This is a genomic window from Candidatus Baltobacteraceae bacterium (genome assembly GCA_036559195.1).
GTDB lineage: Bacteria > Vulcanimicrobiota > Vulcanimicrobiia > Vulcanimicrobiales > Vulcanimicrobiaceae > JALYTZ01.
The window spans coordinates 1-45,556 of record DATBTN010000026.1; the positions used below are offsets into that span (position 1 = coordinate 1).

At 63.7% G+C, this 45,556-nt stretch carries 41 protein-coding genes; 15 read left to right on the top strand and 26 right to left on the bottom strand.

Annotated features, from left to right (window positions below):
* The 5 genes from VIG32_02740 to VIG32_02760 form a co-directional block, all read right to left on the bottom strand.
* The coding region (locus VIG32_02740; protein ID HEY8296922.1) for a GTP-binding protein at positions 1-657 on the bottom strand (657 nt) is incomplete at its 3' end.
* A gap of 32 nt (positions 658-689) precedes the next feature.
* A complete protein-coding gene (fusA, locus tag VIG32_02745; GenBank protein ID HEY8296923.1) occupies positions 690-2,783 on the bottom strand; it encodes an elongation factor G in 2,094 nt (697 codons plus the stop codon).
* Positions 2,784-2,800: 17 nt separating this feature from the next.
* Positions 2,801-3,271, bottom strand: coding sequence for a 30S ribosomal protein S7 (gene rpsG, locus VIG32_02750; protein ID HEY8296924.1), 471 nt, complete (start codon positions 3,269-3,271; stop codon positions 2,801-2,803).
* 37 nt (positions 3,272-3,308) lie between these two features.
* Complete coding sequence (gene rpsL, locus VIG32_02755) at positions 3,309-3,749, bottom strand: 30S ribosomal protein S12 (GenBank protein HEY8296925.1); 441 nt, start codon at positions 3,747-3,749, stop codon at positions 3,309-3,311.
* Between the two features lie 132 nt (positions 3,750-3,881).
* On the bottom strand, positions 3,882-4,550 hold the full coding sequence (locus tag VIG32_02760) for a hypothetical protein (GenBank protein HEY8296926.1): 669 nt from the start codon (positions 4,548-4,550) through the stop codon (positions 3,882-3,884).
* A gap of 76 nt (positions 4,551-4,626) precedes the next feature.
* On the opposite strand from VIG32_02760, the gene VIG32_02765 reads away from it, so the two are divergent.
* From VIG32_02765 to VIG32_02775, 3 genes are read left to right on the top strand one after another with little or no spacing between them, the layout of a single operon-like run.
* Complete coding sequence (locus VIG32_02765; protein ID HEY8296927.1) at positions 4,627-5,793, top strand: acyltransferase; 1,167 nt, start codon at positions 4,627-4,629, stop codon at positions 5,791-5,793.
* On the top strand, positions 5,790-6,308 hold the full coding sequence (locus VIG32_02770) for a prepilin-type N-terminal cleavage/methylation domain-containing protein (GenBank protein ID HEY8296928.1): 519 nt from the start codon (positions 5,790-5,792) through the stop codon (positions 6,306-6,308). The genes VIG32_02765 and VIG32_02770 overlap by 4 nt, the downstream gene beginning before the upstream one ends.
* Complete coding sequence (locus VIG32_02775; GenBank protein HEY8296929.1) at positions 6,309-7,046, top strand: hypothetical protein; 738 nt, start codon at positions 6,309-6,311, stop codon at positions 7,044-7,046.
* Here VIG32_02775 and VIG32_02780 read toward each other — a convergent pair whose 3' ends face one another.
* The gene (locus VIG32_02780) at positions 7,047-7,832 is read right to left on the bottom strand and encodes an alpha/beta hydrolase (GenBank protein HEY8296930.1); all 786 of its coding nucleotides are present in this window, start codon (positions 7,830-7,832) and stop codon (positions 7,047-7,049) included. It abuts the gene before it with no gap.
* 65 nt (positions 7,833-7,897) lie between these two features.
* On the opposite strand from VIG32_02780, the gene VIG32_02785 reads away from it, so the two are divergent.
* Genes VIG32_02785 through VIG32_02800 form a run of 4 tightly spaced genes read left to right on the top strand, consistent with a single transcriptional unit; the run spans position 7,898 to position 10,949 of the window.
* Positions 7,898-8,821, top strand: a complete 924-nt coding sequence (locus tag VIG32_02785; protein HEY8296931.1) for a DMT family transporter — start codon at positions 7,898-7,900, stop codon at positions 8,819-8,821.
* Positions 8,822-8,870: 49 nt separating this feature from the next.
* Positions 8,871-9,065, top strand: coding sequence for a DUF3311 domain-containing protein (locus VIG32_02790; protein ID HEY8296932.1), 195 nt, complete (start codon positions 8,871-8,873; stop codon positions 9,063-9,065).
* A complete protein-coding gene (locus VIG32_02795) occupies positions 9,058-10,563 on the top strand; it encodes a sodium:solute symporter (protein HEY8296933.1) in 1,506 nt (501 codons plus the stop codon). The genes VIG32_02790 and VIG32_02795 overlap by 8 nt, the downstream gene beginning before the upstream one ends.
* Positions 10,560-10,949: a RidA family protein gene (locus VIG32_02800; GenBank protein ID HEY8296934.1), complete on the top strand. Its 390-nt coding sequence runs from the start codon at positions 10,560-10,562 to the stop codon at positions 10,947-10,949. The genes VIG32_02795 and VIG32_02800 overlap by 4 nt, the downstream gene beginning before the upstream one ends.
* Here VIG32_02800 and VIG32_02805 read toward each other — a convergent pair.
* The 5 genes from VIG32_02805 to VIG32_02825 form a co-directional block, all read right to left on the bottom strand.
* Entirely contained in the window at positions 10,933-11,424 is a 492-nt protein-coding gene (locus VIG32_02805; GenBank protein ID HEY8296935.1) for a hypothetical protein, read from the bottom strand. The genes VIG32_02800 and VIG32_02805 overlap by 17 nt on opposite strands.
* Before the next feature lie 133 nt (positions 11,425-11,557).
* On the bottom strand, positions 11,558-13,195 hold the full coding sequence (locus VIG32_02810) for an AMP-binding protein (GenBank protein HEY8296936.1): 1,638 nt from the start codon (positions 13,193-13,195) through the stop codon (positions 11,558-11,560).
* A 6-nt stretch (positions 13,196-13,201) separates the two neighbouring features.
* Positions 13,202-14,353 (bottom strand): acyl-CoA dehydrogenase family protein, encoded by a 1,152-nt coding sequence (locus VIG32_02815; protein HEY8296937.1) that lies wholly within the window; start codon positions 14,351-14,353, stop codon positions 13,202-13,204.
* Positions 14,353-15,141, bottom strand: coding sequence for an enoyl-CoA hydratase family protein (locus tag VIG32_02820; GenBank protein HEY8296938.1), 789 nt, complete (start codon positions 15,139-15,141; stop codon positions 14,353-14,355). The genes VIG32_02815 and VIG32_02820 overlap by 1 nt, the downstream gene beginning before the upstream one ends.
* A 19-nt stretch (positions 15,142-15,160) precedes the next feature.
* Complete coding sequence (locus VIG32_02825; protein ID HEY8296939.1) at positions 15,161-15,598, bottom strand: hypothetical protein; 438 nt, start codon at positions 15,596-15,598, stop codon at positions 15,161-15,163.
* A gap of 89 nt (positions 15,599-15,687) precedes the next feature.
* Between VIG32_02825 and VIG32_02830 the strand changes: the two genes are divergently transcribed.
* Positions 15,688-16,728, top strand: coding sequence for a hypothetical protein (locus tag VIG32_02830; protein HEY8296940.1), 1,041 nt, complete (start codon positions 15,688-15,690; stop codon positions 16,726-16,728).
* Positions 16,725-18,251, top strand: coding sequence for a glycosyltransferase family 39 protein (locus VIG32_02835; GenBank protein HEY8296941.1), 1,527 nt, complete (start codon positions 16,725-16,727; stop codon positions 18,249-18,251). Before VIG32_02830 ends, VIG32_02835 begins: the two co-directional genes overlap by 4 nt.
* Before the next feature lie 11 nt (positions 18,252-18,262).
* On the opposite strand, the gene VIG32_02840 is transcribed toward VIG32_02835, so the two are convergent.
* The 3 genes from VIG32_02840 to VIG32_02850 are packed head-to-tail and all read right to left on the bottom strand — an operon-like array spanning position 18,263 to position 21,931.
* Positions 18,263-18,994, bottom strand: a complete 732-nt coding sequence (locus tag VIG32_02840; GenBank protein HEY8296942.1) for an SDR family oxidoreductase — start codon at positions 18,992-18,994, stop codon at positions 18,263-18,265.
* Entirely contained in the window at positions 18,991-21,258 is a 2,268-nt protein-coding gene (locus VIG32_02845; protein HEY8296943.1) for a bifunctional salicylyl-CoA 5-hydroxylase/oxidoreductase, read from the bottom strand. Before VIG32_02845 ends, VIG32_02840 begins: the two co-directional genes overlap by 4 nt.
* A 10-nt stretch (positions 21,259-21,268) precedes the next feature.
* Complete coding sequence (locus VIG32_02850; protein HEY8296944.1) at positions 21,269-21,931, bottom strand: class I SAM-dependent methyltransferase; 663 nt, start codon at positions 21,929-21,931, stop codon at positions 21,269-21,271.
* A 69-nt stretch (positions 21,932-22,000) separates the two neighbouring features.
* Between VIG32_02850 and VIG32_02855 the strand changes: the two genes are divergently transcribed.
* Positions 22,001-22,198, top strand: a complete 198-nt coding sequence (locus VIG32_02855) for a DUF3311 domain-containing protein (protein ID HEY8296945.1) — start codon at positions 22,001-22,003, stop codon at positions 22,196-22,198.
* Positions 22,195-23,637 (top strand): sodium:solute symporter family protein, encoded by a 1,443-nt coding sequence (locus VIG32_02860; GenBank protein ID HEY8296946.1) that lies wholly within the window; start codon positions 22,195-22,197, stop codon positions 23,635-23,637. Before VIG32_02855 ends, VIG32_02860 begins: the two co-directional genes overlap by 4 nt.
* 504 nt (positions 23,638-24,141) lie before the next feature.
* Here VIG32_02860 and VIG32_02865 read toward each other — a convergent pair.
* Both VIG32_02865 and VIG32_02870 read right to left on the bottom strand, forming a co-directional pair.
* On the bottom strand, positions 24,142-24,453 hold the full coding sequence (locus VIG32_02865) for a zinc-ribbon domain containing protein (GenBank protein HEY8296947.1): 312 nt from the start codon (positions 24,451-24,453) through the stop codon (positions 24,142-24,144).
* A 48-nt stretch (positions 24,454-24,501) separates the two neighbouring features.
* Entirely contained in the window at positions 24,502-24,942 is a 441-nt protein-coding gene (locus VIG32_02870) for an Mpo1-like protein (GenBank protein HEY8296948.1), read from the bottom strand.
* A gap of 94 nt (positions 24,943-25,036) precedes the next feature.
* Between VIG32_02870 and VIG32_02875 the strand changes: the two genes are divergently transcribed.
* Together VIG32_02875 and VIG32_02880 are read left to right on the top strand one after the other, a co-directional pair.
* Positions 25,037-26,215 (top strand): amidohydrolase, encoded by a 1,179-nt coding sequence (locus VIG32_02875; GenBank protein HEY8296949.1) that lies wholly within the window; start codon positions 25,037-25,039, stop codon positions 26,213-26,215.
* Positions 26,215-26,739: a DNA-3-methyladenine glycosylase I gene (locus VIG32_02880; GenBank protein ID HEY8296950.1), complete on the top strand. Its 525-nt coding sequence runs from the start codon at positions 26,215-26,217 to the stop codon at positions 26,737-26,739. Before VIG32_02875 ends, VIG32_02880 begins: the two co-directional genes overlap by 1 nt.
* Here the strand turns inward: VIG32_02880 and VIG32_02885 are convergent.
* The 10 genes from VIG32_02885 to VIG32_02930 form a co-directional block, all read right to left on the bottom strand.
* Positions 26,731-30,039 (bottom strand): TonB-dependent receptor, encoded by a 3,309-nt coding sequence (locus tag VIG32_02885; GenBank protein ID HEY8296951.1) that lies wholly within the window; start codon positions 30,037-30,039, stop codon positions 26,731-26,733. The genes VIG32_02880 and VIG32_02885 overlap by 9 nt on opposite strands.
* Before the next feature lie 68 nt (positions 30,040-30,107).
* Positions 30,108-31,631, bottom strand: a complete 1,524-nt coding sequence (locus VIG32_02890) for a HAMP domain-containing sensor histidine kinase (GenBank protein ID HEY8296952.1) — start codon at positions 31,629-31,631, stop codon at positions 30,108-30,110.
* Positions 31,628-32,302 (bottom strand): response regulator transcription factor, encoded by a 675-nt coding sequence (locus VIG32_02895; protein HEY8296953.1) that lies wholly within the window; start codon positions 32,300-32,302, stop codon positions 31,628-31,630. The genes VIG32_02890 and VIG32_02895 overlap by 4 nt, the downstream gene beginning before the upstream one ends.
* Before the next feature lie 76 nt (positions 32,303-32,378).
* A complete protein-coding gene (locus VIG32_02900) occupies positions 32,379-32,831 on the bottom strand; it encodes a hypothetical protein (protein HEY8296954.1) in 453 nt (150 codons plus the stop codon).
* 125 nt (positions 32,832-32,956) lie between these two features.
* Entirely contained in the window at positions 32,957-33,940 is a 984-nt protein-coding gene (locus VIG32_02905) for an HD-GYP domain-containing protein (GenBank protein ID HEY8296955.1), read from the bottom strand.
* Positions 33,941-34,169: 229 nt separating this feature from the next.
* Positions 34,170-36,812 carry a LuxR C-terminal-related transcriptional regulator gene (locus VIG32_02910; GenBank protein HEY8296956.1) on the bottom strand — a complete coding sequence of 881 codons (2,643 nt, stop codon included), beginning with the start codon at positions 36,810-36,812 and terminating at the stop codon, positions 34,170-34,172.
* Positions 36,813-36,869: 57 nt separating this feature from the next.
* Positions 36,870-37,196, bottom strand: a complete 327-nt coding sequence (locus VIG32_02915) for an antibiotic biosynthesis monooxygenase (protein ID HEY8296957.1) — start codon at positions 37,194-37,196, stop codon at positions 36,870-36,872.
* 46 nt (positions 37,197-37,242) lie between these two features.
* Positions 37,243-40,335: a hypothetical protein gene (locus VIG32_02920; protein ID HEY8296958.1), complete on the bottom strand. Its 3,093-nt coding sequence runs from the start codon at positions 40,333-40,335 to the stop codon at positions 37,243-37,245.
* A 35-nt stretch (positions 40,336-40,370) separates the two neighbouring features.
* A complete protein-coding gene (locus VIG32_02925; GenBank protein HEY8296959.1) occupies positions 40,371-40,925 on the bottom strand; it encodes a hypothetical protein in 555 nt (184 codons plus the stop codon).
* 3 nt (positions 40,926-40,928) lie between these two features.
* Complete coding sequence (locus tag VIG32_02930) at positions 40,929-43,802, bottom strand: BTAD domain-containing putative transcriptional regulator (protein HEY8296960.1); 2,874 nt, start codon at positions 43,800-43,802, stop codon at positions 40,929-40,931.
* Positions 43,803-44,001: 199 nt separating this feature from the next.
* On the opposite strand from VIG32_02930, the gene VIG32_02935 reads away from it, so the two are divergent.
* Positions 44,002-44,595, top strand: coding sequence for a response regulator transcription factor (locus VIG32_02935; GenBank protein ID HEY8296961.1), 594 nt, complete (start codon positions 44,002-44,004; stop codon positions 44,593-44,595).
* A 164-nt stretch (positions 44,596-44,759) separates the two neighbouring features.
* Positions 44,760-45,556, top strand: a 797-nt coding sequence (locus tag VIG32_02940; GenBank protein HEY8296962.1) for a fatty acid desaturase, incomplete at its 3' end; no start/stop codon positions are given.

The window sequence follows — 45,556 nt, forward strand, 5'->3', positions numbered from 1 at the left end:
GATCGGCATCAAGAAGGGCTTGTCGGTCTGACGAACCGGATCCGGGATGTACTCGTCGACGGTATCCATCAACTTGAAGATCGGATCGGTGGCCGGATTGCCGCGCTTGCCGTCGGACTGGAGCGCCTTGAGCGCCGAGCCGCGAACGATCGGCGTGTCGTCGCCCGGGAAATCCTGTTTGGTCAGGAGTTCGCGGACTTCCATTTCGACGAGCTCGAGGAGCTCCTCGTCGTCGACCATGTCGCACTTATTCAAGAAGACGACGATCTTCGGAACGCCGACCTGTTTCATAAGCAGAATGTGTTCGCGGGTTTGCGGCATCGGGCCGTCCGTCGCCGAAACGACGAGGATCGCGCCGTCCATCTGCGCCGCGCCGGTGATCATGTTCTTGATGTAGTCGGCATGACCGGGGCAGTCGACGTGTGCGTAATGGCGCTTCTTGGTCTCGTACTCTTGGTGCGAGATCGCGATCGTAATGCCGCGCTCTTTTTCCTCAGGAGCGTTGTCGATCTCGTCGACGCCGCGCGCCGTCGCGAGGCCTTCCGTTGAGAGGCAATGCGTGATCGCGGCCGTGAGCGTCGTCTTGCCGTGATCGACGTGCCCCGTCGTGCCGATGTTAACGTGCGGTTTCGTGCGCTCGAATTTAGCCTTCGCCATTATTTCCTCGTTTGGTTCCTTATTTTAGGGTTTTAAGCTGCTGAGGTTTTCTTGCCGGCAGCCTTTGCGACAATCTCTTCTTCAACCGACTTCGGAGCCTTCTCGTAATGCGAAAACTCCATGGTGTACGTCGCGCGGCCCTGCGTCGCAGAACGCATATCGGTCGCGTATCCGAACATCTCCGAGAGCGGAACGTTGGCAAGAATTACTTGCGCGCCGCCCGCAGCCTCTTCCGTCGATTGAATCATGCCGCGCCGGCGATTGAGATCACCGTTGATCGCGCCAAGGTATTCCTTGGGCGTGGTGACTTCAACTTTCATGATGGGCTCGAGCAAAATCGGCCCGGCCGCGCGATTGGCTTCTTTCCAGCCCATCGATGCGGCGATCTTAAACGCCATCTCCGAGGAGTCGACGTCGTGGTAGCTGCCGTCGAACGCCGTGACCTTGAAGTCGAGCACGGGGTAGCCCGCCAGCACGCCGTTTTGCGACGACTCTTCGATGCCGGACTGCACGGCCTTGGAGTATTCCTTGGGAACCGCGCCGCCGACGATCTTCCACTCGAAGACGAAGCCGGTGCCCGGTGCCTGTGGCTCCACGCGCAGCCAGACGTCGCCGAACTGGCCTTTGCCGCCCGACTGGCGGATGAACTTGCCCTGTTTTTCGACGGTCTTGGTGATCGCTTCTTTATAGGCAACCTGCGGCTTGCCGACGTTGGCTTCCACTTTGAATTCGCGACGGAGACGATCGACGATGATCTCGAGATGCAGTTCGCCCATACCGCCGATGATCGTCTGCTGCGTCTCCTCGTCGGTACGCATGCGGAACGTCGGATCTTCCTGTGCCAAGCGCGTGAGCGCGATGCCCAGCTTGTCCTGATCGCCCTTGGTCTTCGGCTCGATCGCCTGGAAGATGACCGGCTCGGGGAACACGATGTTCTCGAGAATGATGACGTTCTTTTCGTCGCAGAGCGTGTCGCCCGTGCGCGTATCGCCCAGGCCGACCGCCGCCGCGATGTCGCCCGCGCCGATCGAGTCGATATCTTCGCGATGGTTCGCGTGCATGCGCAGGATGCGCCCGATGCGCTCTTTTTTGCCGGAGCGCGCGTTGTACACGTACGAGCCCTTGTTGAGCACGCCCGAGTAGACGCGGAAATACGTCAAGTTGCCGTACGGATCGGTCGCGATCTTAAACGCTAGTGCCGCGAACGGCTCGGCATCGTCGGCCCGGCGCGAAAGCTCCGCGCCCGTATCGGCATCGACGCCGGTGATCTTCTTGGCTTGCAGCGGCGACGGAAGAAACTCGACGATCGCGTCGAGCAGCGGCTGAATGCCTTTATTCTTAAACGCCGAGCCGCAGAGCATCGGAAGCACCGTACCGGCGATCGTCGCCTTGCGCAGCGCTTCCTTCATGCGGTCGATCGGCAGTTCTTTGCCGTCGAAGAACATCTCCAGCAATTCGTCGTCTTGCTCGGCGATATTTTCGATGAGCTCCTGACGCCACGTCATCGCGAGTTCGCGCAGCTCGCCTTCGACTTCTTGTTCGTCCATCGTGGAGCCGGCATCGTCGGTATAGACGATCTTCTTCATGGTGAAGAGATCGACGACGCCTTCGAAGTTCTCTTCCGCCCCGATCGGTACTTGAATCGGGCAGGCGTTGGCGCCCAGCCGCTCGCGGATCTTGTCGACCGCGTTGAAGAAGTCCGCACCCATGCGGTCCATTTTATTGACGAAGATGATGCGCGGAACTTTGTACTTGTTGGCCTGGCGCCACACGGTCTCGGACTGCGGCTGCACGGCGGCAACCGAGTCGAAGAGCGCGACGAGGCCGTCGAGCACGCGCAGCGAGCGCTCGACTTCGACGGTGAAGTCCACGTGCCCAGGCGTATCAATAATATTGATCCGCGTGTCGCGCCAGGTACAGGCAGTCGCGGCGGACGTGATCGTGATGCCGCGCTCTTGCTCCTGGACCATCCAGTCCATGGTGGCGGCGCCGTCGTGCACTTCGCCGATCTTGTGCGTGCGGCCGGTGTAGAACAGAATGCGTTCCGTACACGTGGTCTTGCCGGCATCGATGTGCGCGGCGATACCGATGTTCCGGGTGCGTTCGAGTGGGTATTCTCTTGCCATGATTCTTGCTTAAACGATTACCAGCGGTAGTGAGCGAAGGCTTTGTTCGCTTCGGCCATCTTGTGCGTGTCTTCGCGTTTTTTGATGGACTGGCCCATATTGTTGGCCGCGTCCATCAACTCGCCCGCCAGCTTCTCTTCCATCGAGCGGCCGGCGCGAGCGCGCGCATAATTGATCAGCCAGCGCATCGCCATCGCCTGACGGCGGTCCGGGCGGACCTCCATCGGCACTTGGTAGGTCGCGCCGCCGACGCGGCGTGGACGCACTTCGACCAGCGGCATCGCGTTGGAGAGCGCCTGCGAGAAAACATCCATCGCGTCGCGGCCGGTCTTTTCGGTCACTACTTCGAGCGCGCCATAGGTGATGCGTTCCGCCAGCGACTTCTTGCCCTGCAGCATCACTTTATTGATGAAACGCGCGAGCACTTTGCTGTTGAATTTCGGATCGGGCAGAATCTGCCGCTTCGGAGCCGGACCTTTACGAGGCATTTTTTTCCTTTGTTGTCATCCTGAGCATGTCGAGGAGTTATTTCTTCACGGAACGCTTGGCGCCGTACTTGGAGCGGCCTTGCTTGCGATTGGCGGTACCCGATGTGTCGAGCGTTCCGCGGATGATGTGGTAGCGCACGCCCGGAAGATCCTTGACGCGTCCGCCGCGCACGAGCACCACGGAGTGCTCCTGCAAATTGTGTCCGATGCCGGGGATGTATGCCGTCACTTCTTCGCCGTTGGTCAAGCGGACGCGGGCGACCTTACGAAGTGCCGAGTTCGGCTTCTTCGGGGTCACGGTCTTCACTTGCGTGCAGACGCCGCGGCGCTGCGGGTTACCCGCAACTTCGAACGTGCGTAAAGGCAGGTCAGGATGGCCCGGCTTGGGTCCGGTCTGAATGACGCGGAACGCCGGGGTTTTGACCTTTTTCTCGGCCTTCTGGCGGCCCTTGCGAACCAACTGACTAATAGTGGGCACTAATACTCCTAGAGGATTCAAAAAAACTCGGGACACAGAAATCGGGCCACACCCGGGGGTGGGCCTGAACTACGGCAGTATAGCAGGGACTTTCCGCCTCGTCAAACCCCAATGCCGCAGCATACCGCACCGTCAGCGGGTCTTGCCGGCGTCGCGAACGAGCACGATTCCGGTGCCGATCGTCCAGATTCCGTACAGGACCAATCCGAGGATCAGCGTGAGCGCTCCGTTGGGCGCGAGCACGCCTCCTTTAAAGAAGATCGAGAGCGTTGAGATGCCCGCTCCCAGCGCCGAGACGAAGCCGAGCGCCGTGAGCAGCGGCGGAAAGCTGTGGTGACGGCGCGAGCTGAGGCTCGCGGCCAAAACGTAGATCGCGAGCGGTATGTAGAGCAGAATTCCCGATATGGCAAAGGCATCGTAGAGAACGCGCAGGGCGACGGCCCCGAGGTCGCCCGCGTGATAGCCGAGCACCGCCTGGAAGACGGCCGACACGAGCGCCACGACGGCCGTGAGCAGGCCGGCCGCCAGCAGGTAGTCGCCCAAGCCTTCGTCCTGGCCGGGCGCCTGGCGCAGATAGGCGCGCAATCCAACGACGTACCATAGAAAGAACGCGATCCCCGGAAAGGCCAGCCACGACGCGAGCAGCAGCATGGATTGATGCGCGGTCACGTAGCTCGCGATCTCGGCCGCCGAGGCGTTCAGCGGCGGCGGCGTTCCCGGGATCAACCCGGCTACGAGCAGCACGATAACGTAGGCGACCGCCGAATAGCCGGCCGATCGCTCGGCATGAATGTTGTACATCGGTCTTACCTTTGCGGCACGCCGGCCTTGCCCCTCGAAGCAGCGGCGCACCGGGAGGTCGTCGAATCGGCGGCGAGTGAGGCAGAACCGGCTGGGGGTGCTCGATGGGTTGCGCGGCATCGCCGTGCTGCTCGTGCTCTGGTATCACGTTTGGGAGATTTCGTGGCTCCCGGCCCCGCTGCCGGCGTGGCAGTTTATTCCCGAGACCGGTTTTGTCGGCGTCCACTTGTTCTTCTTCATCAGCGGATTCGTCATCGTCTATCCGTTTCTGCGCGAGCGCTTCGATGGCGTCCCGGCGCCGACGTGGAAGCACTTCTACTACCGGCGTTTCGTGAAGATCGTACCGTCCTACGTCCTCTCGATTGCCGTCGTCGTAGCGATCGGCTACGCCCATTTCGATACGGCCGCGCAGGCCGCGCGCGATATCGTCACCCATCTGCTCTTCATCCACACGTGGTGGGGCCAAACGTACGGATCGATCAACGGCGTGCTCTGGACGCTCGCGGTCGAAGTGCAATTCTACGCGCTCTTTCCGCTGATCTGGTGGTGCTTCAAACGCGCTCCGTGGATCACGGCCGCAACGATGACGGCGCTCGCTTTGATCTACCGCCTAGAAGCCCAGGCTTGCTGCCTGCCGACCCACGCGCTGCAGATGATCGAGAACTTGCCGGGATATCTCGACATCTTCGCCGCCGGAATGATCGCGGCATATCTCTATCTGCAGTGGCGCGACCGCGCGCTGGAGCGGCCGGCGCTGCGTTTGGGAGCGACGCTCGCAGCGATCGCCGGATTCGCGTTCTCGATCGCGCTGCTCGAAAACCTCTGGGCCTTTCGCTTCACGGATCAATGGTCGACGGTGTGGCAGATCGTCAATCGCACGTGGATCGGCGTCGCGTTCGCGCTCGTCGCGCTCGGATCGCTGCTCGCGACGGCGGCGTGGAAACGTACCCTCGCAAACCCCGTACTGCTCTTCTTCGCAACCATTTCGTACAATCTGTATCTCTATCATCAGCCGCTGGCGCGCGAATTGCTCGCGCACGGCGTTCCGCCGTATCTGACGAGCGATCCGCATCACGATCCGCACTGGCAGGTGCTCTACACGTGGATCGCGTTCGGCACGACGATCGCGCAAGCCGCACTCGTTACCTACTTCTTCGAGCGACCGCTCTTGCGCGTACCCGCGCGGCGCGCCATCGCATTTCTGTCGCGATTGCGCGAAAGCCGGGCACTCACCGATTCGTGAAATCGCATCTCCGCAGTCAGCGCGGATTTACGCTCGTCGAAGCCGCCGTATCGGTCGCGCTCGTGGCAATCGCGGCCGGCGGCGCGCTCTGGGCGCTGGCCGCGTTTGGAAAGTACGGCACGCATCAAGCCGGACCGCATCGTACCGCCGCGCTCGCGTTCGCACGCTCGCTGGTCGGCGTCGCGCAGGACGCGTGGAAGTACGGCCAGCCTGGGATTTCACCCTCGGGCAGTTGGCAGACGGCGCTGCCGCTGGCCGTTCCCGATGCGCCGCCCACGACGATGCCGGTCGCGATTACGGCCGCATACCGCCAACTGCAGACGCCGGATCCTGCGGGGATCGATCCGACGCTTCCCAGCGCCGAGGTGACGATCACGCTAACCTATCCGCCCGATCCCGATCACGCCGATTCGGGCAGCGTTTCGCAGCGCGCGACCCTTCACGTGCGGGCGCCCGCGCCCGGGACCCGGATCGCTCCCGCGGGTCTCGTGCCCGAACCGGCGGGCGCTCCGTAGATGCTCGCAAACGCGCTCTTTTTTGCAAGCGTCATCGCGCTCGCCGCAACGACGATTCTTTCCGGCGGTCTGGCGATGACGCGCGCGAGCGAGCATCGCATTGCCGAGCAGTACCTCACCGCCGGCTTCGAGCGGGCGGCTGCGGCCGCCCGCGAAACGATCGCGAGCCGCCTGCGCGACGGTGCCGTGGACCCACGGGCGCTCGCGCCCGCTCTCTCGGTCGCTCCGCTTCCGGCGCGGTGCGCCGGTGAGACGGTGCCGTGCAGTTTTTACACCGGCGCGCGCGTTACGTTCGACAACGTTCAAAACGTACGAGTTTCATCGTCACCGGCGGCGTGCGATGCGGCGACGACCAACTGCGCGGAGAATCTCGAATCCAACGACCGCGTCGACGAAGGACGCCTCGCGGCGCGAATCGTCGTCGACGTTTCGGCACCCGACGGCACCGTGCTGGCAACGCGTACCCAAACGCTCACGCTGCGTACGTTCGCCGCGCCGCCGTACGCAACGATCGCCGGCGTGCGCGACGCGTCGCTTGCCGATACCGTCGCGAGCGAAGGCGACGACGGCGGGCACGCGGTTCCGGCCGGCGCCGACTGTGGACCCGTGGCCGGCGACGAAACGGTCGTGCGCGTCCAGTACCGCAACGCGGTCAGCGACGCATGCGCGAACGGCAGCCGCTGGCAGCGGCAAGGCTGGTCCAGCGGCAACGGCAACGCTACGGGCTGGTCGCCGTAGCTAGGCGCGAAAGCGTTCGATGATACCGGCCACTTCGTCCGGCGATTCGACGGGCAGGTTATGACCCGCGTTGCGAAGGGTGAGAAAGAGACAGCCGGCGATCGCTTCCGCCACGTCTTTCTTGACGCGGTTCGGCGGCGCGAGCGGATCCTTCGCACCGGCCACGGCGATCGTCGGCACGTCGATCAGCGCTAAGCGGTCGAAGAATTCGGCGGTCCGTCCGCGATCGTACCAGCCGAACCAGGCCTCGCGCTGACCGACGAGCGCGTCGTCAACGATCCGCGCCAGACTCGCCTCCGAAATCGTCCGCGCCATCGCCGCGCGCTGAAACGCCTCGATCTTTTGTCGATTGCCGAAAGCATCGAGCGAAAGCCGGCGATGCTTTTCGTTGAGTCGAACCGCGTGCGCGGTTCCCGGCGCGAGCAGAATCAGCCGTTCGAGATTCGCGGGCCGTTGCGTTGCAAGATACTGCGCGATCTTGCCGCCCATCGAATGGCCCACGAGCGTCACCGGCGCATCGACGGCGGCGAGCGCCGCTCGCAGATCTGCGGTATAGCCTTCGAGTTCGTGCCCGTCCATCGGGCGATCGGAGAGACCGCAGCCGCGAAAATCGAGCAAGTGCAGCGAGTACGCGCGCGCGTCGAGCCGGTCGGCGACGTCGTACCACATGCGGCGCGCGCTGATCCAACCGTGCGCGAAGAGGATGTGACGCGGACCATCGCCGCGACGCTCCAGGCAGAGCCGCACGCCGTCGTGCTCGATAAACCGATGCACCAAATCGTTCATGCTCGTCAATCATACCCGAGATGTCGGGGCTTTTCGTAGACGCTTGTCGAACGCGAGAGGTCGCCGTGAAGCCCGGACGATTCCTCATCTACCTCGGACTCCTCTACGTCGTCAGCTGCTGGGCGCTCAATTCGGTTATTCTCAAACGCACGCTCGAGGATTTTAGTCCGCTCGCCTTGACCGGTCTGCGCTTCGTCATCATGACGCCGCTCGCACTCTTGCTCGCCAAACTTCGCGGCGAGCGGATTCACATCGAGCGGCGCGATCTGCCGATCCTCATCGCCTGCGCCGCCTGCGGATACGGCGTCTATCAGTATCTGTGGATCGTCGGGCTCGCACATACGACCGCGTTCGCGTCGGCACTCTTCGGCAGCCTGACGCCGATTCTCACGCTCGGCATCGTGGCGGCCACCGGTCACGAGCGCGTTCGCAGCGGACGCTGGTCCGGCGCGATCCTCGCGATCGTGGGCGTCGCCGTCTTCGAGGGCGCCTTCTCGGGGCGCTTCAGCGTGCGTTTGGGCGATGGTCTGACGCTCGGCGCGGCGCTCGTGTTCGCGCTCTACAACGTGCTCAGCGCGCGCCTGTTGGGGCGCTATTCGCCGCTCTCGCTGCTGGCGATCACGATGTTCTTCGGCATGCTGATGATTCTGCCCGGAGCCATACCGGCATTCGTACATCAGGATTTCACCCGGGTCACGCCGGCGGACTGGGGCGCCTTCGCCTACGCCACGCTTTTTCCGGTTTTATTGACCTATCCGGTCTGGAGCTACGGCATCACCCAGCTCGGCGCGGGGCGGACCTCGCTCTTTGCTTATCTGCTGCCGATCCTCGCCGGCGTCTTCAGCGTCCTGATTCTGCATTCGCATATCACCGGCTACGAGATCGCCGGGATCGCGATCTGTATTGCGGGGATGGCACTCTCGCAATTGATCGGCGGCGTCTCGCTCACGGCATTGTGGGCCCAGCGGACGCTGCCCGTGGAGCGCTGACGCGCGAACCGGCGGGGCTGACAATTCGCGCGCGCGAAAGAGCGCGACTATGAAGAAGCGCTTCTGGTATTGGCTGCTGCTCGTGCCGTTCGTCGCTACGCTGTGGGTGCCGTTTTACGCCCGCCGCGATCCGGTCGTGTTCGGATTCCCGTTCTTTTATTTCTACCAGTTTCTCTGGATCGTGCTGTGCGCGTTGATCGTGTGGATCGTGTACCTCGCCACGCGGGAGCCGGCGGATGGCTAGCGGTACGATCGTTCTTATCGTCCTCGTTTTGGGCGTCACCGTGCTGGGCTTCCTGGCGGCGCGCTGGGGCGGTGCGAACCTCACGAACCTCGACCAGTGGGCGCTCGGCGGCCGATCCTTCGGCACGATCGTTACGTGGTTCTTGCTCGGCGGCGACCTCTACACCGCGTACACGTTTATCGCCGTTCCGGCGCTCGCGTTCGGGGCCGGCGCCATTGCGTTTTTTGCGGTGCCGTACACGACGATCGCCTATCCTTTCGCGTTTCTCGTCATGGCGCGCTTCTGGACGATTGCTAAGAAGCGCGGCTACGTGACGAGCGCGGATTTCGTCCGGGATCGCTTCGGCAGCCGCTGGCTCGAACTCGCGATCGCGATCACGGGCGTACTCGCCACGATGCCGTACATCGCACTGCAGCTCATCGGCATGCAGACCGTTCTCGAGCGCAGCGGTATCGCCGCGTCGCACGATTCGGCGCTGCTCATGCTGATCGTGGCGTTTGTCTTGCTCGGAGCCTACACGTTCACGAGCGGACTTCGCGCGCCGGCGATGATCGCGTTCGTTAAAGATACGCTCATCTACGTCACCGTCATCGCCGCGATCGTCATTATTCCGGCGAAGCTCGGCGGCTGGGGTCACATTTTCGACGCGGCCGCAACGGCGCTTGCGGCCAAGCCGACCCCGGGTTCGATCGTCATCGGTCCGCACATGTATTTCGCTTATGCCTCGCTCGCGCTCGGCTCCGCGTTCGCGCTCTTTCTCTACCCGCATTCGATGACGAGCCTGCTCTCGGCCAAAAGCGCCGACGTGATTCGGCGCAACTGCGCGTTGCTGCCGCTCTATAGCATCATGCTGACCTTCCTAGCGCTTTTGGGGTACTGCGCGCTAGCCGCGGGGATTCACGAAACCAACAACAACTTCGCGGTGCCCGATCTCTTCAATCGCTTCTTTCCCAACTGGTTTACGGGCGTCGCGTTCGCGGGCATCATCATCGGCGCGCTCGTACCGGCGGCGATCATGGCGATCGGCGCCGCCAATCTGTTTGCAAGCAACATCGTCCAATCGTTTAACGGTCGCCAGACGCGAGCCGGCGGCGCGAGCAACCTCGCGCGCTATATCTCGCTCGCTATCTTGCTTGGCGCGCTCGTTATCGCAACCGGCGTACAGCCGAAGTTCTCGATTAACTTCCAGCTTCTCGGCGGCGCGTGGATGCTGCAGATCTTTCCGGCGGTGGTTCTCGGGCTCTATACGCGCTGGTTCCATTCCAACGCCCTGCTCGCCGGGTGGTTTGCAGGCATGCTGACGACCGCGATCATGGCCTACGCGACCAACTTCGCGGCGGTCTTCTCGCTTTCGTTTCTCGGAACGTCGATTCCAGGAGCCATCTTGCTCTACGCTTTTATCGTTAATCTCATCGTCAGCGTCGTCTTCACGTGGATCTTCCGCGCGGCCAACGTGCCGGCGGGCGGCGACCTGACCGCTACGGCGGACTACGCATGAGCGACGTCGTACGCCCCGACGGGTGGCCGCAACCGCGCGGCTACAGCGATGGCATCCTCGCCACCGGCCGCCTGCTTTTCGTCGCCGGACAGATCGGATGGAACGAGCGCGGCGAATTCGTCAGCGACGATTTCGGCGAGCAGACCGCGCAGGCGCTGCGCAACGTCGTCGCGATCGTCGCGGCGGCCGGCGGCCGGCCCGAGCAGATCGTTCGCCTCACGTGGTACGTGACCGATAAACGCGCGTACCGCAACGCGCTCGCGCAGATCGGCGCCGCGTATCGCACGATTGTCGGTGCGCACTATCCCGCGATGACGCTCGTGCAGGTGGCGGCGCTGCTCGAAGATCGCGCGCTCGTCGAGATCGAGGCTACCGCGGTTCTCTAGTCATCGCGTCGAAAGCGATGCACGTCACCCATCCGTAGACGCAGCGCGGAACGATATCGGCCGCCCAATCCGACGCCGACCACTCCGAGGGATCGGTCTGGCCAAGAGCGGTCGCGGCTCCCTCGCTCATCGCCATCGTCAGCGCGCCGAGTCCGATACCGGCGACGAACCACGGCATGCCGCGCATCGCCGGCCGCAGCGCGCCGAAAATCGCTCCGGCTCCAAAACCGTCGACGTAGCCAAGCAGCGCCCCGAGACCGCTGACGCGATTTTTCGTGGCGTCGCTTTGCTCTTCGGCCGGCTTCGCAAGCTCATCTTCGCCCGCCAGCGCGGCCAATTTGCGCGCCATTTTTCCGGAAAGCTCGCTCGGGGGACGTCCGCGTACGGCCATATCGAGATAGGTAATGCTGTTGAGCGTGGCGGTTCCCGCCGCACCCGCGAGCGTGCCGAGAAAGATCTTCGAAACGATGCTCATGACGAGATATGCCCTGAGCCAGCTCAGCTCAATCAAACGCCCTTCGACGGGCCCCATCCTTCGACAAGCTCATCCTTCGACAAGCTCATCCTTCGACAAGCTCATCCTTCGACAAGCTCATCCTTCGACAAGCTCAGGATGACAGGGGGTGGGGGTCGGCTGCGGCGCGTTCGCGGAGGCGGTAGCGTTGGACTTTGCCGGTTTCGGTGCGCGGAAGCTGCGCGACGAATTCGATCTCGCGCGGCGCTTTGAACGCGGCGATTCGATCGCGGACGAAGCCTTTGAGTTCCTCGCATTTCGCGTCGTCGGGCGCGCAGCCGTCGGTCAGAACGACGTAGGCTTTTACGATGCTGGTCGAATGGACGGGATCGGGTTTGGCGACCACGGCGCACTCGCGCACGTGATCGTGCGCGAGCAGCGCCTGTTCGACTTCCGGACCAGAGATATTGTAGCCCGCGGAGATGATCATATCGTCGGTACGTGCGACATACCAGAAATAGCCGTCTTCGTCCATGCGGTAGGCGTCGCCCGGATAGTTCCAGCCGTCGCGCACGTACGTGTGCTGGCGCTCGTCGTCGAGATAGCGACAGCCCGTCGGACCTTTCACGGCCAAACGGCCGACCGCGTTCGGGGGGAGCGGCTTACCGTCGTCGTCATGAATCTCCGCGATATACCCGGGCACGGCCTCACCCGTCGCGCCTCCGCGTATGCGGCCTCTCGGAGATCCCACAAAGATATGCAGCATCTCGGTGCTGCCGATTCCGTCGAGAATCTCGAGCCCGGTCTTCGCGCGCCACGCTTCCCAGATCGGCAGCGGCAGCGTCTCGCCGGCCGAGACGCACGTGCGCAGCGTCGTACTATCGTAGGTTGCGGTGAGTTCGGCCATCGCGCGGTAAGCGATCGGCGCGGTAAAAACGACGGTAACTCCCCGCTGCTCGATTGCTTGCATGAGGGGTTCGGGACCGGCTTTCTCCAACAGCAGCGTTGCCGCGCCGGCATCGAGTGGAAAGAGCAGCAAGCCGCCTAACCCAAAGGTAAACGCGAGCGGCGGGCTTCCACAAAAGAGATCGTCAGGTTTTGCGCGCAGCACCTTCGAGCCATACGTATCGCAGGTCGCGAGAACGTCGCGATGAAAATGCAGCGCGGCTTTCGGCGTACCGGTCGTACCCGATGTGAAGCCGATGATTGCGACGTCGTCGACGGCGGTCGCGACGTTTTCAAAATCCCCGGGCTTGGCGGAAATCAGCGACTCGAGTCCGTCGCGAGCGTTCGATTCAAAATACACCGTCGCAAAGCCGTCGACGCCGGCGGCGGCCGTCTCGAGTTCGTCGCGCAGCCGAAGATCGCAGAGCGCCACGCGGACCCGCGCTTTTTCGATCATGTAGCGCAATTCGCTCGCTCGATAGAGCGGCATCGTCGTCACCGCCACCGCGCCGGCCTTCATCACGGCGAGCCACGATGCCGCCATCATCGGCGTATTCGGCGCGCGCAACAGCACGCGATTGCCCGGAACGATGCCGAGATCCTCGGTCAGCACGCGCGCGATTTGATTAGCCTTGCGCAAGACGTCGTCGTAGGTCCAGCTCACCGTCGGGGAGACGATGCAGCGGCGCCCGCCGGCGCCGGCTCGCACGTGCCGGTCGATCAGACGCGTCGCACAATTGACGTAGTCGGGATAGTGAAGTTCGGGCAGATCGAAGCGAAATTCCGGCCACAACTCTCGGGGCGGCAAGCGATCCCGCGCGAACGTGTCGACGTGAGCGGTCGGCATGACGTTCTACTCCTCCAAGACCGAACGGGCGATGACGATGTGCTGCACTTCGCTCGCGCCCTCGTAAATGCGCAGCGCCCGCACGTCGCGATAGAGCGCTTCGACGATCTCGCCGCGCGTCACTCCGCGCCCTCCGAAGAGTTGAACGGCCGCATCGCAGACGCGCCCGGCGGCCTCGGTTGCAAAAAGCTTTGCCATCGCGGCTTCGCGCGTCACGCGCGCCGCGCCGGTATCTTTGGTCCACGCCGCGCGATAGACGAGCAGCGCGCTCGCGTCGATATCGAGCGCCATCGCCGCGAGTTTTGCCTGCGTGAGTTGCAGCGCCGCGAGCGGCGCGCCGAACAGGGTGCGGCTCTTGGCATGCGTGCGGCTCTCATCGAATGCGCGTCGAGCGAAGCCGAGGGCGGCCGCGCCGACCGTCGCGCGAAAGACGTCGAGCGTGGCCATCGCGATTTTGAAGCCCTCACCCTCCGCGCCGATTCGATTGCCCGCGGGGATCCGGCACTCGGCGAAGCGGATCGTGCCGAGCGGATGCGGCGCGATCGTATCGATGGTTTCGGTCACCGCGAATCCCGCGGATTCTTTCTCGACGACGAACGCGCTCAGCCCCTTGGCGCCGGCATCGCCGGTGCGCGCGAACACCACGTAGAAATCGGCTATCCCGGCGTTACTGATCCAGGTCTTTTCGCCGTCAAGAACGTACGATTGCCCGTCGCGACGCGCGCGCGTCTGCATGGCGGCAACGTCCGAGCCCGCGTCGCGCTCCGAGATCGCAAACGCCGCGATCGCGCGGCCCGCCCCGACGGCGGGCAGATAGCGAGCCTGCAACTCCTGCGAACCTGCGAGCTGTATCGCTCCGCTTCCCAGGCCCTGCATCGCAAACGCGAACTCCGCGATGCCGTCGCGATAGGCCAGCGTTTCGCGCGCGATGCAGATCGAGCGCACGTCGAGCCGGTCGCAAGCTCCCCCGTACGCCGCTGGAACCACCCACCGTAGCCATCCGGCCGCGCCCAGCGCCCGTACCCAGCCCACGCACTCCGCCGATGGGTCGCGCGTCTGCGGGTAGCTCTGCGCCGCCGCCCACGCTCCGAGATCGCGCGCCAGTTCGCGGTGCGTTTCGCTAAAGAAGGGCCAATCCAGAAAACTGCGGTCCGGCATCAATCGCCCTGAAAGACCGGGCGCTGGCCCGCGATGAAGGCCTCGTACGCGCGCCGGAAATCCTTGGTCTCCATACAGATGGCCTGCGCGCGCGCTTCGGCATCGATCGCGGCATCCAGCGGCATATCCCATTCTTCGTGCAGCATCTTTTTCGTCATCGCGTGCGCGAACGTCGGCCCGTTTGCGAGCGCGTGTGCGAGCGATTTCGCTTCGGCGAGCACGCTCTCAGGTCCGTACACCCCATTGTAAAATCCCCACGCGAGCGCCTCGCCGCCATCCATGCTGCGGCCCGTGTAGAGCAGTTCGGCCGCCCGGCCGAGCCCAACGATGCGTGGAAGCATGGCGCTGGCTCCCATGTCGCAGCCCGAGAGGCCGACGCGGGTAAAGAGAAACGCGACCCGGCTCTGCTTGGTGCCGTAACGAATATCCGATGCCATTGCGAGGATCGCGCCCGCCCCCACGCAGACGCCGTCGATCGCGGCCACGATCGGTTGCGGGCAGCCGCGCATCGCTTTGACCAAATCGCCGGTCATCTGCGTAAACTCGCGCAGATGTTCCGGAGAACGTTCGGTCAGCGGCCCGATGATCTCGCGGACGTCTCCGCCCGAACAAAAATTACCGCCCGCGCCGCTCAAAACGATCGCTTTGATCGAAGCGTCCTCTTTGAGCGAGCGGAATCGTTCCAGTAACTCGGCATACGATTCGAAGGTGAGCGGATTCTTGCGCTCCGGGCGGTCGAGCGTGATCGTGGCCACGCGGCCGTCGACCTCCCACTGAAAGTGTCTCATCTATCGTTCACCTATCGTTTTAGCGAAATCGGAAAGGCAGGTCTTCTTCGACGCTCGCTCCGGCACTATTGCGCGCGATGATTCGCAGCCGGTACGCGCGGATAAAGATCGGCGGCAGATCGAAGACGTTCACTCGGAAGGCAAACCGGCCGTACGACTGCCGCGGAACGTCGAGCGAAAAAAGGTTCGAACGAATCTCGACGCTCGCAACATTGGTCGAGGTGACGATCGTTCCCGACCACGTGCGTCCGCGACGAACGTCGTTACTCGAAAGCTCGATCGCTTCGATGGCGGCGGGAGCGGCGTTGCCCCGCACCCGCGGTTCCGGCAACGCGCGTGCCGACGCGCCGATTCGCACGTTGGGGGGCATCGCGAGCGGAATCGGCGCGCAACCGCAGAGCGCGAGCGTCACAAGAGCTGCGATGGCGCCGCGCAGCCGTAGGCGAGCCGAGTTCATTACCAACTTACTGGTTATTCGAGACCTGAATTCCTGCCGCGTGCCGCCGGCGAAGGGAGCCTCCGGCGCAAACTCGTATCTCGCGTACGATGACGGGTTCGGTTGCGCGCAGCAAGACGTTCGATATGCTCGTAAGCGTATGCACGCTCTGGATCGCGACCGGATTCTTTCTAGACGCGTGGGCGCACGGTCACGTTCCGGTCGAATCGTTTTTCACGCCGTATCACGGCGTCTTCTACTCGGGAATGCTCGCGCTCGTTCTTGTCATCGCGATTTTTGCCGCCTCCAACCGCCGGCGCGGCTATGCGTGGCGCGACGCTCTTCCCGCCGCCTATCGCTGGCCGGTCTTCGGTCTGGTTATCTTCGTCGTCGCCGGATTCGGCGATCTTGCCTGGCACGAATTGCTCGGCATCGAGGAAGGCGTGGATGCGCTGCTGAGCCCGACGCATCAGGCGCTCGGTCTCGGCATCTTCTTTCTCGCCGCCGGGCCGATCAATTCGGCGCTGGCATCCCGCAAGGAATTGCGCACGCTCTCCGATTACGTTCCGCTGATTTTCGCGCTTGCGACGTGGATGGAGCTCGTGCATTTCGGAACGGCGTACGCGTTCGACCCGGCAGCCGGCCGTTCGAACGCGCCGCCGTCCGCGGCGTCGTTCTCACCGGGCTATTTGACCGCGATCACGATCGGGTATTATAAAATCGGCACGGGCGTGCTTGTGGTGCTCTTTCAGAGCATCCTCATCGCCGGTTTCGGCCTCTTCGTTGCCGCGCAGTTTCGCACGCCTCCGGGTACGCTCGCGTTGACCTACCTGCTCGGAAATAGTGCGGCGGCGGCGGCGTTTACCAACGACACGCCGCTGCTCGTGACGGTGATGCTTATGAGCGTTGCGGCCGGCGCCGTCGGCGATCTCTTGATCGCGGCGATCCGCCCGTCGCGCGAACGCGTCGTCGCGTATCGCATCTTCGGTATCGCGGTACCCGTCACGTACTTTGCCGTCTACTTTCTGGCGACGGCCGTCACCGGCGGCGTTTGGTGGGATTGGAACGTGCTGCTGGGCGCGAACATTTGGGCCGGCGTCGTCGGCCTGGGCCTGACGTTTTTAACGCTGCCGCACGCTCCCGATTCATGATCGGCCGCGCGCTCGGCGCGATCGCGTTCGCCGTCCATATGGCCACCATTTGGCGGTACGGATATTTCCGCGACGAGCTCTATTTTATCGCGTGCAGCAAACATCTCGCCTGGAGCTACGTGGATCAGCCGCCGCTCGTTGCCTTCGCGGCGTGGCTCGCGTCGCCGCTCGGCTACGCGCTGCCCGCGCTGCGCCTACTTCCCGCGGTAGCCGCCGCCCTCACGGTTTGGCTCGCGTGCGCGATGACGCGCGAACTTGGCGGCGGACGATTTGCGCAATTGCTCGCGGGCATCTCGACGCTATTGCTCCCGGCCTACCTGCTGCTGGGCAACACGCTCACGACCACGTCGTTCGAGGGGTTCGCGTGGACGCTGCTCGTCTATCTGCTCCTGCGTCTCGCGCGCGGAGCGGACTCGCGACTCTGGCTTGGAGCCGGCGCCGCGGCGGCCTTCGGACTTTACGGCAAGTATTCGATGGCGTTGCTGCTGGTCGCCCTCGCGATCGGTATCGCGTGCACCCGCGAACGGCGCATCTTCACGACGTGGTGGTTTCCGGCCGGTTTGCTGCTCGGAGGCATCGCGATCGCACCGAGCGCCGCCTGGCAGTACGCGCACGGCTTTCCGCAGCTCGCCGTTCTGCACGGCGACTATCTCCATCGGCATGCGTTCGCAAGCGGCATGCAGTTGGAGTCACAGAACGTGGCGAGCAACGCCGTCGCCTTCGCAAGCGAACAGCTCCTCTATACCAATCCCATCGCGGTACCGATCTGGCTTGCAGGCGTCGCGGGGCTCGCGTTCTGGAAACCTCTGCGTTCGGCTCGATTCGTTGCGATCGCGTATGCGATATTGCTGCTGATCGCCGCGCTCACCGCGGCGAAAGGCTACTACATCATCGGAATCTACGCGTCGCTGCTCGCGGCCGGCTCGGTGGCCGTGGAACGCGCCGTGGCGGCTCGCCCCGCGCTGCGCGTCGCAGTCCTCGCCGCATTTGCGATCCTGACGCTGCCCTTCGTGCCGCTCTCGCTGCCCGTGCTTCCCATCGACACGTTCATCGCCTATTCGCGCGTCCTCGGGCTGACCGGTCGCGACGCCACGCCGCCGCATCTCATTCAACCCGTCTATGCCGAGGAGTTCGGCTGGGAAGAACTCACGAGGCGGGTGGCGGCAGTCTATGCCGAGTTGCCGCCGAAGGTTCGCGCGCACACCGGCATCTTCGCAGATACGTATGCCGACGCGAGCGCGCTCAATCTGTACGGCGCGCGCTACGGCCTGCCGGCGGCGATTAGCGGTCAGAATACGTATTGGCTCTGGGGGACCGGCGGCTACGACGGTTCGTCGATGATCGCGGTCGGCGCGACGCAGCAAGCGCTGCTGCGCGGCGTGTTCCGTCGCGTCAAGCTCGTCACGACGTACGGCAATCCGTACAAATGGATCGTCGAAGGCCCGGCACCGATCTTTTACTGCAGCGATCCGATCGCTCCGCTCGACGCGCTTTGGCCTCGGTTCAAGTGGTACGGGGCGTAGCGAGTCGCGTTTTAGTCCGGCGCCGGCAGGATCGCCTCGCTGCCGTTGACGCTTCCCGCGCAAAGATCGACGACCGCACGAGCGACTTCCTCCGGCGTGACGATGCGCCCGCCGGGATTGCTCGACGCGAGGCGTTCGCGCGCGGCGGCCGGCGTGCTCCCCGTCTTCGTCACGATCGTCTCGACGGCGCGCTGCATCATCTCGGTTTGGGTGTATCCGGGACAGATCGCGTTGACCGTGATCCCCGTTCCCGCGAACTCGGCCGCCAGCGCCCGCGTTAGCCCGACGACGCCGTGTTTGCTCGCGCAATACGCGGCGATGTACGGCGCGCCGAACAGACCGGCAATGCTCGCAACGTTGACGACGCGCCCCCAGTTCGCCGCTTGCATATCGGCGATCGCGGCCTGCGTTGCCAAAAACGTTCCCGTTAGGTTCGTCGCGATCGTGCGGTCCCAGAGCGAACGGCTGGTGCGTCCGAAGGACGCCGACTCCGCGATGCCGGCGTTATTGACGAGAATCGCGATCGGCCCGTTGACCGCTCGGCACGCCGCAAACGCTTCTGCAATCTCGGCCTCGACCGTGATATCGGCCCGCGCGCGATAGAACGAATCTTGCAGGCCAAGAACGCTGCGGCCGACGATGCTCACGCGCGCGCCTTCGGCGGCAAGCGCGTTCGCAACGGCGAGACCGATGCCGCGACCGCCCCCGGTCACGAGCGCGTGTTTACCTTCGATCGCGCTCATATCGCGGCGTTGATTTCGGCCGCCCGCGCGAGGTTTCGCTCGAGTTGCGATTTGCCCGGAAGATACTGCACGGGCCAGTCCATCGCGTGATATCCAAGCTGCGCGGCGGCGTGAAGCGTCCAATAGGGATCGGCAAGATGCGGTCGCCCGAGCGCGCAGAGGTCGGCGCGACCGGCGGCGACGATGCTGTTAACGTGGTCGGGCTCGTAGATATTGCCGACCGCCATCGTCGCGATGCCGACCTCGTTGCGAATGCGGTCGGCGTACGGCGTCTGCCACATGCGTCCGAAGACCGGTGCCGCATCGCGCGACGTCTGGCCCGTCGAGACGTCGATCAGATCGGCGCCTTCAGCCTTAAAGGCGCGCGCGATCTCGATCGCATCGTCGGCGTCGATGCCGCCGTCGACCCAATCGGTCGCCGAGATCCGCACCGACATCGGCCGCTGCGCCGGCCAAACGGCGCGCATCGCGCGAAAGACTTCGAGCGGATAGCGCAGGCGGTTGGCGAGCGTTCCGCCATACTCGTCGGTACGGTGATTTTGCAGCGGCGTGATGAAACTCGAAAGCAGATAGCCGTGCGCGCAATGCAGTTCGACCATATCGAACCCGGCCTCGATCGCCATGCGCGTCGCGCGTACGAACTGCTCGCGAATCTCGTCCATCTCCGCGCGCTCGAGTTCGCGGGGCGTTTGGTTCGCCGGCCCGTACGGCACCGCCGAAGCGCTGACGACCGGCCAATTGCCCTCGGCGAGCGGCTCGTCCTGACCCTCCCACATCAGCTTGGTGGAACCCTTAGCGCCCGAGTGTCCGAGCTGTAAACAGATCTTCGCCGGCGTCCATTGGTGCACGTACGTCACGATCCGTTTCCAGCCGTCGACGTGCTCCGGAGCGTACATGCCCGTACAGCCCGGGGTGATCCGCCCCTCGGGTGAAACGCACGTCATCTCGGTATAGACCAGGCCCGCGCCGCCGGTTGCGCGACTACCGAGATGCACGAGGTGGAGGTCGTTGGGAATACCGTCGACCGCGCTGTACATATCCATGGGCGATACGACAACGCGGTTGCGGACTTCGAGGTCGCGCAAACGGAAGGCCGTAAGCATGGGCGGGACCGGGTCGGATCCCCGTGCCAGCCAGCGTTCGATCCGTTCGACGTACTCCTTATCGCGCGCGCGAAGGTTTTCGTGACTGATCCGCTGGCTGCGCGTGAGCAGGCTGTAGGCGAACTGCTCGGGGGGGAGCCCCGCGTACCGCTCCACGTTTTCAAACCACTCGGTCGAGTTACGCGCGGCGTTCTGCAGCCGCAGGACCTCGATGCGCCGCTCGGCCTCGTAGCGGGCAAGCGCCTCCGGCAGCGTCGGTTCCTCAAGGATGGCCCGCTGCAGCCCGATCGCGTCTTCGAGCGCGAGCTTGGTCCCCGAACCGACCGAGAAGTGCGCCGTGTGAGCCGCATCGCCGACGAGCACGACGTTTCCATCGACCCACGACTGGTTGCTCACGCGCGTGAAGTTCACCCAATCGCGGCCCTGCAGATGCGGGCTGTTCGCCATGAGCGCGTGGCCGTGCAGGTACTTCGCGAAGAGACGCTCGCAAAACGCAATCGTTTCCGCGGTGCCGGCGCGATCTAGACCGTGCGCGAGCCAGGTTTCTTCGCGGCACTCCACGATGAACGTGCACGTCTGCGCGTCGAAACGGTAGGCGTGCACGGCGAACCAGCCGTGTTCGGTTCGTTCGAAAATAAACGTGAACGCGTCGAGCGGCAGCGTCGTTCCGAGCCAAACGAAGCGGCACTTGCGCCGATCCAGGTCGGGCCCGAACGCCCGCGCGCGCTGCGATCGGATTCGACTGTTGATTCCGTCGGAGGCGACGATCACGTCGGCGTCGCCGTACGCGGCCAGATCCTCGACGTCGCGCTCGAACTCCAGCTCCACGCCCACCGCTTCGGCGCGCCGCTGAAGGATGTTCAGCAGCCGTTTGCGGGCGATTCCGCTAAAGCCGTGGCCGCCGGAGCGCATGCGGTTGCCTTTGAAGAATATCTCGATATCGTCCCAATGCGCGAAGCTCGCCACGATCTCGTCGTGCGTGACCCGATCGGCCGCCCGCAGATTACCGAGCGTTTGATCCGAAAAGACGACGCCCCAACCAAACGTGTCGTACGGCCGGTTGCGCTCGACGACGCGAATCTGCGTATCGGGGCGCGCGCCTTTCATTAGCAGCGCGAAGTACAGGCCGGCGGGGCCGCCCCCGATACAAACGATCTTCACGGTGCGCGGCCTAGCGTTTGCGAGCCACGGTCAATCCGTCGCCGATCGGCAGCATGCTCGCATCGACGCGTTCGTCGCGACCGATCTTCGCGTTGAGCGCCTGGAGCGCGAGCGAATCCGCATCGTCGGGCGACGGATGCGCGACCTCGCCGCCCCAAAATACGTTATCGATCGCGATGAGACCGTTGGGATGAAGCAGCGCTAGGGCTCGCTCGTAATACGCATCGTAGCCGACCTTGTCCGCATCGATATAGCAGAAGTGAAAACTCTCGGCGTCGCCGTCGGCGAGCAGACGGTCCAACGTGTGGACGGCCGGAGCCAGACGCAAGTCGATCTTCGCCGCAACGCCGGCGCGCTCCCAATAGGGTTTGGCAATCGACGTATACTCTTCGCTGACGTCGCAGGCGACCAGATGGCCGTCCTCCGGCAGCGCCAACGCCATGCCCAGCGCACTGTAGCCGGTAAAGACGCCGACTTCCAAAACGCGCTTCGCACCGGTGAGGCGGATGAGCATCTGCATGAACTGCACTTGATCGGGGCTGCTCTGCATGTTCGCGTTCGGCAGCAGCGCGGTCGCGCCGCGCAACTCGCGCTGCACCGGCAGTTCGCGCAGCGAAACGTCGAGTACGTACTGGTAAAACTCCGGGGGCAACCCAAAGGCCGTCCGACTCATTGCTGTGCATCCTCGAGAAGCGCGTAGGGGTTCATGACCTGCCTATACTAGTTAACGGGGATGATTCCATTGCGTCCTTCAGCCAAGGCCGCGCGGATCGCGCTGGCGGTTGTCCCGGCGATCATGCTGACGCTCGCGGTTCCGTTTGCGAACCGCGTGGAACCGCGCATCGCGGGCGTCCCGTTCTTGCTTGCCTGGATCACGTTTTGGGTCGCGATCACGCCGCTCTTCCTCTTCACGATCTACCGGCTGGAGGGACGCCGTTGAGCCCGCCGGGCCAGGCGCTTACGATCGTCGCCGCGATCGTGCTCGGCACGATCGTTTTCGCACTTTTCAGCGTGCGGCGGATCAAGATGGATCCGCAGCAGTATCTGGTCGGCGGCCGCTCCTTCGGATCGCTGTTTTTGTGGATACTGCTCGCCGGCGAAGTCTACACCAGTTTCACGTTCCTCGGCGCGGCCGGCTGGGCGTACGGCCGGGGCGCCCCAGCGTTTTACATTCTGGCGTACGGCACGATCGGTTACACGATCGGCTACTTCTTTTTGCCGGCGGTTTGGAAGATCGGCAAAGATCGCGGACTGCTGACCTTCCCCGACTTCTTTCTCGATCGCTACGGCAGTAAGCCGTTAGCCATCGGCATCGCGATCCTGCAATTCTTCCTGGTGGTGCCGTACGTAACGCTCCAGCTTTCGGGCCTGCAAACGCTGCTCTCGATCGCCGGCTACGGCCGCTACAACGCGACGGTCGCCGTCGGCTGCTCGTTCATCTTGATCGCGCTCTTCGTCTTTACCGCCGGCCTGCGCGGTACCGCTTGGGCGAGCATCGTGAAAGATGCGTTCGTACTCGGCGCGGTGATCTTCGCCGGTATCTTCTTACCGATCCACTTTTTCGGCTCGCCGGCAGCGATGTTCGACAAAGTCCTTGCGGCCCAACCGCATTGGTTCACGCTCGCGCCCGGGGCGTCGAATCAGGGCGTCGTGTGGTACATCTCCACGGTACTGCTCACGAGCATCGGCTTCTACATGGGCCCGCATACGATCAACGCCGTCTTTTCGGCCAAAGACGGCGACGCACTGCGGCGCAACGCCATCTTCTTGCCGCTCTATCAACTCGTGCTGCTGCTGGTCTTCTTCGCCGGCTTCTCCGCACTCGTACTCGTACCCGGCCTCAAGAACGTCGATCAATCGTTCATGATCGTCGTGCAGCGCTACTATCCCGCATGGGTACTCGGCCTCGTCGCGGGAGCCGGCTGTTTAGCGGCGTTATTACCCGCGTCGGCGCTCTTACTCGGAGCCGCCGGCGTCTTCGCCAAGAACGTCCTCGGCGACGGATTGAACGTCGCGACGAGCGACGCCGCCCGCACCCTGGCAACGCGCATCATGGTCATCGTCATCGCCGCCATGTCGCTGATCTTCTGGATCTTCTACAACCAAACGCTCGTGCAGCTTTTGCTCTACTACTACAACGGCGTAACGCAATTCATGCCCGGGTTCGTCTTCGCCCTTATCTGGCGCCGCGCAAACGCCTGGGCGGTCGGCTCGGGAATCGTCGCGGGCGAAATCGTCGTCGCCTATCTCGTTGCGAACCCCGCGATTCCGACCTGGGGTATCAACCCGGGCTTCTTCGCCTTGGCGGTAAATGTGGCGGTTTGTGTGGGGGTGGCTCTGCTGCGGCCTCGGGTTAGGGTCTTGCCAACGCCCGTTTAGCGGTGCGGGGGCGTTGCGGCGGGACGCCCACTTTTTCGCATCCTGCGAAAAAGCTGCTCGCTGAGTCGTCGCTCCCGCCATCCTGGCTCCGCTCCGACCTCAGACGCCCGCCGCAACACCCCCGCACCGCTAAACGGGCTCGGTATGAATTGAAAATCGGCTCTTGCGAGAGCGATTTTGGAATTTGCTATGGTGGGTTTGGGTAATGGGGTTTTTGGCGAATCGCAATTTTATTTTTTTTATGTTGGTTGGCGGGCCGCCGATCGTCGTGTGTGCGCGGGGAAAGAGGGACTGATGCGCGTGTTTCATCGCGCGCACGCGACGCGTGCCTTGGCTGGAACTCGCTGGCGCGTTTGGTGGCGTAGCGCTGGTTCGGCGGGCGTCTGAGGTCGGAGCGGAGCCAGGATGGCGAGAGCGACGACTCAGCGAGTAGCTTTTTCGCACGATGCGAAAAAGCGGACGTCCCGCCAAACCAACGCTACGCCGCCAAACGCGCCGGCCAGCTCACCGCGAACCAGGCCGAGTAGCGAAGCAATCCCGACAATACACCGGCTTATCGCCGCGGGGTTGGAACGGAACCTCCGCCACGCCCCCGCACTGGCTACACGTCGCCTGGAACATCTCGCGCGTGCGGGCACCGCCGCCGCCCGCTCCTCCGCCGCTCTGCGAGCGCATCGCTTTGCGCGCTTGGCGGCAGTCGGGACAGCGGTTGGGTTTGTTCGCAAAGCCTTTGGTTGCGTAGAATTCTTGCTCCCCGGCGGTAAAGGCAAATTCGCGGCCGCAATCCACGCAGTTCAACATTTCATCGACGTACACTAAACCAGACTCCTTAACATACCAACGGTTGGTGAGATAGCGAGGGTGTTATCGTGCGACCCGTTTACCGCGCAATGCCGCGCCGAACGCTTCTTCAAAGAAAAAGAGCGGGCCGATCAAGAGGTAGGTGAGGTTAGTCAAAAACTTCGGCTTGTTTCCTTCGAAGCGATGACCGACGAGTTGGAACGCCCATCCGGCGATAAACGCCGTCAGGCAGAGTTCCCATCGCAACGGCAGATAGAGCGCGATCGCATAAAGCGCGCCAAAGACCACCGTAGAAATGAGGGCGCCGCGCGCGTCGAGCGCGAGGTAGTAGAGTAAGACTCCGGCCGCGGCGACGATCGCCAGATCGATGGGGCCGAGCCGCACGAGCGAGAGCAGACCGAGAATTCCCAGGACGATGAGCGGAATTCCGACCGCGTGACACGCTCGATTCCGGCTATCTCGATGATAGCCGGCGTACTCTGAAAATAGCGTGGCTTTGGTCACTCTGCACTCCCCGGATCGTGCCTGCTATTGCGCCTCATCCGACAAAAGTACCTGCTTCGGGAGCGCTCGCCGCTCGCGCGTCGAAGGGGCGACTATGACGGCATTGATCGAAGTACCCGAGCGGCTCGTGGCCGAGGTCGTGGCGACCCGGCGAGACTTGCACCGCCATCCGGAACTCGGTTTTGAAGAGCAGCGGACGGCTGCGATCGTCGCCGACCGGCTACGTGCGCTCGGCTACGAGGTGCATGCGAACATCGCAACGACCGGTGTGGTCGGCGTGTTGCGCGGCGCGAAAGCGGGGCGCACGATCATGCTGCGCGCCGACATGGACGCGCTGCCGATCCTCGAGGAGAACCGGCACGCGTATCGTTCGACGATCGACGGCAAAATGCACGCCTGCGGGCACGACGGTCACGTTGCGATTCTGCTCGGCGCCGCCGCGCTGATCGCCGATCGTAAAGACGAACTCGCGGGGACCGTTTGTCTGGTCTTCCAGCCGGCCGAAGAAGGCCGCGGCGGTGCGAAAGTGATGATCGACGAAGGCGTGATCGAACGTTTCGGCATCGAGCGCGCGTACGGTTTGCACCTCAGCTCGAAGTACGCGACCGGCACGCTCGGCTTTCGTGAGGGGCCGTTCTATGCATCGAGCGATTCCATCGAGATCGAGGTCCTCGGGCGCGGCGGCCATGGTTCGGCACCGCACGATGCCATCGATCCGATTTACACGGCCGCGAATTTCATAACGTCGGTGCAGCAAGTCGTTTCGCGCCAGATCGATCCGCTCGAGCCCGCGGTCGTGACCATCGGTGCGATCCACGGCGGAACGATTCATAACGTCATTCCGCGGACGGTCAAGATGCTCGGCACCGTCCGCGCCTTTGACGACGGCGTGCGCTCGGCCATGCCGGAGCGAATCGAGCGCGTGCTGCGATCGTGCTGCGACGGTACGGGAGCATCGTACGAATTCGAATACCTCTGGCGCTACCCGGTCACCGCAAACGACCCCGCGCAGACGCAGTACGCGCGCGCCCTGGCCGAGAACGCGTTTGGCAGCGAACGCGTATTCACGGCGGACAAGCTCATGGGCGCCGAGGACTTCTCGTTCTTTGCCCAGCGCGTGCCGGCATGTTTTTACACCCTCGGCGCGCAGGGCGGACCCGCGACCGGCGTCGCACACCACTCGAGCACCTTCGACATCGACGAACGCGCGCTGCCGGTCGGCGTCGCGATGATGACCGCACTGGCGTTCGACGCCACCCGTAACGCGCCGTAGTGAGCGTGCCGACGATCCCCGAAACCCTCGCACCCGCGCGCCTCGGCGATTATCTCGAAGTGATGACGCGAGCCGTCTTTCAAACGGGTCTGAGTTGGCGCGCGATCGCCGCACACTGGGAAGCCTACCAACGGGAGTTTGCCGGATTCGACGTCTCCGCCGTTGCGGCGTTCGGCGAGGACGACATCGAACGGTTGATGCACGCCGACGGCGTCCTCCACAGTTCGCGCAAAATTCGCGCGACGATCGACAACGCGCGGACGATGCTCGAACTCGATCGGCTGCACGCGGGTTTTGCGGCCTACCTGCGTTCGCTGCCGAACTACAGTACGGCGGTTGGAGAGATTCGTAAGCGGTTCAAGTTCATGGGGCCCATGAACGTCTGGTACTTCCTCTTCCGCCTGCGACATGCGGTACCGCGATTCGAGACGTGGGTTCAAACGATTCCCGGCGACCATCCCCGTATGAAAGAGATGGTCGAACTCGCGCGCGCGAACGGCGTCTCCCCGGAACTCTCACGGTGACGCTGACGGCGATCCCGGTGGGGTACGGCGCTGCGGCGACACGAAATAGAGCCCGAGCGCCTTGGCATAGTTGAGCGAGGGCGGAGCCGAACCGTCCCAGCCGATCTTCGCAAGGTTCTCTTTGGTGGCGGCGGCAACGCGCGCGCAATTGATGATTCCCGGAAGCGCGCTTACGTCGGCTGCATCCAACGAATACCACGTTCCCGATGGTGCGGAGTGGGCCGCGATCGTCCAATCGGGCGTTGCGGCGTTCGCGGCGAAGTGCCGCTGCAGTTCGCCGAGCAAGAGCGCGGAACGCTGCTTCATCGCCGCCGAGCACGTCGTAGCCGTGCGCAGGGCGAACGGCGTCGCCGGCGCGGCGGTTGGCAGCGCGTAGACGCGATAACTCTCGGCGCCCGCCTGCGGCGCCGCGCGAACGAAATAGAGACCGACCTCCGGCATGAAATTCACGGTTGGAACTGAGAACGGACCGCCGCCGGTGCTCGGGGTAACGTACAGGCCGCGCTGAGCGGCAACGTCCGCCTGCGCGACGTGAAACTGCGAACAGGCGAAAAGCCCGCGCAGCGCTCCGCGATCGCGCAGGGCGATTGCGAGTGCATAGGTCGTCTTCATACCGCGATACGTTACGGAGACTCCCGGTATTGCCGGGAGTGCAAACGTGTCGGGGTACCCGGCCGGCGTTTTGGCCGCTTCGATAGCAGCGACAGAGGCCTTTAACCCGTCGAGAATCGGCGTCGCTTGCGCGCGAGCCTGCGCGCTGCATTGAGCTCCCCCGACTGCGAACGGATCGCTCGGCGGTGCGGTGGGAAGCGGTTTTGCGAGGTCGCGGAACCCGCCGCCGCGGCGGCCGCCGCCCGGCCCGCGATCGCCGACGGCGCTAACCGCCCGTGCGTTCGTTTGCGTGACGCCGCTGCCGAACTTCACGGTGTACGTCACCGCATATTGACGGGGCGCGTTCGGTCGCGCAACCGTTGGAATCGAGATCCCGTTCGCCGTCGTGTAGGGGACGGCGTCTTTACCGCCGGCGAAGATGCCGCCGTACGCGTTGAAGATATTGCTCGCCGCGAAGGTGAGCGATCCGTGCGTGAGATTGGCGCTCACGCCCGCATCGACGGTGGTATACGCCGGAAGATTTTGGCCGTTATTGCTGCCCGTATAGTTCGCGTCGGCCAAATACTCGAGCGCCGAGTGCGGGGCCTTATAGTCGAGCGTGATTCCGGCGCGATGCAGCGGAACGTTCGGCACTTGCGCGCCCGGAATCGTAATCGCGTACGGATTGGTGAAGCGCGGATCGCTCGAGAGCGCCTTCGCGACCTGAATGTTATAGAACGGTTCGACGACCAGATTTCCGAGCGTAAAGAAGCCGCTGATCTGCGCGCCCTCGTAGACGCGGCGTACGCCGCCGATAGGCGTCGAAAAATACACGTTTTGAGGTCCGAACGCGCGTTGCGGCGTCGCGCCGCAGCCTGCAGGCGAATTGAAGATGCCGCCCGCGGCTGCGAAATAGGTGGGCGGAAAAATTCCGTACCCGACGAGCGCGCTCCCATTGACCTCGGTCGGCAGCACGACGTCGTTTTGAACCTGGCGGTAGAGCGACGTGCTGATCAGGCCGGCGCGAGACTTATGCGAATAGCTCAGGCGCGTAGAGATCGACGAACTCGCGCCGGGCGGATCGCCGGGGGCGCGACCGTACGCAACGTCGCCGTTGCAATCGAAGGTGAGGCTCTGTGGATCGGTCAGCGCACCTTGCCTTCCCGCGTGCGCCGCGGTACCCCCGACGTTGTATGAAAGGCTGTAGGTATCGGCGGCGGTCGGCTGCCATTGGGTGCTAATTCCGGCCAGGAGCGAGCCGGCCGCGTTGCTGGCATGGCTCAGGCCGATCGATTCGTTGAAGCGCAATTTGGTGTTCGAACGAATCGAATCGCTGACGGTGATCGCGCCGTAGCTCGCACGTTGGTCCGCGCCGAGAAAGGGCCGCGCCTGCGGAACCAGCGGCGTGAAGTGCGTGGTCGTGTTGGTTGAATAGGCGTTGATCGAAATCGTGTGACGGTCCCGAGCCGGCAACGTTGCGTTCACGGAAAAGCCGCTCGAGCGCCGGTCGCTCGTCGTGCCCGTCGGGGCGGCGACGCCGTCCACAAAGCGGTTGAGCAAATCGTTCGTCGTCCGCGAAGCCGTACCGAAGAACGCGGCTTGGATCTGCGTCTCGCCCAGCAGCGCGTTATCCGTGAGAGAGTAGAGATCGTAGCGGCTGTCGTGAAAATTGTTCGGTCCGCTGCCGCACGGCAGGAGCCCCGTGAACTGCGTGCACACCGACTCCGAGCCGTTACTCGACGAAAGAACCATTCCGGTCAGCGTCTGCGCGTCGTTGAGCTGGTAGCGCAGTTTGAGCAGGTTGCCGGTCGAATTTTGATCGCCTTGGTGGTCGTATGCGAGACCGCTCGCATCGCGATAGAACATCCCGTCGAGCAGACTTGGCGTGGCGCGGTAGGTGTGCATGGCGGCAACGCCGAGTTTGCCGAACGATCCGCTCTCGGCGGCGGAGTAGTTGTTTTTGCCGTTGCTTCCGGCGCTCAAAGTAAACGCGCTCTGCCACGTGATCGTCGGTTCGAGCGTCTGAAAGTTCACCCCGCCGGCCAGCCCGCCGGCTTGCGGTCCAAAGCGAACCGAGGATCCGCTGAAGAGATCCGAACCGATCGCCTTGAGATCGCCCGCGGTACCCGGCGCGTTGAGTGGGATTCCATCGAGCGATAGCGCCGTTTGGGTGGGATCTTGACCTTCGAGCGAGATGGTTTGCGTTGCGTCGGAATCGCCGCTCGAAGTGTCGACGGTCACGCCGGAGAGCTTGCCGAGCGCTTGGGCGAGCGTGTCGGAGAGCTTGCGCTGTGCGCTCGCGGCGTCGATCGTGCTCGTCGAAATCGTCGCACTCGAATGCGCCTCGACCGATCCGATAACCTTGAGCTGCGTCGAAAGAGCGAGTGCGACGTCGACGCCCACGACCCGCCCGTCGATCACTTCAAAATTGCTCGAGGTAACGACCTGGTAGCCGCGGGCGGCGACGCGCGCGCGGTAAATGCCGTTGGGAACGTTGGTGAAGCGTACTTTGCCGTTGTCCCCGGTAAATTCGCTCGCAACCACCGGTCCGTCGAGCAGCACGCGCGCCAATACGACCGGCGCCTTGGTCGCGACGTCCGTAACGGCGATATCGATCTCGCCGGTATCCGATTGCGCGAGCGCGCCCAGCGGCGCGACGGCGGCAAAGATCGCGGCGGTAAGAATCCCCGCCAGAAAACGTCGCAACATGTTGACCTTTTTTAGCACGACCGGGATGAGAACTCGCTGAGATCGCGATTAACGCCCGATTAGCCGTCCTACAAACGGATCGTTACCGTCGTACCCTGCCCCGGAGCGCTCGCTATGCCGATCGTGCCGCCGGCCCGATCGACCGCGCGCTTTGCAATCGCCAGCCCCAGTCCCGTTCCGGGGATCTCGCCGCGCGCGTCTCCCCGGTAGAAACGCTCGAACGCGTGCGTGCGTTCCGACTCGGTCATTCCGGGGCCCTCGTCGGAGACGCTCAAGACCGTATTGCCGTTGTCTCGAAACGCCCGTAGATGCACGGGCGCGCCCGGTGCGTATTTGAGCGCGTTCTCGACGAGATTCCAGAGCGCTTCGCTCATCTCGCTCTTGTCGGCGTAAAGTTGCGAAACGCCGTCGAGCGCGTAGTCGATCGCCCGCCCGTTATCCAATCGTTTGGCGGCGTTGACTTGATCCTGCAAGAGTTCGGCCAACGCTAGCGGTTCCTTATTCGGCGGCGTCTCCGCATCGAGTCGGGCGAGACGCATCAGTCGATCGATGAGTCCGCGCATGTGTTCTTTTTCGAGCGCCATCGTGCCGAGAATTTGCTTCGCGACCTTCGGCTCTTCGATCGCACCGCGGCGGAGCACGTCGATGTACCCCGCGATCACCGTCAACGGCGTACGCAGTTCGTGACCTGCATCGGCAACGAACTGCCGCATTCGATGTTCGGTCTGCGCGCGCTGCCCCATCGCCGCCGCGACGCTCGCGGCCGCATCGTTATACGCTTCGGTCAAGACGGCGATCTCGTCTCCGCGCGCCGTAACGAAGCGCCGTTGCGTGTAGTCCCCGTCGGCGAGCGCCTGCAGAGACTGCGTGACTTCGGTGAGCGGCGCGAGCGCGTGACGCGAAAAATATCGTCCGATAAACCACGACAACAGCACGGCAACGATCGCGATCGTCACGATGAGTCGCCAGTACGGCAAGAGGTTGACGAAGATGAGCCACGTGCTCGGCGAGAAGGCGACGTAGCCGCCGTCTACGGCGGTGATCGAAAAACGTTCGGTTGGAATCGGGTCGGAACGCGATCGGCCCGCGGATGGAACGACGATGCGTCGCCCGGCAGCGTCGTGATAGATACTGCCGCCGACCGTGGCGGGGCCGTTTGGCAAGAGCGGGTCCTGGCCGGCTCGATTTTTCAAGACCGGAATGGGCTCGAGAATTTGACCGAGTTTTGAGAAGGCATCGGGCGCCGGCGGTAACTCGATCTTGTGGGCGATGACCAGGGCCAGCACCTTCGGATGCAGCGTCTTGTCGCCGGCCAGAAACGTGCCGTGCGAATCGTAGACCGCGATCTGCAGTCCGATACCGCTGAGGTCGTCTACCAGGCGGGGAGCGAGTTGACGAAACGTCAAACCGGCGGCCAGGTATTGCACCGTAAGATTGCGTGCTTCTTCGTGTTTCGAAAAGACGATGTCGCGCGTGAAACCGGCCAGTTCGATTACCAGCGCGATGGAGGAGGCAATAATGACCAGCACGACCGTAATGCCGAGCAGCAACGCGTAGAGCGCTGCCAGTCGCGACGCGAGCGAGTGCCTCACTGCGCTAAGCCGTACCCCACGCCGCGCACGGTTCGCACGAACGACGGCGAGTCCGGCCGATCGATCTTCGCGCGGAGATATGAGATGTACGTTTCGACGATATTCGGGCCGCCTTCGAAATCGTGGCCCCACACGATTTCGAGCAGGTGATCTTTGCTAAAGACGCGCCGGGGCTCGCGCATGAAAACCGCAAGCAGATCGAATTCGCGCTGCGTGAGATCCAACGGCGCACGTTCGTGCCACGCTTCACGCGTCTCGGGGTTGATGGAGACCTCACGCCAGCGCAGCACGTTCTCTTCGATCAGCTGAGGGCGCCGCAGATTCGCCTGCAGCCGCGCGATCAATTCTTCGAATACGAACGGTTTGACCAAATAGTCGTCGGCACCAGACCCGAGGCTCGAGACCTTATCGGCGGTTTCGCCCTTTGCCGTCAGCATGACGATGGGCGCCTGGGTGATCTCGCGAAGCAGCGGAAGCAGCGTTATACCGTCGATTTTCGGCATCATAATATCGAGCACGATGATCTCGGGCTCCCACTCCTTGACGAGTACGATCGCTCCCTGACCATCGGCGGCGGTCTTCACGATAAACCCCTCCCGATTGAGCCCGAGCTCGAGCATCTCTCGGATGAAGCGATCGTCGTCGATTACTGCTACGCGCGCTGGTTGCATCTTAAACATTCTACGGTGCATCCTCGCACGATACCCTTAGCCCCGACTGAATTACGAGTTGAAGATCGAAGCCTCCTCACGCGGCACGGGCCGCGCTCCAGAGAAAATGATGCTGATCGGCAATGAGTGCGGCCCGATCGATCGACTCGAGCGGATTGGCCACGAGTGTGATACCGGCCTCGCTCAGAGCCCCGGCGGTCGCATCGTCGGGAAGCCAATGGGCAAAGAGATAGACCTCGCGCGATCCGGTCGCGCGAGCGAGCGTCGCGAAGACTTCGGCGAGGCTGCAGGTGCCCAGCGCCAGCAGATGCGCGGTGATCCCGCTCTGGAACTGCCGAGCGTTCCAGCCTTGCGCAACCAGCAACAGCCGGCGCGGCCCAGCGGAAGCGGTCCCTTCAAAATCGATCGCCACGGCGCGGGCCGCCGCCGCCAGCGCGGCACCCACCTGGGCATGAAGCGCCGTAGGCGTAATCGTCGCCCCGTCGCCGGTGCTCAACATAGCCCCCGACCCGATAATATACTGTTCCATGCCACCACTCTGCCTTACTAAAGTGCCAGCTGGGTGGCATGGAAAGCAAGCAAATATGTTAAAAAGGCGCGTCTTGCGACGCGCCTTGCCCACAACCCGAGTATGTGGACTTATCCTACGCGAATTTACGCGGAGGAAACCCGGTCCGCCAAGCGCCGTGGCTTGCGAACGGTCGTGAATAAGCCGAGCATCACATCGACGATCTCCGGATCCCATTGTGAGCCCGCTCCGGCCCGTAGCGTCTCGAGCGCCAATCTCGGCGACATTGCTTTGCGATATGGGCGGTCGCTAATCATCGCATGAAAGGCGTCGGCAACGGCAACGATGCGCGCCTCGAACGGAATCGCCTTGGCCGCGAGGCGGTCTGGATATCCGGCGCCGTCCCAGCGCTCGTGATGAGCGCGAACGACCATCGAACATTTGCGCAGCGACGGGATACGGTCGAGCACGCGCTGGCCCGCGGCGGCGTGCTCGCGCATCACATCCCATTCGGGCTCGCTCAGCGTGGTTCGCTTAAAGAGAATCTCGTCGGGCGTGGAAATCTTGCCGATATCGTGCAACACGCCGCAGAGCTCGATAAAGGCGGTCGCATCCTCCGGCAACCCCATCGAGGTCGCGAGCCGGCGGGCCCATTCGCCCGTCGCCTTGGAGTGGCAACACGTTGCCGAATCGCGTTCGCCGAGAACGGCCAGCAGCGCTTCGGTGCTCTCGGCGTAGGTTTTCGGCGCGACGACCGGTGACCCGTCGAGGGTCGCCAGGGCGTTGTCGATCTCCGATTTGAGCACTTCCAGAAAAGCCAGTAGACGGCCGTGATCGATTCGGAAGCCATTGGCACCGTTCGCGATTGCTTGGGCGGCGGCGGAAACGAGTTCGGTCGTACGGCCCCGGCCGAGCCGCTCTCCCTCGCGCTCGGCCCAGCTCACCAGACCGACGGCCTTCGAAAGCTGAATCGAGAGGCATAGCCGGTCGAGTAATACCTCGATCGACCCCTCTAAGGCGGTATCACCGACGAGTGAAGGATCGTGGAGATGCTCGACAGCGGCCTTCGTCAAACGCCCCAGATCGGTCGAAAGGGCGGACGCAGCGCCGGGAAGGGTACGGACGTCCATGTTCCGTTCTTGCATGAGAGGGTTTCTACTGTTGAAGTTTTTGATAGTCGCGGGCGCTAGCCCATGTTTCCGCCGACGGTACCTGCGGCGATGACGATGGCGGCGAGAATCAGGAAAGTCATATGTAGGCTCCAGAAAAGCAGCGGGTTCTTTTAACCCAGGTTACTCGGAGCCGTCCTTGGCGCACATACTGAAAAGTGATTAGGCCGTTTGGCACGGACGCTGGGACCTACTGGACCGGCCCCCCGGCCAAGAGGCCATTCTTACGGGCTGCGACGAGGGCCTCGTTGCGACCGCTGCAGCCGAGCTTCGCGATCGCATTCTGGATGTGGGTCTGAATCGTGAAGACGCTGCGATCCGTCTCGATCGCCAGCTCTTTGGGGCTCTTGCCGTCCGCCAATCCTCGCAGTATCGCCAATTCCGAAGGTGTCAAAATGGCCGGAGCACTCCCGGCCGCTAGCGGGTTCAATTTCTCGAAAGCAGCCTCCACGATCCGCCCCACGCAGCCGTAACCCAGTGATTGAAGGGTCTCAACGTGGGCGCGCAAGTCCTCGCAGGCCTCCGGAGCTTTGAGAGCGCGCAGCACGGAGTGCGCGAGTTCGTGGACGCATTGCCCGATTGCGAGATTCGACGCCGCACGCCGGCTGAGGATCTTCGCGGCGACGGTAGCGCGGCCGGCCAAAGCTTCGGCAACGGCGCACAATGCGCGGCTGATCTCCACAACGAGCAGGGAGGCGCGCGTCGTGCCCCCGTGATCGTCCAGCAAGGGGACGGTCGCTGCAACGAGGCGCAAGCCTTCCGCGCGCTCGCCCGTGGCGACGGCTGAGAGTGCCGCCAGCGACATATTGAGGAACCTGTCGCGAGCGAAATGCACGCGGTCGAGCACCGGCAATAGCGCTCGGTACGCCTCATCGAAGCGGCCGTGAGCCGCGCTGTTCATAGCATTCGCCTCGACAAACGCTGCCGACCGCAGGGCGTCGGTGGTGGTTACTGCCGAGAGTTGCTTGCCGATTGCATCCACACGCTCCCAGTTGGCGCGGCGCGTCTCGAACTCGAGCATCTGCAGGAGCGCGACCTGCAGCGTGCTGCGATCGCCGGATTTGGTCGCAAGCGTAACGGTTTGCTGCGCGTACCAGAGTTCGCGCGGTGCGTCGACCTCGCTCGAAGCCACGTTCATCAGGATGCTGTACGCGCGCCCCGCCAGACTGAAGAGCCCGAGTTCGATCGCCAATTCGGCGGCGCGCTCCTCGCAGCCGCGCGCGAGATCGAGTTCGCCCATGTACGAGAACGCGAACCCCAACCGCTGGAGGATCTTCGCGCGCACGTCGTCGGCGTCGATCGTCGCTAGTGCCGCCTCTGCCCGCTTCACGCAGGCGTCAACTTCGCTTTGAGGACCGAGAAATGCGTAGGCGCCTGCCAGGATCGCCGACATCTCACCGACCGTCGACGAATCGAGCGCGCCGCTTTCCAGAAGGGGCGCGAGCAGCGGCGCCGGATTCTTTCCCTGATTGACCAGCACGAGGGCGTACCGAATCGCCAGTGCCGCAATGCGCGCGGGTTCGGTGGTCTTGGAGATCGCGCGCTCGAAGAGCGATTCCGCCCGATCGAGCCGCCCGACATCGACCTCGCCGAGCGCGCGCAGCCCGAGAACGATCGAATTCTTGGCGCGCACGTCTTGCGGCAGTGCTTCGATAGCCGCGACCACGACGTCGCCGTGAGCCTGCTCCATCAAGGCGAACCCGTCGCGCTCCAATATTGGCAGAGCCTCGGCGCCCGAACGCCCCTTCGCATACAAGCCGAGCGCCGCCGCGAGGCGACCGGTGGCCTCAAGCGCTCGCGCCGCGCGGGCGTTGAGCGCGCGGACGGCCGCATCGCCTTCGAGTTCGAGCTGATGCTGCAAGAAGTCGCGGAAGAGATCGTGACACCGGTAGACGCCGGGACGGTCCGCGTAAATGAACGAGACGCGATCGCGCAGCGCCTCGACGAGGGCCTTGCCTTTTTCGTATCCGGCGGCGCGCACTACCTCGAGATCGATCTCGGGCAGGTTTGCGGCGAAGTGCAGAAACTCGCGTTCTTCCGCAGTCAACGCCTTGTAGACTTGCTCCGCGAGATACCGATAAATCATCTCGCGCGTCGTGGCCGCAATGTTCCGTAGATCGACCGAGCGAATCGACGTACGCAGGGCAAAGCCCAAGGCGGTCGGCCAGCCGTCGGTCATCGTGAGAATTTCGCTGAGTTCGTCGTCGCGTACGCCGACGAGCGACGCGCGCGCGGCGTGACGCGCTTCATCAAACGTAAACTTCAGGTCCTCTTCGTCGATCGTGAGATCCATCTCGCCGTAGGCCAGCCACGATGCGACCGGGAGGTCGAGCGACGAGCGCGAGGCGATAAGCCAGCGGGCGCGGCCCTTGGTGCGCTCGACGAGCGCCGCGAGGAACTTCGTGACCTCCGGATCGTTTTCCGTAACGTGGAGATCGTCGATTGCAATGAGACCGCCAAACGTTTTGATGTGCGCGTGCATCCACATCGCGAGATCGGCACCCGGCGTCCGCGACGCCCGGCTCTTTTCGTAGGCACCCGAAACCGTCTGGCGAACGTCCGGCGCAATCTCGCGCAGGGCGTCGGCGAAACCGCGAACGAAGCCCAGCAGCGACGCGTGCTCCGCGCCGACGTCGTAGCGCACGAACGTCTCGCCCGACCCCTCGAGATACTGGCGAACGGCGACGGATTTGCCGTATCCCGCCGGGGCGACCAGAAGCACGACATGCTGCAAAGCAGCCGCCGCTATCCGATCTACGACTCGCGGACGACGGATCGGGGTGAATGCACCGCCGGCGTCGATCCGTCCGTCGGCCGCTACGGGCCGAATCATAGCGAGTGAGGTTCCTCGCCTGACGAGGGTCTACCCGCCCCGGCGGTCCGCGAACGGTTAAGCCTTGGTGTTATCGGGCGGCTCCCGGTACTCGCCGGTTCCTTCGTAAAATCCGAGCAAGTGCTCCTCGATCTTGAGCAGCGCGAGTTGGCGGTCCAGCCGGCCGTAGTCGAGCGTGTGGGCCACGCGGAAATCGTCGTAACCGGCCCGATCTTCCCAGACGTCCACCGTCACGTAGAGTGAGGGATCGTCCCGATGGCGGAAGAGGCGGGTGCGGCGAAAAGCCGGGTGCTTCGCGAAGAGGGCCGCCCAGGGACCCGTGCGGCCATAAGCGTGTTCGAAGGCCCGGGCCTGCGCCGGATGAACGCGATATCGATAGAACACTTCCACCATCCTTGGCCGCCTCGCCTTCCCTTCTTCCTCACTATCTCTATCGGCCGTCCGGGGGCAAAACCGGCTTTTGCGTCAGCCGGGTGAGCGGCGGCAGCTTGGCGGAGTGCAGCAACGCGTCCACCGGCGCAACGCGAGCGCGCTCGAACTGCGCGAAAGCGGCCATCCGATCGCCGGTGAGCGCGTGCAGCGCGCCGGCTTCGGTGCGCTGAGCTTGGCTCGGGGGCGCATACGACGAACCGAGCGTATCGATCGTCGTTTGCAATCGCTCGCGAAGCAGGTCGGTCAGGAAGTCGTTGTCCTGATCGTTGATCGGGTTCGAGGTGATCGTCAGCAAGAGGGCCTTCGATGCCGCGCCGAGGGCCGAAACCTGCGCGGCGAGTTGCGCGCTGCCTGAGGCGCCGAGCGCCTTCGCGCGCAACGGCGCTTCGTCTGAGATCGTGGAGAGCGTGTTGAGCGCGGCGTCGACCCGATCGAAATCGCCGAAGAGTTCGCGCAGGATCGCGCGGTGCGCGCGCAGTTGCGCGGAACGATACGTCGTGCGCGGATCCTGCGCCACGACGAGCGGCTGCGTGAGCGTTTGTCCGTCGTCTTCGATGCGGACGGTGTACGTGCCGGGTAAGACCGGCGCTCCGCTTTCGTAGCCGTCGTTCCAGGGCGATGTAAAGTTCCAATCGACCGGAGCGTCTTCGGCGAGATCCCACGTGAAGCGATTGAGTCCGGCGCGGTTGCCGAGCGCTTTTGCACTAAAGTGCCGCACGATTTGCCCGACGGAGTCGACAATCTCCGCACTCGGACCGTGGGCGGCCGGCCGGCTTAAATAGAACGTGACGATCGCTCCCGCCGGCGGGTTGGCGCCGTCGGTGTGCGTGCCGAAGTACGTGTGTTCGTTCCATTCGTACGACGTGCGAATCGGGAAGAGATAACTGCCGGCCGCGCGCGCGCGGTCCAATTGCTGCAGCGGCGTTACGTCGTCGAGAATCCAGGCACCGCGACCGTGCGTCGCCACGATCAGATCGTTGCGGTCGGGCTGCACCGCGATATCCCGCACCGAAACCGGCGGCAGATTCAGGTTGAGGTCGCGCCAGTGCTCGCCGCCGTCGAACGACGCCCAGAAGCTATTTTCCAGCCCCGCGTAGACCAGTTTGGGATCGCGCGGATCGACGCGCACGCTGCGCACTTGCTCGCCGCGCGGAAAGCTGCCGCCCAGGTCGGTCCAGCGCACGCCGTAGTCGTGCGTCACGAACAGATGCGGCGTGCGATCGCCGGTCATGTGCAGGTCGTAGACGGCGTAGGCGGTGGCCGCATCGTGCCGCGCTGCGGAGATGCTCGCGAAGCGCCCGAACGGCTTAATGCCGCGCGGCGTGACGTTGCGCCAACGCTTGCCGCCGTCGCGCGTCAACCGCACCAGTCCGTCGTCGGTACCGATCCAGATCTCGCCGCGGGCGGCGCGCGAGGGTTCGATGTAGAGAATCGTCTCGGACGTCTCGGCACCGGTTCCGTCGAGCGTGATGCCGCCGGTCACGACTTCGTGCGCTTTGTAATCGCGCGTGAGGTCGGGACTGATCGCGCGCCAGCGGTAGCCGCGATCGGTCGACGTGAAGAGCACGTTGCCGCCGGCGTATACGCGGTGCGGATCGAACGGATCGAACGCGAACGGCGTCTCCCAATTGAAGCGGTACTTCAAATTCTTTGGATCGACGACGTTTTGATCGCGCACGTAGGGCGAGACCGTGCGCGATTCGCCGGTGCGCGTGTCGAGCAGATCCATCTCGCCCGCGAAGTTGCCGCCGCCGCTCGAACTCCAGATATAGTGCGGATCGGCCGGGTCGGGAATCGCCCACGTTCCGTCGCCGCCGCCCATATCGTGCCACTGACTGGAGCTGATTCCGCGTTCCGAGAGGCCGTCGCTCGGCGCGCACCAGACGCCGTTATCCTGTAGCGGCGCGCAGATGCGGTATGGGTTGCGACGATCGAATCCAATGTGGTAGAGCTGCGAGATCGGTATGATGTTGCGCCATTCCCAGGTCGCGCCGTTATCGTGCGAAAACGCCGCCCCGCCGTCGTTTCCTTCGATGATGCGATGCGCGCCCGCAGCCAGCCACATCGCGTGATGATCGCCGTGGATCCCACGGCCCGTTTCGCGAAAATGTTTGCCGCCGTCGTCGCTCACGGTGAGATGCACCGAGACCGACCAGAGATGATTCTGATCGCTGGGATCCACGAACACGTGATTGAAGTAGAACGGGCGTTCGTCGATGACGGTGTCGTCGTTGACCATCGTCCAACTCGCGCCTCCGTCGTCGCTGCGCCAGAGCAGGCCTTGCTTGGATTGAACGAGCGCGTACACACGATCGGGGTTGCTCGGCGCGACGGCGAGACCGACGCGCCCTTCTTCATCGGTCGGCAGCCCGTGACCGTTAAGCTGCGTCCACGTCGCGCCGCCGTCGGTCGATTTAAAGAGTCCGTCGCGCGCGCCGCCGCTCTCGAGACTCCAGCCCGTTCGGCGATACTCCCACATTCCGGCATACACCACGTTCGGCGTCTTCGCAGAACTCGCCAGATCCGACGCGCCGCTTCCGGGACCGAGATAGAGCGTTTTGCTCCACGTCTTGCCGCCGTCGGTGGTGCGATAGACGCCGCGATCGGCCGAATCGGCGAACGGATCGCCGAGTACGGCGACCAGCACCGTATTGCTGTTTTGCGGATCGACGATGATCTTCGAAATCAGCGCGTCGTGCAGGGGCAGCACGCGCTGCCAACTCTTCGCTCCGTCGGTCGTTCGGTAGACGCCGTCGCCTTGGCTAACGTCGTTGCGCGGATTGCCTTCGCCCGTTCCCACCCACACCGTGGCCGCGTCGCGCGGATCGATCGCGATCGCACCGATCGAACTCACGTCTTGCTTGTCGAAGACCGGCTGCCACGCCTGGCCAGCGTCGGTGCTCTTCCAAACGCCTCCACCCGCCGCGCCGACATAGTAGAGCGCGGGATCCGCGTCGGTACCGGCCACGGCGCCGAGTCGGCCTCCCGAAACTGCCGGCCCAACGTTGCGCCACTGCATCTGCGCGAGCGGCTTGGGCGCGGGCGACGGAGCCGGCGAGGCAATGAGAAGCGCGACGAGCGTGAGAAGCATGCGAGCCCTTTAGCCGTCGAGCCGGTTCACCCATTTCATTCGTGCGCGAGCCGCCCCATCAAGAATCGCGCCAACAGCGCACCGACGTATTTTAACCGCGGAGCGAGCCAAGCGCGCTGCGCGGGACAGTCGATCTCGCCCAGTTCGAGCACCAGCGCTCCGCGGCTCGCGTCGACTTGGCGAAAGCCGTAATAGTCGCGCAATCCCACCGTGAAGTTATCGGGCATAAAGCGAAACGGGAAATAGCGCGAATAGTACGCGCGCCAGGCCGCCGCCGCCGATGCATCGCTGCGATGGTGGTAGCCGATCGACGCGCCGGTCGAGCACGGATGGGCGTTGCCGTCGAAGTGGATGAAGACGGCTTCCTGCACGTCGTACCGGCCGGCGAAGTCGGCCGGTTTGCGCACTACCGAGACGCCGTGCGCGCGCAGGATGCGCGTCGCTTCATCGGCCACGATCGGCGTCCACGCTCGCTCGCCGGCGGCGCCTAGGTTGCAGTGATGCGTCGGAAAGCGGGCGCAGTTCTGCGGCCGGCCTTCGTGGCCCGCCGAGACGAGCACGGCCGCCGCGAGGATCAGATGATGGAGCACGTCTTAGGCTTTCTTGCCGGCTAGTCCGACGAGCGTTTTAATGGCGTCCGACGGTTCGCACTGCAGTTCGGCCAGCAGCGTTTCACGATACTGCCGGTAGTGCCGCATGGCGGCGGCGCGATCGCCGCTCTGCAGGAGCGCGCTGATCGCGATCTCGCGAGCCGATTCGTCGCAGGCGTCGTACTCGATCATCTCGAGCGCGAGTTCGAGCGCCTTGCGCAATTCACCGTGGCTGAGCAAATCGCTCGCGAGCCGATGTGCGACCTCGAGCCGCAATTCCGCGAGATGACGCTCGGTCGGCTCGAACCACTCCCACGTCTCCATGCGCGAAGGACGCTGCGAGCGCAATTTCGCATGCGTCGCCCAAAGAACGGCGCGTTCGGCCTCGCCGAGCGCCGGTCGCGAACGAATCGCACTCACGATGCGATCGAACTCCCAGAGATCGACGCGCACGTCGTCGTGCAGTCGATAGCCGTCGCTCAAGCGCAGGATGGCCTTGTCGTTCCCCAGGTGCGCGCGCAGGCGGTGCAGACAGACGCTTAGCGCGTTGCGCGCCGCGTATTCTTCCAAATCGGGCCAGAGCAGATCGGCCATGCGCGCGCGCGGCACCGTTTCGCGCCGCAACGCGAGGGCTACGAGCAATGCCGCCTCGCGTTCCGAGAGCGTGACCTCGCGCCCGAGACTGCGCACCGCGCCGGTTGCGAGTTCGATCTCAAGCATCGGTATACGCTCGACGCGATCGCGCTGAAGTCGCGCGACGAACGCGTCGAGCATGCCGAATTGCGAGCGGCGTTCGGCAATCGCGCGCACCGCGCTTTGAAGAGGCAGCGAATCGCAGCGCGCCGCGCAGGTGGCGGCGCGACCCATCATCTCGTCGAAATTCACGTCATCGTAGAGCGCGACGGCCGTCGCCGCGAGAGCCTCCAGAAACGGACTGCGATACTGCTCCGCGGCGGCGAGCGCGGAGTTGGCATGTTTGATCGCCTGCATCGAATCTTTCGCACTCGCCGCGGCCATCAGCTGACCGCAAAGCACCCAGCGCAACTGGTCGGCGTCCTTCGGTTCGGCCGCGCGGCCGCGCGCGACGGCGGCGAAATACGCCAAACCCCGCACGCCGTTGGTGGCGACAATCGCATCGAGTTCGGCACCGTGGCGCGTTAGCAGTGCGTCTTCGCCGGAGAACCACGCGCCGAAGGCGGCCTCGGCCAGTTCGAGCGCGATGTAATTGGGCAGCCCCGAGGAGCGCGCGGTACCGAGTGCGCGCTCGATAAACTGCCGAGCGACGGGGAATTCGCCGCGCACGCGCGCCACTTCGGCGCCGAGCGCGGAGAGCGTGCGTGAAAGCATAATGTCTTGAACTTGCGCGTACGGTAAGGCCAGGGTGAGATCGCGCTCGGCCTCGGTCAACCGCCCGCTGCGCGCGCGCAAGACGCCCCGGATCGACGTGACGTAGCCGTGGATGGGCGCTCGCGGCTCGGCCGGCACGTCGTTTTCGATCGCGAACCGGTCCAAAATCTCTTCGGCATCGTCGAGCAGCCCGATATAACTCATAAAAAGGACGCGAATCGCGATGATGTAATAGCGTTCGATCGGCGTCGTTTCGGGCGAGAGCGTACGCCAGAGCGCTTCGGCTTCATCGAAGAGCTCTTCGGTATCGACGCAGAAGACGCGATACATCGCCGTTACGGCCCAGAGGCGCGGATACTGCTGAACGAGCGTGCGATCGAGCGACGAGAGCGCGCGCGCGTATTGCATCGACGGCGTATGATCCGCCATCACTTCATGCTGTCCGAGGGCGTTTGCCGCCGCCGAACGATCGCCGCGTGCCAGTTGCAGCTCCGCCGCGCGTTGGAAATCGCCGACGGTGACGTAGGCATCGGCGACGCCGGCGAGCAGCTCGACGCGGCGCTCCTCGCGGTGTTCGAGCAAGAGCGAGCTGAGCAGCGGATGGACGGAGTAGACGCCCTCGGGCGAACGCTCCAAGAACGGCGACTCTTTGGCAAAATCCACCAGCGCCCGCATCGACTGTTCGCTCGCCAGCACCAGACGCAGATCGCTCGAGGTCGCATTTGGAATCGCAGCGCAGGCGAAGAGCGCCTCGATCAGATGTGGATCGAGCGACGTGAGGATCTGATCGGCGAGATAATCGTGCAGTTCTTCAAACGCGATATCGTCGAGCTTGTCGAGGAGTTTTTCGATGCGGCCTTCGTTCGCGAAGCGCTTTAAGAGAAAGACCGCGATCGGCCAGCCCTTGGAGACTTCGCGAATGCGATCGATCGTAATCGGATTGCCGGAGATCTCGTCGAAGATGCGCGACATTTCGTGGTCGTCGAAGGCGAGATCGGCCGCGCGCAGCGTCATGATTTCGTGCGGCGGCGCGAATCGCGTGAGGTGGACGCGCATCGACTCGCGCGTGCAGAGGACGACGGTTCGCCCGGCGGGTCTGTGACCGAGCAGCCGGGCAAGGAACTCCCGGGCGCTTGCGTTGTTGGCGATCGCTTCGGCGTTCTCGAACACGAAGGTCGCTTCGCCGGTCGGCAGCTTCCACGCCTCAAGGGCCAGATTAACGCGCTCGGCGACGCTGGAACCAACGTCGCCGAGCATCAGCTCGCGTTGCGTCAGCGACTGGGTACGTTCGGGATTCTCCAAGGCAAGCGCCGGCAACAGGCGGCGCGCCAGGTCCAGATCGTCGGTGATGCCGGCGGTATCGCAAACCGCGGACCCTTCGCGCCCCTCGGTTAATTGGCGCGCGAGGGTGGATTTGCCGAACCCGGCCGGAGCGATGAGCGCAACGATCTTAGGCCGGACTCTATCCAGCCGCTCCAAGAGTGAAGTCCGCCGGATCTCTACGTGACCGGCGCTCGCGGGCTCTTGCATCTGTAGCCGCTAGTGTAACACGAAGGGTACCGGTAGCTCCTCCCGGCGGTGTAAGCACTTTGTAAGGGATGTCGTCTAGGCCGTAAGACCCATGAAAACGAGGCCGGGTACAGTCTATTCAGAGACCCGGGGACACGCATCGTTTGTGACCGGGTCGAGTTTCTACATCCCAGGTACTAAAGAGTCGGGAGTCTGAAGTATGACCGTTCTACCGCAAATCTCTAACGGAGCTCGGGTCTTCGTTATTGGCAAAGATCCCCTCGTTTCGCAAGCGCTCTCGAAGCTGCTGGCGCTCGATCCCGATCTCAACGTGCTGGGCGAATCGCCGACTATCGGCACTGCCCCAATCGCGCAGCTGCGCCCCGACGTGGTGGTCCTCGATACCGCCGGGCGCCCATCGGATGCCGCAGGCACCCGCGCCTTCCTTCAGCGGGTCGCCCCGAACGCGAAGGTCGCCCTGCTCGACGAATTGCGTTCCATGAGCGTGGGCGCGATGCTCGATACGGTCAAGGGTATGGGTCCGCAAGGCGGCAGCAGCGAGCATCCCCGGCATCTGGCCGCGATCCCGCTGAGCGGACCGCTCTCGGGTAGCCACGATACCTCAACGCTGTCGGATCGCGAACTCGAAGTCGTGCGCTTGGTTGCCGAGGGTCTCTCCAACAAAGAGATCAGCACGCGCCTCTCGCTGAGCGACAAAACCGTGAAGAACCACATCTCGCACATCTTGGCGAAGATGAACCTGACCGCACGCACGCAAGTCGCGGTCTACGCGATCCGCGCGGGCCTCGTCTAACGGCAATCACTCGTACCTCCTAGTGCAGCAACGACAGCGCCCGGATTCAAATCCCGGGCGCTGTTGTTTGCTTACCAAGCAATCGGTTGCGCGTAAAAAACGATAGGCCGATTCTTATCACAGGAAGGAGCGGACTCTCGGAGGCGACCCCGAAGGTCCCGCACATGCGCGAAGCTCGTCCAAATTGGCCGAACGGTATCGGTCTTCTCATTATTCACCTCGGCGCCCTGTTGGCGCTCTTGCCGATGTTCTTCTCTTGGTGGGCCGTGCTCGCCGCCGCGATCATCGCCTACATCACCGGCGCGTTCGGTGTAACGCTGAACTATCACCGGTGTTTGACGCATCGCAGCCTGCGCATGGTGCGCCCGCTCGAGTATCTGACCGCGATCTTCGGCGCGCTCGCGCTTCAAGGCGATCCGATCACGTGGGTTGCGACCCATCGCATCCATCACGCGCACTCCGATAACGAAGGCGATCCCCATTCGACCCAAAAGGGTTTGACGTGGGCGCACATCACCTGGATCTTCGGAAAGAACGACAGCGTTCCGACCACCGCCGAAGACTTCAAGCGCTACGCGCCGGATCTGGTTGCCGATCCGTTCTATCGCGCACTCGCCTACATTCATCTTCCGATGCAGATCGCGCTCGGGCTCGCGCTCTTCTTGATGGGCGGCTGGCCGTTCGTAATCTGGGGCGTCTTCGTGCGCCTGGTCTTCAGCTACCACACGACGTGGCTGGTCAACAGCGCCGCGCATTCGGTCGGCTATCGCTCGTACAAGACGACGGACCGTTCCACCAACTCCTGGTGGGTCGCGCTGCTCTCCTTCGGCGAAGGCTGGCACAACAATCACCACGCGTTCCCGTACTCGGCACGCCACGGCCTAGCCTGGTACGAACTCGACACGACCTGGTGGTTCATCAAAGCGATGCGCGCCATGCGTCTCGCCGACAAAGTCCGCGT

Coding starts and splice junctions, on each gene's coding strand:
- VIG32_02780 (HEY8296930.1), bottom strand. CDS start 7,832: ATGAACGATTTGGTGCATCGGTTTATCGAGCACGACGGCGTGCGGCTC.
- VIG32_02825 (HEY8296939.1), bottom strand. CDS start 15,598: ATGAACTCGGCTCGCCTACGGCTGCGCGGCGCCATCGCAGCTCTTGTG.
- VIG32_02800 (HEY8296934.1), top strand. CDS start 10,560: ATGAGCGACGTCGTACGCCCCGACGGGTGGCCGCAACCGCGCGGCTAC.
- VIG32_02850 (HEY8296944.1), bottom strand. CDS start 21,931: ATGAGTCGGACGGCCTTTGGGTTGCCCCCGGAGTTTTACCAGTACGTA.
- VIG32_02895 (HEY8296953.1), bottom strand. CDS start 32,302: ATGCAACCAGCGCGCGTAGCAGTAATCGACGACGATCGCTTCATCCGA.
- VIG32_02805 (HEY8296935.1), bottom strand. CDS start 11,424: ATGAGCATCGTTTCGAAGATCTTTCTCGGCACGCTCGCGGGTGCGGCG.
- VIG32_02905 (HEY8296955.1), bottom strand. CDS start 33,940: ATGGACGTCCGTACCCTTCCCGGCGCTGCGTCCGCCCTTTCGACCGAT.
- VIG32_02930 (HEY8296960.1), bottom strand. CDS start 43,802: ATGCAAGAGCCCGCGAGCGCCGGTCACGTAGAGATCCGGCGGACTTCA.
- fusA (HEY8296923.1), bottom strand. CDS start 2,783: ATGGCAAGAGAATACCCACTCGAACGCACCCGGAACATCGGTATCGCC.
- VIG32_02885 (HEY8296951.1), bottom strand. CDS start 30,039: ATGTTGCGACGTTTTCTGGCGGGGATTCTTACCGCCGCGATCTTTGCC.
- VIG32_02790 (HEY8296932.1), top strand. CDS start 8,871: ATGAAGAAGCGCTTCTGGTATTGGCTGCTGCTCGTGCCGTTCGTCGCT.
- VIG32_02835 (HEY8296941.1), top strand. CDS start 16,725: ATGATCGGCCGCGCGCTCGGCGCGATCGCGTTCGCCGTCCATATGGCC.
- VIG32_02920 (HEY8296958.1), bottom strand. CDS start 40,335: ATGCTTCTCACGCTCGTCGCGCTTCTCATTGCCTCGCCGGCTCCGTCG.
- VIG32_02775 (HEY8296929.1), top strand. CDS start 6,309: ATGCTCGCAAACGCGCTCTTTTTTGCAAGCGTCATCGCGCTCGCCGCA.
- VIG32_02795 (HEY8296933.1), top strand. CDS start 9,058: ATGGCTAGCGGTACGATCGTTCTTATCGTCCTCGTTTTGGGCGTCACC.
- VIG32_02810 (HEY8296936.1), bottom strand. CDS start 13,195: ATGCCGACCGCTCACGTCGACACGTTCGCGCGGGATCGCTTGCCGCCC.
- VIG32_02820 (HEY8296938.1), bottom strand. CDS start 15,141: ATGAGACACTTTCAGTGGGAGGTCGACGGCCGCGTGGCCACGATCACG.
- VIG32_02935 (HEY8296961.1), top strand. CDS start 44,002: ATGACCGTTCTACCGCAAATCTCTAACGGAGCTCGGGTCTTCGTTATT.
- VIG32_02910 (HEY8296956.1), bottom strand. CDS start 36,812: ATGATTCGGCCCGTAGCGGCCGACGGACGGATCGACGCCGGCGGTGCA.
- VIG32_02830 (HEY8296940.1), top strand. CDS start 15,688: ATGACGGGTTCGGTTGCGCGCAGCAAGACGTTCGATATGCTCGTAAGC.
- VIG32_02815 (HEY8296937.1), bottom strand. CDS start 14,353: ATGCCGGACCGCAGTTTTCTGGATTGGCCCTTCTTTAGCGAAACGCAC.
- VIG32_02840 (HEY8296942.1), bottom strand. CDS start 18,994: ATGAGCGCGATCGAAGGTAAACACGCGCTCGTGACCGGGGGCGGTCGC.
- VIG32_02875 (HEY8296949.1), top strand. CDS start 25,037: ATGACGGCATTGATCGAAGTACCCGAGCGGCTCGTGGCCGAGGTCGTG.
- VIG32_02760 (HEY8296926.1), bottom strand. CDS start 4,550: ATGTACAACATTCATGCCGAGCGATCGGCCGGCTATTCGGCGGTCGCC.
- rpsG (HEY8296924.1), bottom strand. CDS start 3,271: ATGCCTCGTAAAGGTCCGGCTCCGAAGCGGCAGATTCTGCCCGATCCG.
- VIG32_02900 (HEY8296954.1), bottom strand. CDS start 32,831: ATGGAACAGTATATTATCGGGTCGGGGGCTATGTTGAGCACCGGCGAC.